Below are 53250 nucleotides of genomic sequence, written 5' to 3' on the forward strand. Positions count from 1 at the left end.
TCGCGGTCGAGTACGTCGTGCTGCGCCTGGTCTTCCGCCGGGAGCTCGCCGCGACGCCGTCCGAGGTGGCCGCGACGGAGGTCACCGCGGTGGAGCCGGTCCCCGTCGCGGTCGTGGCCCTGATGCTGGTGGGCTTCGCCGCCACCTCGCCGCTGGGGGTCGAGCCGTTCGTGGTCTCCACGGTGGCGGCGCTCGTGCTGGTGGTCTGGGCCCGGCGCCGCCGGCTGCTCGTGGCGCGCGACGTGGTGGGTGCCGCCCACCCGGGCTTCGCCTGCTTCGTGCTGGCGCTGGGCGTGGTGGTGGCCGCGATCTCGGAGGGCTTCCTGGGCGACCTCGTCGAGGAGGTGCTGCCGGCATCGACGGGCCTCGCGGCCCTGGCCCTGATCGCCGTGCTGGCGACGGTGCTCGCCAACCTCCTGACCAACCTCTCCGCGACGCTGCTGCTGGTCCCGCTCCTCGCCCCGCTCGGCGACACCGCGGTGCTCGCCGCGCTGCTCGGCCTCAACATCGGCGCCGGCCTCACCTACAGCGGCTCGCTCGCCAACCTCCTGTGGGCGCGCCACCTCGGCCGGTACGGCGAGCCGCCCGGCCTGGCCCGCTTCCACCTCGTCTCCTTCGCCGTGACCCCTCTCAGCCTCGCTGCCGCAGTCACGGCTCTGTGGCTGGTCACCTGACCGCACCTGCGGCACACTGTGGGCGTGAGCACCTACCGACTTGCGGAGGCCGCCGAGATCCTCGGCGTCAGCGACGACACGGTACGCCGCTGGGTGGACGCGGGCCGGGTGGCCGCCTCCACCGCCGACGGCCGCGCGGTCATCGCGGGCGCCGACCTCGCCGTCCTCGCCGAGTCGCTGGCCGACTCCCGCGACCCTGACCCGGCCCGCGCGTCCGCGGTCAGCGCCCGCAACCGGCTCACCGGCATCGTCGTGCGGGTCAAGAGGGACGCCGTGATGGCGCAGGTCGACCTCATCTGCGGGCCCTACCGCATCGTCTCGCTGATGAGCTCCGAGGCCGCCGACGACCTCGGCCTCGAGCCCGGCGTGCGCGCGGTCGCCTCGGTGAAGTCGACCAACGTCGTCGTGGAGCGTCCGTGAGCAGCCGCCGCTCCCCCGTGCTCGCCTCCGTCGCGGGGATGGCGCTCGTGCTGCCGCTGGCGGCCTGCGGAGGCGACGACGGCGAGCAGCGCACGATCACGGTGCTCGCAGCGGCCTCACTCACCGAGACGTTCACGACCCTGGCCGCCGACTTCGAGGCCGCGCACGAGGGCGTGCGTGTCCGGCTCGCCTTCGACTCCTCGGCGACCCTCGCCGAGCAGGCCGTGGGCGGCGCCCCGGCCGACGTCCTGGCCACCGCGGACACCACGACGATGGACAGCGCCGCCGACGCGCTCGCCGCGGACCCGCGGGTCTTCGCCACCAACACGATGGTGCTGGTGGTGCCCGCGGACAACCCGGCCGACATCCGCTCCTTCGACGACCTGGGCCCGGGCGTCGACTACGTCGTCTGCGTCGACACCGCGCCCTGCGGCAAGGTCGCCGCCGCCCTGCTCTCGAGCGCCGACCCGGGTGCCGAGCCGGCCAGCCTCGAGGTCGACGTCAAGGCGGTGCTGGCCAAGGTCACCAGCGGCGAGGCCGACGCCGGCCTGGTCTACGCCTCCGACGCGGTGGCGGCAGGCGACGCGGTGACGACCGTGGAGGTCCCCGGCGCCGACGCGCAGGTCACGACGTACCCGATCGCGCCGCTCGACCAGTCGCAGGACGCCGAGCTGGCCCGGCAGTTCGTCGACCTCGTGCTCGACGAGGAGGGGCAGCAGGTCCTCCGGGACGCCGGCTTCGGGGCGCCGTGACGACGGCGCGCACCCTGGGCCGCCCGCCCCTGGTCCTCCTGGTCCCCGCCGCCCTCGCCGCGGCGCTCCTGGTGCTCCCCCTGGTCAGCCTGGTGCTCGACACCCCGTGGGCGACCTTCCTCGACCGTCTCGGCAGCCGCGAGGTAGGCGAGGCGCTGCGTCTCACGGCGGTCGCGTCGGGGGCCACCGTGGTCGCCTGCGTGCTGCTCGGGACGCCGCTGGCCTGGCTGCTCGCCCGCGTCGACTTCCGCGGCCGCGCGGTGCTGCGCGCCGCCGTCACGGTCCCGCTCGTGCTGCCTCCGGTCGTCGCCGGCGTCGCGCTCGTGACCGCGCTGGGACGCACCGGCGTCCTGGGTCCCCTGCTGCGCGAGGGCGGCGTCTCGCTGCCCTACACGACCCCAGCGGTGGTCATCGCCCACACGTTCGTCTCGATGCCGTTCTACGTGCTGTCCGTCGAGGGCGCGATGCGCAGCGCCGGCGAGCGCTACGACGTCGTCGCGGCCACCCTCGGCGCCTCGCGCTGGACGACGTTCCGACGCGTGACGCTGCCGCTGGCGATGCCGGGCGTGCTGGCGGGCGCGGTGCTGGCGTGGGCCCGGTCGCTCGGGGAGTTCGGCGCCACGATCACCTTCGCCGGCAACTACCCCGGCACGACCCAGACCATGCCGTCGCTGATCTACACCACGCTGCAGGCCGACCCCGAGGTGGCGCGCACGCTCAGCATGATCCTGCTCCTGGCGTCCGTCGCGATCCTCGCCGCGCTCCGCAACCGATGGCTGACCACGCCGTGAGCGGGCTCGACGCACGGGTCTACGTCGAGGGCCGGCTCGACGCGGCCCTCACCGCGCAGGCCGGGCAGGTCGTCGCCGTCATCGGACCGAACGGCGCCGGCAAGACGACGCTCCTGCGCGCGCTCGCCGGCCTGGTCCAGATGAGCGGGTCGGTCAGGGTCGCGGGCGAGAGCTGGACCGAGCCGCCGCGGCTCGTGCGCGACCGCGGCCTCGGCTACGTGTTCCAGGACCAGTCCCTCTTCCCCCACCTCACCGCCCTCGACAACGTCGCCTTCGGGCCACGCGCGCGAGGCGTCCGACGACGCGACGCGGAGGCCACCGCCCGGGCGTGGCTCGACCGCCTCGGCGTCGGCGACCTGTCGTCGCGCCGGCCGGGCGAGCTGTCCGGCGGGCAGGCGCAGCGGGTGGCGATCGCCCGGGCGCTGGCCACCCGGCCGGCCCTGCTGCTCCTCGACGAGCCCTTCGCCGGGCTCGACGTGGGGGTGGCCACCGCACTGCGCCTCGAGCTGGCCCGTCACCTCGCCGACTACCCCGGGGTCGCGCTGCTGGTCACGCACGACGCGATCGACGCCCTCACCCTCGCCGACCGGGTGGTCGTCCTCGACCGCGGCCGGGTGGCCCAGGAGGGCACCCCGCAGGACGTCGCGGCCCGCCCCCGCACCGACCACGTGGCGCGTCTGGTCGGCCTCAACGTGCTGCGCGAGGGCGAGGTCCTGCGCTCGTTCAGCCCGCGCGCGGTGACGGTCTCTCTGCACCGCCCCGAGGGGTCGGCCCGTCACCAGTGGCACGGGGTCGTCCTGAGCGCGGCGCCGCACGGGGACGCCGTACGCCTGCTGGTCTCGGGCGAGCACGAGCTGCTCGCCGACGTCACCCCGGCCGCCGCCGGCGAGCTCGGGCTGGCCCCCGGCCGGCAGGTCTGGCTCTCGGTCAAGGAGACCGCCGTGCAGGCGTACGCCGCGGACTGAGCGGCCTCCGACGTCACCGGGGTCCCCGTTACGATGCCGACCATGGACCCCTCGCTCGACGTCGCGCCCCAGACTCCCGACCGCAACCTGGCGCTCGAGCTGGTGCGGGTGACCGAGGCGGCCGCGATGGCGGCAGGTCGCTGGGTGGGGCGCGGCGACAAGAACGGCGCCGACGACGTGGCCGTCAACGCGATGCGCGTGATGATCTCGACCATCGGCATGAACGGCACCGTCGTCATCGGCGAGGGCGAGAAGGACAACGCGCCGATGCTCTACAACGGCGAGCAGGTGGGCGACGGAACCGGCCCCGACTGCGACGTCGCGGTCGACCCGATCGACGGCACCACCCTGACCGCCAAGGGCATGGCCAACGCGGTCGCCGTGCTGGCGGTCTCCCCGCGTGGGTCGATGTACGACCCGTCCGCGGTCTTCTACATGGACAAGCTCGCCACGGGGCCCGAGGCGGCCGACGTCGTCGACATCCGCTACCCCGTCGCGGAGAACATCCACCAGGTCGCGAAGGCCAAGGGAGGCAAGGCCGAGGACGTCACCGTCGTGCTCCTCGACCGGCCCCGTCACGCTCAGCTGGCCGAGGAGATCCGGGCCACCGGGGCACGCATCAAGTTCATCGTCGACGGCGACGTGGCCGGCGCGATCTCCGCGGCCCGACCCGACAGCGGTGTCGACCTGCTGCTCGGCGTCGGCGGTACGCCGGAGGCGATCATCACCGCCTGCGCCATGAAGTGCATGGGCGGCGTGATCCAGGGCCAGCTGTGGCCGCAGGACGACGCGGAGCGCCAGCGCGCCCTCGACGCCGGCCACGACCTCGACCCGGACTTCGTGCTCTCGACCGACGACCTCGTCACCGGCGACGACTGCTTCTTCGTCGCCACCGGCATCACCGACGGCGACCTCATGCGCGGGGTGCGCTACGCCAAGGGCGGCGCCACCACCCACTCGCTGGTCATGCGATCGCGCAGCGGCACGATCCGCTCGATCACCTCCGAGCACCGCCTGCAGAAGCTACGCAGTTACTCCGCGATCGACTTCGACCACTGACGTCACCGACGCCGCCGCCTGGCGGTGCAGCGACGTCACCACGTGGTCGATGACCCGCGGGTCGACGGCCATGCCCACGTGGGACGCCGTGACCTCGATGCCGTGGGCGGCCGCCGGCACGCACGCTCGCCAGTCGACGATGCCGTCGCGCTTGGAGTAGACCGCGGTGAAGCCCACGCCCGCCGGCATCGGCAGCTGGCTCTCGTCGAAGCTCTGCCGCGCGCAGTCGCCGGCCACGCAGTCGGCGGCCATCAGGCCCGGCACGCCGGCGCGGCTGAGCCGCACCAGCAGGTCGACGCTCGCGGTCAGCACCCGGTGGTGGGCGGCAGGCGCGAGCATCGGGCTGCCGAGGGTCACGATGCCGGACACGAGGTCCGGTCGGCGTACGGCGATGCCGCGCGCGAGCATGCCACCGAGGCTGTGCCCCACGAGCTGGACCCTGCTGCCGCGACGGATGACGATCGACTCCAGCCGCTCCTCGAGCTGCGCCGCCGCGTCGAGCGTGCACCCGACGTTCGCGCGGATGTGGGAGCGGTAGGTCCGGAATCCCTGTGCCCGCAGGTGTCTGGCCATCAGGGTCAGCGACGCGTCGCCCGCCATGAAGCCGGGCACCAGCACGACCGGGTCGACGGCCCGGGGCCGGCGCCGTCCGGTGTACGGCGTGCTCCGACGGGCACGGCGGTCGCCGGCGGAGCGCAGCGCGTAGCGGCCGGCCTCGGTGAGCACGCTCCCCTCGCGGATGACCGCGACGACGGCCGGACGCGCGAACCCCTCCGGCAGCAGGAAGGACGCCAGTGTGGGGTTGCTCACTCGGGGGACGGTACGCCCACCGGGTCCTCCGACGTGGGAGCTCGGGCCCGGTCGCACCACCGGGGCCTTGGATGCGAGATGATCGCGTCATGTCGACCGGTCCTCGTCCCACGCCCGACGTCGTCGTGTCCGAGGAGCTGTTCGCTCCCGTGGCCCAGGGCGTCGAGCTCTGCTACCAGACCTTCGGCGACCCCGACGACGAGCCGCTGCTGCTGGTGATGGGGCTCGGCGGCCCCATGACCTGGTGGGACCCGCAGCTGTGCCGGCTGCTGGCGTCCCGCGGGTTCTACGTCGTGCGCTACGACAACCGCGACACCGGCCGCTCGAGCCGGGTGGGGACCCGGGTCGGCCGCACCGCGCTGGTGCGGGCGTTCGCCGGCGGGCGCACCCGACCGCCGTACACGCTCGACGACCTGGCCGAGGACGCGTTCGGCCTGCTCGACCACCTGGGCCTGGAGTCCGCGCACGTGGTCGGGGTCTCGATGGGCGGGATGATCGTGCAGACGATGGCGATCAACCAGCCCAAGCGCGTGCGCAGCCTGACCAGCATCATGTCCACGACCGGCAAGCGCACGGTCGGCTGGCAGCACCCGTCGCTGCTGCCGTCGCTCCTCGCCAACCGTGCCGCGGGCCGCGAGGCCTACGTCAAGGCGAGCGCAGCCCTGTGGAAGCTGATCGGATCGCCCGGCTTTCCGCAGAGCGACGAGCAGGTGGCGGCCCGCGCCGAGGAGACCTACGACCGCGGCGTCACGCCTGAGGGCGTGCTGCGGCAGATGCTCGCGATCCTCCACCAGCCCAACCGCAGCGCGCGCCTGAGGTCGGTGAAGGTGCCCGCCCTGGTGGTGCACGGGCTCGCCGACAAGATGGTGCACGTGTCCGGCGGCCGCGCCACGGCCGCCGCGATCCCGGGCGCCGAGCTGCTGCTCATCGAGGGCATGGGCCACGACATGCCCGAGCCGCTCTTCGAGACGTTCGCGGCCGGCATCCGCCGAACGGCGGACCGGGCGGCGTCGTCGGGCCGGTCGCATGGCCCGTCGCAGGGCCGGTCGCAGGGCTAAGAGCCCTGTCGGCAACATGCCCCATCCGGGTACCGGTGTGACGGTGGACAATCTGGTCCGATAGGACTAGACGTGTGACCCACACCACTATCCGGGAGGGACAGATGGCGCACGACTCGGGAGGACCTCCGGTACGCCGGCGGAAGAAGCGCAGGAGCGGAGGCACCCGCGGCATCGCCGCGGTCGGCGTCGCGGTCCTGGCCACCAGCCTGCTGGCGGCGTGCTCGGGAGACTCCGGCAAGCCCACGCTCAACTGGTACGTCAACCCCGACGGGGTGGAGACGCTGACCAAGCTGGCGGAGCAGTGCAGCACCGACGACTACGACATCGAGATCCAGCTCCTGCCCTCGGGCGCCACCGACCAGCGCACCCAGCTGGCCCGGCGCCTGGCGGCCAAGGACTCCTCGACCGACCTGATGAGCCTCGACCCCGTGTTCGTCGCGGAGTTCGCCAACGCCAACTGGCTCGAGGAGCTGCCGCAGGACGCCGCCAGCACCGCCACCGACGAGGACGTGCTCGAGGGAGCCGCCGACACGGTCAAGTGGGACGAGGGCGTTTACGCCTTCCCGCAGTGGGCCAACACCCAGGTCCTCTGGTACCGCAAGTCCCTCGCCGAGGCGGCCGGCCTCGACATGACCAAGCCCGTCACCTGGGACCAGGTCATCGAGGCCGCGGCCGACAACGAGGGCACCGTCGGCGTGCAGGCCAACAAGTACGAGGCCTACGTCGTGTGGATCAACGCCCTCATCCAGGGCGCCGGCGGCGACATCATCAGCGACAACGAGAAGGGCAAGGACGCCTCGGTCGACATCGACTCCGAGGCCGGACGCGCCGCAGCCTCGGTGATCCAGAAGCTCGCCGACTCCCCCGCCGCCCAGCCCGACCTGACGACGTCCAACGAGGGCACCAGCCTGGGGCTGATGTACCCCGCCGAGGGCGCCGGTGAGTTCATGACGAACTGGACGTTCGTCTACAAGAACTACGAGGGCCTGATCGAGCCCGGCACCATCACGAAGGAGGACTTCGAGGACCTCGGCTGGGCGCGCTACCCCGCCACGGTCGAGGGCGAGGCCTCCAAGCCTCCGATCGGAGGCATCGACATCGGGGTGGGTGCCTACTCCGAGAACACCGACTTCGCCCTCGAGGCCGCGGAGTGCGTGACGACCACCGAGGCCCAGGTGGCGCTCGCGGTCGAGTCCGGCCTGATGCCGGCCCGCAACTCGGCGTACGACGCGCCGGAGCTGAAGGAGGCCTACCCCGCCGATCTGCTCGAGCTGTTCAGCCAGAGCGTCGACGAGGGCGGTCCGCGGCCCAAGAGCGCCTACTACGCCACCATCTCCGCCGCGGTCCAGAGTGTCTGGCACTCCCCGCGGACGGTCGACCCCGGCTCGACTCCTGAGGAGTCGGCGCGCTTCCTGAAGGACGTCCTCGAAGGGAAGGCACTCCTGTGAGCACCGTGACCGCTCCCGCTCCGGAGGCGAAGCGCAAGGGCAACGCGCCCGAGACCAGCAGCCGCTCCCGCGCCGAGAACCGGCTCGGGCAGAAGCTCGTCGCGCCGGCGATCTTCGTGATGCTGCTCGTCACGGCGTTCCCGATGCTGCGCGCGCTCTACCTCTCGGTCTTCAACTACGCGTTGACCGCCCCCGAGGACAAGGAGTTCGTCGGCTTCGGCAACTACGTCACCGCCCTGACCGACCCGCTGTTCTGGAAGGTCACCGGGATCACCGTGCTCTACATGGTGGTCACGGTGGCCATCGAGCTCGTCATCGGCTTCATCTTCGCGATGGTGATGCACCGCGTGATCTTCGCCCGAGGGGTCATCCGGACCTCGATCCTGATCCCCTACGGCATCATCACCGTCGTCTCGGGCTTCGCGTGGCAGTTCGCGTTCAGCTACCAGAACGGCTTCGTGAACTCCTGGATCCCTGGCATGGACCTCCAGTTCAACTGGTTCGGCGAGACCACGCCGGCAGTCGTCGCGATCATGGTCTCCGAGATCTGGAAGACCACGCCGTTCATGTCGCTGCTCCTCCTTGCCGGGCTCGCTCAGGTCTCCGAGGACATGCTCGAGGCGGCGAAGGTCGACGGTGCCACCTGGTGGCAGCGGCTGTGGAAGGTGATCCTGCCCAACATGCGGGCTGCGATCATGGTCGCCGTCCTCTTCCGCGCGCTCGACGCCTACCGGATCTTCGACAACATCTTCGTGATGACGGCGGGCGCGGTGAACACCGAGTCGATCTCGTTCCTCACCTACCGCCAGACGATCGAGCAGTTCCAGCTCGGGATGGGCTCGGCCCTGTCCGTCCTGCTCTTCCTCTCGGTACTGCTGATCGCAGCGCTGATCGTGAAGCTGTTCCGAGTCGACCTAGCCCAAGCGCGACAGGAGTGATGAGGTCATGAGAAAGCTCGGAACCGCAGTCGGCTGCGTCCTGATCCTGCTCTGGTGCCTGTTGCCGGTCGCCTGGATCATCTCGCTGTCCTTCAAGTCGCAGACCGCGATCACCAACGGCAGCCCCGGATTCCTCCCGAAGGACGGCGACGGGGCCGGCTGGCAGAACTACACGGACGTCCTCGACAACGAGCAGTTCCGTCGGGCGATCTTCAACTCCATCGGCATCAGCCTGATCGCCACGCTGCTCTCGGTGATCATCGCGACGCTGGCGGCGTACGCCATCGCCCGCCTGGAGTTCAAGGGCAAGAAGTTCGTGCTCACGATGGCGCTGGCCATCGCGATGTTCCCCGTGGTGTCGCTGGTCGGTCCGCTGTTCGACATGTGGCGCACGATCGGGCTCTACGACACCTGGCCCGGCCTGATCATCCCCTACATGTCCTTCACGCTGCCGCTGGCGATCTGGACGCTCTCGGCGTTCTTCCGGGAGATCCCGTGGGAGCTCGAGCAGGCCGCCCAGGTCGACGGCGCCACGTCGTGGCAGGCCTTCCGCAAGGTGATCGTGCCGCTCGCGGCCCCGGGGGTCTTCACCGCCGCGATCCTGACGTTCTTCTTCGCGTGGAACGACTTCGTGTTCGGGATCTCGCTCACCTCGACCGAGAGCGCGCGGCCGATCCCGGCGGCGCTGTCGTTCTTCGTGGGGGCCGACCCGTTCAACCGGCCGGCGTCGCTGCTGGCCGCGGGAGCCGTCGTCTCGACGATCCCGATCATCATCATCGTCCTGATTTTCCAGCGCAAGATCGTCGCCGGCCTGACCTCCGGCGCAGTGAAGGGTTGATCTCATGGCTGCCATCGACATGAAGAACATCGTCAAGAAGTACGGCGACGGGTTCCCCGCGGTGAACGACGTCAGCATCGACGTCGCCGACGGGGAGTTCATGATCCTGGTCGGGCCGTCCGGCTGCGGGAAGTCCACGCTGCTGCGGATGATCGTGGGACTCGAGGACATCACCTCGGGCGACATGATGATCGGGGACCGGCGCGTCAACGACCTGGCGCCCAAGGAGCGCAACCTGGCCATGGTGTTCCAGAACTACGCGCTCTACCCCCACCTCACGGTCTACGAGAACATCGCCTTCCCGCTCCGTCTGGCCAAGGCCGACAGCAAGACCGTCGACGAGAAGGTCCGCGCGGCGTCGAAGACCCTGGAGCTGGACGAGCACCTCGACCGCAAGCCGGCCAACCTCTCGGGTGGTCAGCGCCAGCGGGTCGCCATGGGTCGCGCGATCGTCCGCGACGCCGACGCGTTCCTCTTCGACGAGCCGCTGTCGAACCTCGACGCCAAGCTCCGCGGCCAGATGCGCAGCGAGATCGCGCGGCTGCAGAAGAAGCTCGGGATCACCACGGTCTACGTCACCCACGACCAGACCGAGGCGATGACGCTGGGCGACCGGGTCGCCGTCCTCAAGCGCGGCATCCTGCAGCAGCTCGCCTCGCCGCGCGAGCTCTACACCAACCCCGGCAACCTGTTCGTCGCCGGCTTCATCGGCTCCCCGCCGATGAACTTCCTGCCGGCGACGGTCGAGGGCAACATCGTCGAGCTGCCGTTCGGCAAGGTGGAGATCCCGGCCGACAAGGCCGCCAAGGTGGCCGGGCGCGGCCTGCTCATCGCAGGCATCCGGCCCGAGGCGTTCGAGGACGCCTCGGTCGTCGACCAGACCCGCCAGGGCTCGACGTTCCGCGCCAAGATCGACCAGGTGGAGTGGCTGGGCAACACCGCCTACGCCTACATCCCCTTCGAGGCGCCGCCCGAGGTGCTGGAGCAGCTGCAGCAGCTCGAGCGCGACCTCGACGGCGAGACGCTGCGCACCCAGCTGGTCGTCTCCCTCGACGGCTCCAGCAAGGTCGCCGAGGACGACGACGCCGAGATCTGGGTCGACACCTCGCAGATGCACCTGTTCGACCCGGCCACCGGCGAGAACCTCACCATCGACCTCGAGCGCGCCGGTCGCGTGCCCGCGCTGGAGCAGGGTCACGACCCCGCCCAGCAGGCCAAGGCCGAGCACGAGGTCGCCGACCAGCAGACCGCCGCCGCGGAGTCCGCCGACGGCTGATCCCCCGGTCCGCTCGTACGCACGCGGAGCCCGGTCGCCCCTCGGGGTGGCCGGGCTCCGGTGCGTCCGGGGGGCCGTGAGTTTCACCGGGTACCCGGTGAAACTCACGCTTCCGGTACGAAGCTTCGTGCGGGAAGCGCGAGTTTCGTGACGGCGCTGGGACGTGAGTGACTCGGACGAGCCGGGGCGGCCACCGACTGGCCGTGGCGTCACGCAGCTCGGAACAGGAGCCGACGGAGCCGCTGGACCAGCCGGTCGGGGCGATCGAGATCGCTCCAGATGGGCCTGATCATGCGGAAGCCGGTGACCTCTCGCAGTCGGTCCTCCCGCACCTTCTCGGCGAAGACAGCGTCAGCCGGCGACTGGCCAGGCTTGAGCAGACGGTCGTACTTGACCTTGCCGTCGAACTCGGCCATCACTCCCAGCTCCGGCCAGACGGCGTCGACGATGCCCACTAGGACGTCGCCGTCCCGGACCTCCCACTGGAGGACCGGGCGCGGCAGCCCCGCCCTCCACAGGAGGTAGAGGAACCGACTCTCACCGACCGACTCGGCTCCGGCGTCCGCCAGCCTGAGGACCATGCGTACGGCCAGCGTGCGCGGCGACCTCTGCAGCTCGACGTACCGCGCCTCCAGCTCCTCGACCGTGGTCAACCTCTGGTGCAGGTACCAGTTGGCCAGGACGAGCCCCGCCTCGGTGCTCAGCAGGTTGCAGCAGTCGAGCACGGTGCGGGTCGGTGTCGTGTGCCACCCCTCCGGGGAACGACTGAGATCAGGCACTCGCAGCGATCCCTCGTGGTGGACGATGCCGGCATGTCGGCGGCCACCACCGGCCAGGTGGGTGAGATGCACGGACCGTAGGTCGTGACCCCAGTCAGGTGCGCCGTCCGCGATCGCCTGGGAGGTGTGCGACACCGCCACGTGCTCTCCGTACAACGCCTGGACGGCACGGGTGTGCACCCGGTGGCGTTGCGGACCGGACAGCGCCCCCCACGCGGCGCGGGACGCATAGACGCCGTGCCGGATGCGCACGAGCTCCCCGCGCTTGACCATGCGCGCCAACGCGTTGTCGTCGATCCCGCACGCCAGCGCGTCGCGCCTCAGGAGGAAGCCCTGGGCCACGTCTGTCCCCATCAGATCGCTCAGCATGGGTACGACGTTGCCCGCATCGCGCCGCGGCCGCACCCGACTCGCACGCGCCTGTGGATACAGCGGCGAGGCGCGACCCCACGCGACACAGCACCCGCACGAAACTCACGCTTCCGGGGTGAAGCTTCATGCGGGAAGCGTGAGTTTCACCGGGTACCCGGTGAAACTCCTCGACCAGCGCGGGCGCCGCGGCTCAGTGCAGCCGGTGCCGGTGGGTGGGGCGGGGGTCGGAGCGAGGCTTGCGCTCGACGTTGACGCCGCCCCAGAAGGCGAAGCCGCGGATGCGCACGGTGGGTGAGTCGGCGTCGAGCTCGGGGTCGACCAGGCCGGAGGGACCGTGGTAGCCGCCCATGAAGCCGGTGCCCTCGACGACGACGTGCGTGTGCGGGCCGACGATGACGTTGGCGCCGCCCATGATCGCGTTGATGGTGATGGTGACCTCCCGGGCGGCGTACGTCGCGTGGCGCAGGTCCAGGTTGGCGCCGCCCATGAGGCAGAGGATGGTGAGCTGCTCGGGCACCGTCCACACGCCGGAGCGGTCCACCCCGCTCATCACGGCGAAGTGGCGCTCCTCGCGCGGCCCGCCCGGGGTGACCAGCGACGCCGCCGCGCCCGTCGACGGCGCCTTCATCGCGTCGCGGTGCGCCGGGAGGTCGGCGGTGATGGGCACCAGGTCGGCGTAGGTCTTCGCGGCGTACGTCGCCTCGAGCCGCTCGTCGAGCTCGGCCAGGTCGATCCGGCCGTCGCCGGCCGCGTCGCGCAGCATCTCCGCGACCTGGTGGCGCTCGGCGTCGGACACGCGCAGCCGACCCGGGTCCTCGTCGCTGCGCTCGACCTCACCCGTCATGACCGCATGCTACGACGCGACCACCAGCACCGGCGACGGCGCGATCTCGAGCCGCACCCGGTCGCCCACCGCGAGGTCGGCCGCGGCGCTGCTCGCGAGCTGGGCGACGACGAGGGTGCCGTCGTCGAGCTCCACGCTGGCCCGGGTGACCGGGCCGAGGAAGCCCACCGAGACGATCCGACCGTGGCCGGCGGCGTCCGGTGAGACCGACACCGACTCGGGGCGCACCAGCGCCAGCCCGGAGCCCGTAGCCGAGCCGGGCAGCACCGGCAGGCCGGCGCCGAGCACCTCGGCGCGGTCGCCCGTGACGTTGGCCGGGATCCGGTTGCTGAGCCCGACGAACTCCCCCACGAACGGCGTGGCCGGCGCGGAGTAGAGCTCCGCCGGCGGTGCGATCTGGTCGAGCCGGCCGGCATTCATGACCCCGACCCGGTCGGCGATCGCGAGCGCCTCCTCCTGGTCGTGGGTGACGAAGAGGGTGGTGGTGCCGACGTCGAGCTGCACGCGGCGGATCTCGTCGCGCAGCTGCACGCGGACCTTGGCGTCCAGCGCCGACAGCGGCTCGTCCAGGAGCAGCACCGCCGGCTCGATCGCCAGCGCGCGGGCCAGCGCCACCCGCTGCTGCTGCCCGCCCGAGAGCTGGTTGGCGTACCGGTCCTTCTGGGTGCCCAGGCCGACCAGGTCGAGCATGTCGCCCGCGCGAGTACGGCGCTCGGTGCGCGAGCGGCCGCGGAGCTTGAGCCCGAAGGCGACGTTGTCGAGCACCGTGAGGTGCGGGAAGAGGCTGTAGGCCTGGAAGACCATGCCCATGTCGCGCTTGTTGGCCGGCACCCGGGTGAGGTCCTTGCCGCCGACGGTGATGGTGCCGGCGTCCTGTCGCTCGAGGCCGGCCAGGATCCGCAGCGCGGTGGTCTTGCCGCAGCCGGACGGGCCGAGCAGGACGACCATCTCGCCCGGCGCCAGGGTCAGGTCCAGCCCGTCGAGCGCGTGCACGTCGCCGTAGGAGCGGCGCAGGCCGCTCATCTCGACGGCGAGGCCGTCGCCGGCGCGGGTGGCCTGGGTGGCGGTGGTGGACATCTACTTCCCTCCGGGGTGGCGACGACGGCGGTCGAGGAACGACAGCATCATCAGCAGCAGTGCGGCGAACAGCAGCGAGGCGAGCGCCGCCGCCATGGACTCGGGTGCGTTGGCCTTGCTGATCGCGACGATGACGACGGGCAGCGTCTCGTAGTTGGTCAGCGAGGACACGGTGTACTCCCCCAGCACGAGGGCGATCGCGATGAATGCGCCGCCGAGCACCCCGGGCCAGATGTTGGGCAGGATCACCCGGGTGATGACGGTGAACCAGCCGGCCCCCAGCGAGCGCGCCGCCTCGGAGAGCGTGGTGGCGTCCAGCGAGCCAAGCGCCGAGTCGATCGCCCGGTAGGAGTAGGGCAGCACCAGCACGACGTAGACGAACGTCAGCGTGAGGGCGGAGTCGCCGATGAGGTAGTCGACCCAGGCGTAGACGTTGTCCATGCCGACGACGATCACGAGGGCCGGGATGGTGAGCGGGAGCAGGCACAGGAACTCGATCAGCCGCGTCGCCCTCGGGACCCGGAGCTTGACCCAGATCATCGTCGGCACCAGCAGCACGACCATGCCGACCACGGTCAGCCCGGCCAGCAGCAGCGAGGTGGTGATCGCCTCCGTCATCGTCGGGTCCTCGACCAGGGCCTGCCAGGCGGCGCCGGTGCGCTCGCCGGTGCGGGTGTCGCGGGTGCTGAAGTTCAGCAGGGCCACCAGCGGGACCAGGAAGAAGGCCGCGAAGGCCAGCAGCAGCAGCCAGCGGCTGACGCGCCACACGACGGCACCCATCACAGCCACCGGGACGTGCGCTTGAGGAGCCAGGCGTACAGGCCCATCACGAGGGCGACCACGACGATCATCTCCAGCGCCAGAGCGTAGGCGAAGTTGGCCTGGCCGAGCACGATCTCGCTGGTCAGCGAGTTGCGGATCAGCAGCGGCGTGATCGGCGCGCCCTGGCTCACCAGCGCGGCGGCCGTGGCGTAGGCGGCGAAGGCGTTCGCGAAGAGCAGCAGCGCCGAGCCGAGGAAGGCCGGCCGCAGCAGCGGGAACGCCACCTGCGTCCAGTACTGCCAGGTGGTGGCGCCGAGGTTGACGGCCGCCTCGCGCCACTGGGGGCGCAGCCCCTCCAGGGCCGGCAGGAAGACGATGACCATGAGCGGGATCTGGAAGTAGGTGTAGACCAGCACCAGGCCCGGCATCTCGTAGAGCCAGGAGGAGCCGTTGGGGTCACCACCGACGTACGTCGCCAGCAGGTCGGTGAGCAGGCCGCCGAAGCCCAGCGTGGCCATCCAGGCGAAGGCCAGGGTCACCCCGCCGAACTGCGCGAGCACGCCGCACACCGCCGTGACGGTGCGGCGCACGATGCTGGTCGGCGGCGCCGTGACGACCAGGTAGGCCAGGAGCGCGCCGAGCACGGCGCCCACGACCGCGGAGGTGAACGACAGCACCAGGCTCTGGCGCAGCGCCTTCAGCGGCGTCTCCTCGCCGAGGAGCCGGATCTTCTCGAGCGTGAACCCGCCCTCGTCGGCCTGGAACGCCCCGATGCACACGGTGACCGTGGGGACGATCAGGAAGATGCCGACGAAGGCGAGGAAGGGCAGCAGCCCGACGGACGGGCCGATCCCGAAGGACCGGCCCGTCCGAGGTGGCGCCGCCGGGGCCGGGGCGGGCCCGGCGAGCGGTGCGGTCTCCGACACGCTCAGCCGACGGCCTTGGCCCAGTTGTCGGCGAGGTAGGCCGCCATCGTCTCGGTCTGCTCGTTGGTCGGGATGACCGGCGTTCCGGTCACCTCGGGCAGGGCGTCGTAGAGCTCCTGGTCGATCGAGCCGGCCTCCACCATGGCGTCGGCGCGCACGGGGCGGGCGCCGCCCTTGAGCCAGAGGTTCTGGCCCTCGTCGCTGTAGAGGAACTCCTGCCACAGCCGCGCCGCGGCCGGGTGCGGGGCGTCGGCGTTGATGGCCTGGAAGTAGTAGCCCGCGATGGGCGCCTCCTCGGGCACGAAGACCTCCCAGCCGTCGACCTTGGCGCTCTCGGCGGCGTTGAGGTAGTCCCAGTCGATGACGACGGGGGTCTGGCCGGACTCGATCGTCGCCGCCGTCGGGTCGACCGGCAGGAAGTTGCCGGCGTCCTTGAGGTCGGCGAAGAAGTCGACGCCGGGCTTGATGTCGTCGGCCGAGCCGCCGTTGGCGACCGAGGCCATGACGACGCCGCTGAAGGCGGCGCCGGCGGCCGTCGGGTCACCGTTGAGCGCCACCTTGCCCTTGAACTCCGGGCCGAGCAGGTCCTCCAGCGAGGTGACCTCGGGGACCTTGGTCGAGTCGTAGCCCACGGACATGTAGCCGCCGTAGTCGTTGACCCAGGCGCCGTCGGGGTCCTTGAACTCCTCGGGGATCTCGTCGAACGTCTCGACCTGGTACGGCGCGAACATGTCGGTGTTGGCGAGGGCGACGGACTGGCCGAGGTCGAAGACGTCGGGCGCGCGGTCGGTGCCCTTGAGCTGGTCGGCGGCGTTGATCTCGTCCTGGCTCGCCGCGTCGGGCTGGGCGGAGTTGATCTTGATGTCGTACTTCTCCTGGAACGTCGAGATGATCTCGCCGTAGTTGGCCCAGTCGGGCGGCAGGGCGATCACGTTCAGCTCGCCCTCCTCCTCCGCGGCGGAGACGAGGTCGTCCATCGAGCCGAAGTCGTCCAGCGAGGTCGCCGACGCGGCGTCGGAGCCGGCCCCGGAGTCCTGGGAGTCGTCCTCCGGCGGGGCGCAGGCGGCCAGGGCGGAGGTCGAGAGGAGCGCCACCAGGCACACCAGCGAGGTCTTGGGCTTCACAGTTCTCCTTGATCCGTGCGCGAGAGGTCGCGCGTCGACATCACCCTCACGGGTGGATCTACCTGGACCGTACCGCCTCGCGACCGCGAGGGGCCCGGCCGATGAACGATCGGCGTGGGGCGGCCGCACTAGCCTGACGAGGTGCGCCGACTCCTGACCCCCCTGCTGGCCTGCCTCGCGCTCACCGCGTGCACCGGGTCGCAGGAGGACGAGCCGGCTCCCCCGACGGCGTCCGCCGTCGCCTGGGAGCAGGTGTCCCTCCCGCTGCCCGAGGGGCCGGCCGGGCGCATCGCGGTGCGCGAGGCGGTCGCCTGCGACGGCACGTGGTGGCTCGCCGGCGGGGTGTTCGTGGGCGACGGCAGCGTCCCCGCGGGCTGGCGCAGCGACGACGACGGGCGCACCTGGACGTCGCTGAGGTTCGCCCCCCGGGGCTACTGGGCCGAGCGCGCGATCATGTCGTCGGTGGCCTGCCGGGGCGACCGCGTCGTCATGGTCGGCGCGAAGTCCGGCGGCGCGCACGGCAACCCCCGGGTCACCACCTGGTACCAGCGCCCCGACGGCGTGTTCACCGACGTCGTCGCGCCGTTCTCGCTCTTCGGCGGCGACCAGGCCGTCAGCGTCGAGCGGGTCGCGGCCGGCCCCGACTCCTGGCTCGTCGCCGGCAACCGGACGGCCGGGGCGGCGGTGTGGGTCGCCGACGACGAGCGCACCTTCGAGCTCGTCGACGACGACCCGGCGCTGATCCGCGACGAGCGCCTCGACACCCTCGCGATCGCGCAGGTCCACGACGGAGCCGGCTGGACCGTCGTGGGCAGCGGCCAGGTGGCCGGTCGCGTCAACCGGGTGCCGATGGCGTGGGTGTCGCCCGACGGCCGCACGTGGGAGCGGCAGGAGGTGCCGACCTCCGAGGGCTTCACCGACCTCGAGCGAGTGGCCCGCACCGACGACGGCCTGCTCGCGGTGGGGCTGCGCGACGACCGCTTCGGCACCTGGCGCCGCGAGGGCGGCACGTGGACGGCCGCCGAGTCGTTCGGACGGCTGGACCCCGACGGTCAGGCCTTCACCGGCGCCGGCAGCCTCGCCACCGCCGGCGACCGGGCGCTGGCCGCGGTGAGCGACGGGACGGCGTACGCGCTGTGGGGGCGGCTGGGCGACGACGACTGGCGCGAGGTCGAGATCCCCGTGAGCCCCACCGCCGCCGGCGAGCACGTGCTCACGGTCGGCGCCACGGACGACACCGTGCTGCTCGTGGGCGACGACGGCAAGACCGGTCGCGTCTGGCGCGCCGCCTGGCCCTCCTAGCGCACGGCCGCGCGACACTCCGCCGGGGCGCAGCCCTCCAGGCGGCGCAGGCGCCGCATCAGGTCGCGCGCGTAGGGCTCGTCGTGGTCCTCGGCGAACACGTTGGTGTCCTCCCACGGGCGGTCGTAGCGGTAGAGCTCGTAGGCGTGGTCGGTGCCCGTCCAGGACGGGTCGAGGTCGACGCGCACCAGCAACCCCTCCTCGCCGCGGATCGCGACGTAGGACGGGATGATGTCGATCGTCCCGCCCGACCCACGGTCGGCGTCGACCTCGCCGGGCTGGGCCATCGCGTAGGTGTGCTCGAAGAACGCGTAGCGCGCGCCGGGCGCCTCGGGAGCGGTGAGCGACGCCGCGAAGGACCTGCCCGAGCGGTAGCGCGGCGTGCGCACCCCGGCCAGCTCCTCGAACGTCGGCGCCAGGTCGATGTTGTTGACGAACTGGTGGCGCACGCCCGGCACCACCCCGGGGCCCACGACGACGAGCGGCACCCGGCTGTCGGAGTCGTACGGCGTGCCCTTGCCGCCGTTGAGCTGGTGCTGGCCCAGGTGGAAGCCGTTGTCGGAGGTGAGGACGACGTAGGCGTCGGGACCGGCGGCCTCCCGCACCTCCTTGATCATGCGGTCGACGGACTGCACCATCCGCGCCCGGTCGCGGTAGTAGGTCAGCGCCTCCTGGTCGCTCAGCGTGAGCTCGTTGGTCCGCCACGGCGGCGCGGGCGCGGTCCTGCCGCCGGGGAGCAGGTAGGTCGGCGCGTTGTCCCCGCGCGGGTCGTCGTAGCCGACGAGGTCCTCGAGACCGAGCTCGCCGCACGGGCGGGTGCCGCAGTTGCCGCCGGTCGGGTCGCCCTCGGCGGCCCGGTCGCGGAAGGCCGAGGGGAACTGCGGGTTGTCCGCGTAGGCCTTCTCGATCTGGCCGTGCGGCGCGTAGGTCGCGACCTCCAGGAAGTACGGCGCGTCGCCGGCGCGCTGCTCCTCGAGGAACGCCACCGCCTTGCGGGTCGTGACGTGGCCGGCGTACGCGCGGTCGCGGCGGGCGACGGAGGCCGAGCGCGGCGGCTTGCGGTGCCGGTTCAGCTCCACGCGCCCGTCGGCGTCGAGGGACGTGCTCTCGAAGTCCCAGCCGCTGTAGGCCGAGCCCAGGAGCGCCTGCCAGTCGGTCCAGCCCGGCACCGTCGGCGGCGGCTGGAGCTCGCCGTCGACGACCTCCCCGCTGTAGCGGTTGAGGAACTTGCCGACGAAGCCCGTGCGGTAGCCGGAGGCCTGCAGCGTGACGCTGAACTGGCGCTTGCCGTTGCCGTGGGCGGTGAACGCCTCGTAGCCGCCGATCGGGTGCTCGCCGTCGTTGGGGGTGTTGGTGAGGACGCCGGTCTGGTGGGGCATCTGCCCGGTCAGGATCGAGGCCCGCGAGGGGCAGCACAGGGAGTTGACGACGAACGCGTTGTCGTAGGTCGCGCCCTCCGCGACCATGCGCTGCGCCTCCGGCATGGTGTCGAGCAGCTCGAGCGAGAAGTCGTCCATCAGGATCAGCACGATGTCGGGCCGGCCCGGCGGCGCCGGCGGCACCGTGTGCGGCACGGCCGACGGTGTGGTCGACGGTGTCGCCGACGGGGGCACGTCGGGGGACGCCGGGGCGCCACGGGAGCGGTCGTCGCCGGGGTGCGCGGCGCGCGCGTCGCGGTCGGTGACCTCGCCGACCGCGAGCATGCTCGTCACCGCGATCGCCAGCAGCGCGACGACCCCCGCCACCCGCCTGGCCATCGCCGACCCTCCGTCTTGTCGTCCCGTCACGGTGAGTACGACGCACCAACCGGCTCTTAGGTTGCCCGAGGACCGGCGCGGGGCCGCGCAGGCGCGGCGATAGCCTTCGCAGGTGACCACCGGCCCCGAGTTCCGCTACTCCGACCTGCTGCCGATCGGCCGCGACGACACGCCGTACCGGCTGCTGACGACCGAGGGCGTCTCCACGTTCACCGCGGAGGGCCGGACCTTCCTGCGCGTCGAGCCCGAGGCGATCGAGCGGCTGACCTCGGAGGCCATGCACGACATCTCCCACTACCTGCGCCCCGCGCACCTCGCGCAGCTGCGGCGGATCATCGACGACCCCGAGGCGTCGGGCAACGACCGCTTCGTGGCGCTCGACCTGCTCAAGAACGTCAACATCTCCGCCGGCGGCGTCCTGCCGATGTGCCAGGACACCGGGACCGCGATCGTCATGGGCAAGAAGTCCGAGGGCGTCCTCACCGGCGCCGACGACGGCGAGGCCATCAGCCGGGGGGTCTACGACGCCTACACGCGGCTCAACCTGCGCTACTCCCAGCTGGCCCCGCTGACGACCTGGGAGGAGAAGAACACCGGCACCAACCTGCCGGCCCAGATCGAGCTCTACTCCACCCCGCAGACCTCGGGACGCCCCGAGTACAAGTTCCTCTTCATGGCCAAGGGCGGCGGGTCGGCGAACAAGTCGTTCCTGTTCCAGGAGACCAAGGCCGTCCTGAACCCCACGCGGATGCTGGAGTTCCTCGACGAGAAGATCCGCTCGCTCGGGACGGCGGCCTGTCCGCCGTACCACCTGGCGGTCGTGATCGGCGGCACGACGGCGGAGTTCGCGCTCAAGACCGCCAAGTACGCCTCCGCGCACTACCTCGACAACCTGCCCACCGAGGGCTCGATGAGCGCCCACGGGTTCCGCGACCTGGAGCTCGAGGAGGAGGTCTTCAAGCTGACCCAGTCGTTCGGGATCGGCGCGCAGTTCGGCGGGAAGTACTTCTGCCACGACGTGCGGGTCGTGCGGCTGCCGCGCCACGGCGCCTCGTGCCCAGTGGCGATCGCGGTGTCCTGCTCGGCCGACCGGCAGGCGCTGGGCAAGATCACGCCCGACGGCGTCTTCCTGGAGCAGCTCGAGATGGACCCGGCGCAGTACATGCCCGACGCCGGCGTGGCCGAGGACGTGGCCGGCGGCGCCGTCGTCCCGATCGACCTGAACCAGCCGATGGCCGACATCCTCGCCGAGCTGCGCCGTCACCCGGTGAGGACCCGGCTCTCGCTGACCGGACCGCTGGTCGTGGCCCGCGACATCGCGCACGCCAAGATCAAGGAGCGCCTCGACGCCGGCGAGGAGATGCCGCAGTACCTGCGCGACCACCCCGTCTACTACGCCGGACCGGCCAAGACCCCCGACGGCATGGCGTCCGGCTCGTTCGGCCCGACCACGGCCGGCCGCATGGACTCCTACGTCGAGCAGTTCCAGGCGGCCGGCGGGTCGATGGTGATGCTGGCGAAGGGCAACCGCTCCAAGCAGGTCACCGAGGCGTGCCACACCCACGGCGGCTTCTACCTCGGCTCGATCGGCGGCCCCGCCGCCCGCCTCGCCCAGGACTGCATCCGCTCGGTCTCGGTCCTGGAGTACGAGGAGCTCGGCATGGAGGCCGTGTGGAGGATCGAGGTCGAGGACTTCCCGGCGTTCATCGTCGTCGACGACCAGGGCAACGACTTCTTCACCGACCCCTCCGGCGCCGTCACCGTCCCGATCTCCGGCCTCCGCGTCCGCTCCGCCCAGTAGCCCGCCACCGGCGGTTGAGGAGGTTGCGCAGCAACCGTCTCGAAACCCGGTGAGTGGGAAGACAGCGCCTCCACCGACGGGGTTTCGAGACGGGACTTCGTCCCTCCTCAACCCCCGGCCCGGTGGTTGAGGTGCGAGCGGAGCGAGCCTCGAAACTACCCTCCTGCGACTACGCCAGGGCGCGCAGGGAGTCGACGAGCGGGGTCGTCGGGCGGCCGAGCAGGCGGCCGAGGGTGCCGTCGGTGTGGTCGAGAACGCCGTCGCGGATGTTGCCCTCGAGGGCGGTGACGAAGCCGGCGGTGCCGGCGTCGAGGCCGACCTGCTGGAGCTGGGCGCCGCGGTCCTCGGGGCTGACCTGCTGCAGCTGCACCTCGCGGCCCAGCACCTCCGACATGGCGGAGGCGAGGGTCGTGAAGTCCCACGACGTGTCGCCGGCGAGCTCGTAGACCTGACCGACGTGGCCGTCGGTGGTGAGGACGACGGCGGCCGCCTCGGCGAAGTCGGCGCGCGCCGCGCTCGGCACCCGGCCGTCCCCGGTGCTGGTGACGAGCACACCGTGCTCGCGGGCCACCTGCAGGTCCTGCTCGTAGTTCTCGGTGTACCAGTTGTTGCGCAGGATCGTGGCGGGCACGCCCGAGGCGGCGATGTGCTCCTCGGTGGCCTTGTGCTCCGGCGCCAGGACCAGCTCGGTGTCGGTGGCTCGCGGCGCGCTGGTGTAGACGAGCTGCTCGACGCCCGCGGCGACGGCGGCGTCGACGACCGCGGCGTGCTGCGGCACGCGCTGGCCGACCTCGGAGCCGGAGATCAGCAGCACCTTGTCGGCGCCGTCGACGGCGGCGGTGACCGAGGCCGGGTCGTTGTAGTCGAGCGGCACGACGGACACGCCGCGCTCGGCGTACGCCGCGAGCGACGCGGGCGTGCGGGCGCCGGCGCGGATCGAGTCGGGGGCGACGCCGCGCTCGAGCAGCGAGTCGAGGACGAGGCGGCCGAGGTGGCCGGAGGCGGCGGTGACGAGGGTGGTCATGAGGTTCCTTTGTCGAGGCGTGGACGGGATGTCACCTGCCCGAACCCCGCCCGCACCGAGATGCTTCCCGATCGGCAGTACCCACCTTTTGGTAAGGTACCTACATGAAAGTAAGCCTGGCCTCCCTGCGGGGCGACGACACGGCCATGTTCGCCGACGGCTGCCCCACCCGCACCGTCCTGGACCACGTCACCAGCAAGTGGGGCGTGCTCGTGCTCGCGGCGCTGGCCGACGGCACGCTGCGCTGGAGCGAGCTGCGCCGCACCGTCGACGGCATCAGCGAGAAGATGCTCGCCTCGACGCTCAAGACGCTCGAGCGCGACGGCATCGTGGTGCGCGAGGCGCGCCCGGTGATCCCGCCGCACGTCGACTACGGCCTCACCGACCGGGGCCGCGACCTGATGGCCGCGATGTCGCCGCTGCTGCTGTGGGTGGCCGGCAACGCCGACACGATCCTCACCGAGGCGCAGGAGCGGGGCTGATCGCTCCCCCGAGCCGCGTCAGTGCGACGACTCGTTGCCCTCCTCGGGCGGGTCGTGCCGCGGCGCGGCGTTGGGTCCGGCGGTGCCCTCCTGGGCCTCGCCGCTCTGGTCGTCGGGGTTGCCTGCGACCGCCTGGTCGTCGGAGATCGGGACGTCGGCGACGGCCGGGTCCATCGAGGCGACCTCGGAGACCTGACCCTCGTCGCTGCTGCCCGTGTCGTGGCTCTGCGTGTCCTGGTCGTGCGCGTCGTTGGCCATGCGCACCGGTACCCGTCCTGCCCTGCCACAGTCGCGGGCGCCGGGTAGGCACCTGAGGGAACCTCGACCTCGCCCCGTCCGTTGGTGGAGTAGAAGTCCCGGCCCAGAGGAGCGACCCATGCAGTGCCCCACCGACGGAACCACGCTGACCATGAGCGAGCGTGGCGGCATCGAGATCGACTACTGCCCCAGCTGCCGCGGCGTCTGGTTGGACCGCGGCGAGCTCGACAAGATCATCGAGCGCTCCCTGACCCAGCAGGCGCCTCCGGCTCCCGCGCCCGCTCCCCAGCAGCCCCCGCGCGAGCGTGAGCGCGAGCGGAGCTACGAGCGCTACGAGGAGCCCCGGGGCGGACACCAGCAGGGCTATCAGCAGGGCTACCCCCAGCAGGGCTACAAGAAGAAGCGCAAGGAGAGCTGGCTCAGCGAGATCTTCGACTGAGGATCGCCCCAGCGCCTCGCCCCACCGCCTGGCGCGCCGCCGCGCGTTGGCAGGATGAGGGCATGGAGTACGTCGAGCTCGCGCGCGCCGAGTCCGAGCGCGGCGAGCTGGTGCTGCGTGAGCGGCGCCCCGAGGGCGGGACCCCGGCGCTGGAGCTGAGGGCCAACGGCGCCTTCGTCATGGACACCCTCGAGGTCAGCACCGAGCGCGCGCTCGCGACGGCGGCGCTCGCTCTGGTCGACCCGCCGCGGGCGGTCGTGGTCGGCGGGCTCGGTCTCGGCTTCACGATGCACGAGGTGCTCGCCGACTCGCGCGTCGAGACCTGCGCCGTGGTGGAGATCGAGGAAGCGCTGGTCGGCTGGATGCGCGACGGCACCGTGCCGCACGGCCCGGCGCTGCTGGCCGACGAGCGGGTCCGCATCGTCGTCGCCGACATCGCGGTGGCGCTCGCCGAGGCTGCGCCGGCGACGTACGACCTGATCCTGCTGGACGTCGACAACGGCCCCGGCTACCTCGTCCACGAGGGCAACGCCCGGCTCTACCAGGAGCCGCTGCTCCGCGCGGCGCACCGGACCCTGCGCCCCGGCGGCGCCCTGGCGATCTGGTCGGCGGCCGAGGCACCCGAACTGGCCGACTCCCTGGCCGCCGTGTTCGGCGAGGTCGAGGCGCTCCCGCTCGACGTCCTGCTCCAGGGCCGCGACGAGCGCTACTGGGTCTACGTCGCGCGCACGGGTCAGGAGAACTCCGCGCGGTAGTGCTCCGACCGTGCGGGGTAGTAGTCGTCCCAGGCGACCTCGCTCGCGTCGCGACCGCTCTCCGCGGCGACGAGCCGGTCGAGGTAGTAGTCCCAGCCGGGTCCGACGTTCTCCGCCACGGCGGGATCGGCCATCACCTGGGCGAAGGTCAGGGTCGTGACCCCGTCGCTCTCCGCCAGGTCGAGCTCCAGCTGCCACTCGGCGCCGTCGTCGTCCACCGAGGTGCGCAGGACGAGGCGGCGGGGAGGCTCGCACACGTCGATCCGGTACGTCTCCTCCGCCACGCCGTCGCCCTCGGCGGTCATCCGGAACGCGACCTCGCCCGAGGCCGGGTCGCCGGTCCAGGTGCCGATCCAGCGCGCCAGGCGCTCCGGCTCGGTCACCGCGGCCCAGACGTCCTCGACCGGCGCGTGGAAGGTGCGCGTGAGGACGACGTACGACGTGCCGTCGCGGACCTCGCGGCGTCCGGCGGGCGGCGCGGGGGTGCTGGTCATGCGGTCTCCTCGGTCGGGACGGAGGTGCGGGTGGCGGGGTCGGAGCGGCGCTCGCGGCCGGTGCGGCGTACCTCGAGGTCCAGGCCGTCGAGGACGGACGCGGCGAAGGGCGCCGCGCCGGACTGCGGCTCGGACACCAGCTCGGCCACCAGCCCGGCGACGGGCGCGAGCGCGTCGGGGCGCAGCCGGTAGTGACGCTCGCGGCCGCGGTCGTCGGCGGTGACGAGCCCGGCCTCGGCGAGCACCCGCAGGTGGCGGCTGACGGCGGGACGGCTGATCGGATGGGCCGCGGACAGGTCGACGACGCGGGACGGACCGGTGGTCAGCGCGCGCAGGAGCTCGCGCCGCACAGGGTCGGCGAGCGCGGCGAAGACGTCCATGACTATTGGTAATCGATCAGTTACGTGATCGTCAAGGGCTAGCGTGGGACCCATGAGCGAGCACCGCACCGAACACGACTCCATGGGCGAGGTCCTCGTCCCCCGAGACGCCCTGTGGCGCGCCCAGACCCAGCGCGCGGTCGAGAACTTCCCGATCAGCGGCACCCCGCTGGAGCGCCGGATGATCGAGGCGCTGGCGCTGGTCAAGGGCGCCGCGTCCCGGGCCAACCGCGAGCTGGAGATCCTGCCGCAGGAGCAGGCCTCCGCGATCGCCGACGCCGCCGCCGAGGTGGCCTCGGGCGCCCACGACGAGCACTTCCCCATCGACGTGTTCCAGACCGGGTCCGGCACCAGCTCCAACATGAACACCAACGAGGTGATCGCCTCGCTGGCCACCCGTGCGGGCGTCGAGCTGCACCCCAACGACCACGTCAACGCCAGCCAGTCGAGCAACGACACCTTCCCGACCGCCATCCACGTGGCCGTGACGCGCGCCGTGGTCGGCGACCTGCTGCCGGCCATCGACGTGCTGGGCTCGAGCCTGGAGGCCAAGGCCGACGAGTTCGCCGGGCTGGTGAAGTCCGGACGTACCCACCTGATGGACGCGACCCCGGTGATGCTCGGCCAGGAGCTCGGGGGCTACGCCGCCACGGTGCGCTACGCGGCCGAACGCCTGGAGTCGGTGCTGCCGCGGGTGCGCGAGCTCCCCCTGGGCGGCACGGCGGTGGGCACCGGCATCAACACCCCGCCGGGCTTCGCCCAGGCCGCGATCGGCGCGCTCAACGAGCTGACCGGCGAGACCTTCACCGAGGCCCGCAACCACTTCGAGGCACAGGGCACCCGCGACTCGCTCGTCGAGCTCAGCGGCGTGCTGCGCACGCTGGCGGTCGGGCTCACCAAGATCTGCAACGACCTGCGCTGGATGTCGTCGGGTCCCACGACGGGGCTGGCCGAGATCCACCTGCCCGACCTGCAGCCGGGCTCGAGCATCATGCCCGGCAAGGTCAACCCGGTGCTCCCCGAGGCGACGCTGATGGTGTGCGCCCAGGTGATCGGCAACGACACCGCGGTGACCGTCGCCGGTGCGAGCGGCAGCTTCGAGCTCAACGTCGCGATGCCGGTCATGGCGCGCAACCTGCTCGAGTCGGTGCGGATCCTGTCGACGTCGATGACGCTGCTGGCCCAGCGCTGCGTCGACGGCATCACGGCCGACGCCGAGCGGATGCGCCGCTACGCCGCGTCGTCGCCGTCGGTGGTCACCCCGCTGAACAAGTACGTCGGCTACGAGAACGCCGCGAAGATCGCCAAGCGGGCGCTGGCCGAGGGGGCCACCATCCGCGAGACCGTGCTGGCCATGGGCTTCGTGGAGCGCGGCGACCTCACCGAGGAGCAGCTCGACGAGGCGCTCGACCTGGAGAGCATGACCCACCCGTGACCGGCAGCACGGTCGTCGTCACCGGCGCCAGCGACGGCATCGGGCTGGAGTGCTCGCGGCAGCTGACGGCCCTGGGGCACCGCGTCGTCATGGTCGGCCGCAACCCCGACAAGACCCGCGCCGCGGTCGAGTCGGTGCGGGCCTCCTCGCCCGGCGCGTTGGTCGAGCCGGCCCTGGCCGACTTCGCGTCCCAGGCCTCGGTGCGCGCGCTGGCCGCCCACCTGCTCGCCACCTGCGACCGCATCGACGTCCTGGTCAACAACGCCGGCACGGTCTTTGACCGGCGCACCCTGACCGACGACGGCATCGAGGCGACGTTCGCCGTCAACCACCTCGGTGGCTTCCTGCTCACCGAGCTGCTGCGCGAGCGGCTGGTGGCCAGCGCACCCGCGCGCATCGTCATCACCAGCTCGCGCGGCCACTACGGCGGGACCCTGGACTTCACCGACCTCGGCTTCGAGCACGGCTACGGCATCCTCAAGGCCTACGGCCGCTCCAAGCTCGCCAACGTCCTGCACACCCGGCTTCTGGCCGAGCAGCTCGCCGACGCCGAGGTCACGGTCAACTGCCTGCACCCCGGCGCGGTCGCCACCTCCATCTGGAGCGGCGCTCCGTGGTGGGCCCGGCCCGTGCTGGCGCTCGGCAAGCGGGTCGCGATGATCTCGCCGGAGGAGGGCGGGGCCCACCTGACCCGCCTGGCCGTCGGCGAGGAGGTCGAGGGGCTCACGGGCGGCTACTACGACGAGGACCGGCTGACCGAGCCCTCGCCGCTCGCCCTGAACGACGCGGTCGCCGCCCGGCTCTGGGACGAGAGCCGGCGCCTGGTGGGCCTGGTCCCCTAGCGCAGCGGCCTCAGCCGGACCGCTCGAAGTCGCGAGGGGCGAACTCGCCCTTCTCGAGGTGGCGCTCGATGTCCTCCAGGCTGTGGCCGGTGAGCTCGGGCATGAAGCGCAGCACGAAGAGGAACGCGGCGACGTTGAAGGCGGCGTAGATCCAGAACGTCTGGCCCACGCCGAACGTGTCGATCATCGTCAGCAGGGTGAGCGTGATCAGCAGGTTCGTGCTCCAGAGCGAGGCCGACTGCACGCTGGTGCCGGCGCTGCGGACGGCCAGCGGGTAGATCTCGGACCCGGTCAGCCAGCCCATCAGCTGCAGCCCGCCGGCGTTGAACGCCATGAACACGATGAGCGTCGCGATGATCCACGGCACCTGGTCGGGGCCGGCGTTGCCGGTGACGAAGAAGGCGCCCAGCACCACCAGGCTCGCGGCCGCACCCGGCACCATGACGAGCGTCAGACGACGGCGCCCGACGCGGTCGACGATGCTCAGCCCGATGACCTGCATGACCAGGTACGTCACGCCGAGGGCCACGCTGACCCGCAGTGCCGTGGTCGTCGAGAAGCCGTTGTCGGTGAGGATGGTCGGCGAGTAGTAGATGATCATCTCGATCCCGCTCAGCTGGGTGAAGATCGCGACGCCGCAGCCCACCAGGAGCGCGGGCCGCACCCAGGGGCGACGCAGCCCCGACCAGCCCCGGTCGCGGCTGCGAGTCTCCTGCTTGCGCTCCTCGAGCTCGACGATCTCGTCGAGCTCGGGGCCGACGTCCTGGCCGTCGGGGCGCACGCGCCGCAGCACGTCGCGGGCGTCGTCGGCGCGGTCGCGCTTGACCAGCCATCGAGGGCTCTCGGGCAGCCGCACGACCGCTGCCAGCATGATCAACGGAGGTACGGCCGCGGCCGCGATGGAGATCCGCCACGACACCGCCTCCGTGGCGCCGACGATCGTGGAGATCACGATGCCGACGCCGATGGCGAGCTGGAAGGCCAGCACGAGGCGGCCGCGCAGCTTCGGCGGCGCCAGCTCGGCGACGTACATCGGGACGGTCTGGGTGGCGCCACCCACTGCGAACCCGAGCACCACGCGGCCCAGCACCAGCAGCCACGGGCTCGGGGCGAGGCTGCAGGCGAGCGAGCCCAGGACGAAGAGCGCGCAGACGACCAGGATCGTCCCCTTGCGACCCAGCCGCTCGGACAGGTAGCTGCAGGACAGCGCGCCGAGCACGGCCCCCAGCAGGATGGCGGCGGCGATCGTCTGCTCCATGCCGCTGCCGATCTCGAACTCCTCGGAGATCTGGAGCAGCGCCCCGGAGATGATGCCGGTGTCGTAGCCGTAGAGGAGCCCGGCGACGGCCGAGACCAGCGCGGCGGCCAGCATCGGGCCGGTCAGCTGCCGCTCAGCCGCGTCGTCCGCCCGGTCCTTGCGAGGTTGCACGTCCGTCATCAGGGCTCCTTAGAGGGGGGTCGGGCGTAGGTACCCGAATCCCCCGGCACCGGACGCGCGCGTCTGCGCGGTGGCCGGCGGCGCGCGGGGCGTGAGCCGAGGAGTTTCACCGGGTACCCGGTGAAACTCACGCTTCCGGCACGAAGCTTCGTCCGGTCAGCACCAGTTTCGTGAGGGCTCTGTGACGGAGGGGACGCCTGCGACCCGCGTACGTCGGGCAGGCCGGCAGGTGGTCAGTCCGGGCCTGGGCGGCCGGGGCCGCGGGCGAGCCGGATGCCGCGCACCGGGCGAGGACTCACGGACGCGAGAGGCCCGCTGGTCCGGCAGCGAGATGTGGCGGGCCGACGGTGAGCCGGAGGGGTCAGTACCAGCCGTGGGACTCGGAGTGGCCCCAGGCACTGCAGGGGCTGCCGTAGCGGTCCTGGATGTAGCCCAGGCCCCAGCGGATCTGGGTGACCGGGTTCGTCTCCCAGTCGGGACCGGCGGAGGCCATCTTGGAGCCCGGCAGCGACTGCGGGATGCCGTAGGCCGACGAGCTCGGGTTGTCGGCGTTCCAGGTCCAGTTGGACTCGCGCGTCCACAGGGAGTCCAGGCAGCCGAACTGGTCCTGCCCGAAGCCGAACTCCGCCAGCAGGGCTGCGCCGATCTCGCGCGGGTCCTCGTCGGACATGTCCTCGGTGACGGTCATCGCCGACACCCGGGTCTGCACGACCGAGGCGGACTTGACGGTGTTGAGGGCCTGGCGGCGCGACGAGCGCGACACCGCCTCGGTGCGACCGCCGAGCTCGCCGGCGCCCAGCGAGCTGGTGGGCGCGGACTTCTGCTTCGACGCGGCGGGCGCCGTGGCGTCGGACGACGCGGCGGCGGCACCACTCGCGCCGGACGCGCCGGCCGCGGCGTCGCCGGCGGCCGAGACGGCCGGAGCCTGGCCGAGCAGGCCGGTGGACACGGTCACGCCGGTGGCGGCGACCGCCACGGACGACAGGATCACCGTGTTGCGGAGGGCCTTGCGCGGTGCCTCCACGAGGGCGGGGCGCTCGACGGGAGCCCGGTGCTTGGGGACGTGCTTGACGTGCTTCGACACAGAGGAGATGTCCTGAGGTAGACGACACGGAAGGCGATCACGCGCCGGTAGGTCACGAGATGATCTCGGGCCACCCTGCCCGACGGGTCCGGCGCACGCAAACACAACGGGCCCGATCGGGGGAAAACCTGACGAGAGACGCGCCACAGCGCGGCTCATGGGTCACACGAGCCCCATGAGCCACGCCGGTCACTCAGAGCGTGACGTTCTCCAGCATCTCGGTCACCAGCGCGGCGATCGGCGAGCGCTCGGAGCGGGTGAGCGTGACGTGGGCGAAGAGCGGGTGGCCCTTGAGCTTGTCGATGACCGCGACGACGCCGTCGTGACGACCGACGCGCAGGTTGTCGCGCTGGGCCACGTCGTGGGTCAGCACCACCTTGGAGTTGGCACCGATGCGCGAGAGCACCGTGAGCAGCACGTTGGCCTCGAGCGACTGCGCCTCGTCGACGATGACGAACGCGTCGTGCAACGAGCGGCCCCGGATGTGGGTCAGCGGCAGCACCTCCAGCATGCCCCGGTCGAGGATCTCGTCGATGACGTCCTTGGAGGTCATCGCGCCGAGCGTGTCGAAGACCGCCTGGCCCCACGGCGACATCTTCTCCGACTCCGATCCGGGAAGGTAGCCGAGCTCCTGGCCGCCGACGGCGAACAGCGGCCGGAAGACCACGACCTTCTTGTGCTGCCCCCGCTCGAGCACCGCCTCGAGGCCGGCGCACAGCGCCATCGCCGACTTGCCGGTGCCGGCGCGCCCGCCGAGCGACACGATGCCGACCTCGGGGTCCAGCAGCAGCTCGAGGGCGACCCGCTGCTCGGCGCTGCGCCCGTGGATGCCGAACGCCTCCCGGTCGCCGCGCACGAGGTGCACCTGCTTGTCCGGGCCGACGCGACCCAGGGCGGTGCCGCGGTCGGAGAGCAGCACCAGGCCCTGGTGGCAGGGCAGGTCGCGGGCGACGTCGAGGTCGATCACGCCGTCGTCGTACAGCTCGTCGAGCATGCCGGCCTCGACCTCGAGCTCGGCCATCCCGGAGTAGCCGGTGTCGGAGTCGTGGACGGCGTCCGCGCGGTACTCCTGGGCGTCGAGGCCGACCGCCGAGGCCTTGATGCGCAGGGGCAGGTCCTTGGAGACCAGCGTGACGTCGTGGCCCTCGTCGGCGAGGTTGCGCGCCACCGCGAGGATCCTGGTGTCGTTGTCGCCGAGCCGGAAGCCCGACGGCAGCGCGTTGGGGTCGGTGTGGTTCAGCTCGACCCGGATCGTGCCGCCGAGGTCGCCGACCGGCACCGGCTCGTCGAGACGGCCGTGGGTGGTGCGCAGCTCGTCGAGCATCCGCAGCGCGGAGCGCGCGAAGAAGCCGAGCTCGGGGTGGTGCCGCTTGCCCTCGAGCTCGGTGATCACGACGACCGGCAGCACGACCTCGTGCTCGTCGAACCTGCGCAGCGCCCCCGGGTCGGCCAGCAGCACGCTGGTGTCCAGGACGTAGGTGCGGTGCGTGGGGGTGGAGCGGTGGGACTGCTGGGCCTGCGGCACGGGATACCCCTCACGGGTCGGTGCGCGCACTCAGCGCCCCGCCCTAGTCGACGCTGATGGACCGGAGGATGCCCCGAACGCCGGAGTGCCGGCGTCCGATCCACCGGGACGGACGGCAGGCGGGCGCCTGCCTCCTCGTCCCAGCGAGCTGGTCGTGTGGTGTCACGAACGGGCCTCCGATGCGGTGAGCTTCCCCACTCACCGTGTTCTCGAAATTACGCCTCGCAGACGTCCATCCGTGGCGACACGCCCGCCCGCAGGGGTGAAGCGTGGGTGACGAGTGCATGACGTCGGGCCGCGCTCAGGAGCCGTAGCGGCGCTCGCGCAAGGCGTAGGCGCGGATGGCGCGCAGGAAGTCCACCCGCCGGAACTCCGGCCAGTAGGCCTCGCAGAAGTAGAACTCCGACTTCGCGCTCTGCCACAACAGGAACCCGCCCAGCCGCTGCTCGCCGGAGGTGCGGATCACCAGGTCGGGGTCGGGCTGGCCCTTGGTGTAGAGGTGGTCGGAGATGTGCTCGACGTCGATGATCGTCGCCAGCTCCTCCAGGGTGGTGCCCTTCGCGGCGTGCTCGTGGAGCAGGGAGCGCACGGCGTCCGCGATCTCGCGGCGCCCGCCGTAGCCGACGGCGACGTTGACGAGCATCCCGTCGACGTCGCTCGTGGCCTCCGCGGCGGCCTTGAGCCGCTCGGCGGTGCGGGCCGGCAGGAGGTCGAGCGCGCCCACCGGGTGCAGCCGCCAGCGGCGCTGGTCGGCCAGGGAGTCGACGGCCTCCTCGATGATCTCCAGCAGCGGCTCGAGCTCGGCCTCGGGGCGGTTGAGGTTGTCGGTCGAGAGCAGCCACAGCGTGACCACCTGGATCCCGACCTCGTCGCACCAGCCGAGCAGGGGCTCGATGTTGGCCGCACCCGCCCGGTGTCCGTGGGCGGTGTCGCGCCCCACCGCCTTGGCCCACCGCCGGTTGCCGTCGAGCATCACGCCGACGTGCTGCGGGAGGTTGTCGGGGAGCCGCCGCAGGAGCCGCGACTCGTACGCCGGGTAGAGCACCCGACGCAGCCCGTCCTTCCAGTCCGCCATGTCTCCGATGGTAGGGGGTGAGAGCCCTCACACGCGCCTCCCGCGTACGGGGTGACATTCACCGCGTCGTCAGCACACGCTCGGTGCGAATGGGTACCGTCTGCGCATGACCCCCGCCTTCGACCACGCCAACGAGGCAGTGCGATCGGGCCTGGAGTCCATCAATGACCACTTGGCCGAGGTGAAGCCGAAGCTGCGTGGCTGGATGCACCTGGCCCTGACACCGCTGGCCCTTGCCGGCGGCATCGTGCTGATCGTCCTCTCCCCCGACTCGACCACCCGCTGGGGCTCCGCGGTCTTCGCGTTCAGCGCGCTGCTGCTCTTCGGCATCTCCGCGCTCTACCACACGCGCACCTGGTCGCCGCCGGTCTGGGCGGCGCTGCGCCGCTTCGACCACGCCAACATCTTCGTCCTCATCGCCGGCTCCTACACGCCGCTGACGCTGATGCTGCTCGAGGGCACCCAGCGGGTCGTGCTGCTCACCACCGTGTGGGCGTGCGCGATCCTCGGCGTGCTGTTCCGGGTGTTCTGGATCGGCGCCCCGCGCTGGCTCTACACCCCGCTCTACATCGGCCTGGGCTGGGCCGCGGTGTTCTTCATCCCCGGCTTCATCGACGGCGCCTCGACGCGTCTCGGCGCCGGCGTCGGCACCGCCGTGCTCGTGCTGGTCGCGGTCGGCGGCCTGCTCTACACCGTGGGCGGGGTGGTCTACGGCTTCAAGCGGCCCGACCCGTGGCCCCAGTGGTTCGGCTTCCACGAGGTCTTCCACACGTTCACGATCCTGGCCTTCGTCAGTCACTACGTCAGCGTCTCGCTGGCGACGTACTCACTGCGCTAGGGGCTGCTTCACCGCACCTCGTACGCTGGTGGGATGGCCACCATCGAGCTGACCACCGAGAACTTCACCTTCCACGTCGAGGACGACGACATCCTGCTCGTCGACTTCTGGGCCAGCTGGTGCGGACCGTGCCAGCAGTTCGCGCCGACGTACGAGAGGGCCTCCGAGACCCACCCGGACGTCACCTTCGGCTCCATCAACACCGAGGAGCAGCGCGAGCTGGCCTCCGCGGCGGGCATCCAGTCGATCCCGACGCTGATGGCGTTCCGCGAGGGCATCCTGGTCTTCGCCCAGCCCGGCGCGCTGCCCCCGCAGGCGCTGGAGCAGGTCATCACCGGCGTCAAGGGCCTCGACATGGATGACGTACGCCGCCAGATCGCCGAGGCCGCCGAGCAGGCTGAACAGCCGGGCCAGGCCCAGGGCTGAGCGTCGGCTCCGGCGTCAGGCGCCCGAGAGCCGCTCCTCCTGGCGCACCTGCTCGTCGAGCAGCGCCCGGGCGTGCTCGCCGGAGGCGCCCTCCTGCTCCAGGCCGCGGCGGAGGCTGTCGAGCTTCTCGCGGCCCCCGGGGAAGGGCGGCAGCAGGGGCACGTCGGGATCGGTGATCGCCTCGATCACCACGGGACGGTCGGCCGACAGGGCCTGCGACCAGGCGTCGGTGAGCTGGTCGGGCGAGTCCACGAGGATCCCGCGCAGGCCCAGCAGCTCGGCGTACCCCGCGTAGGGGAACGTCGGGAGGCTCTGGCTGTCCTCGAAGCGGGGGTCGCCCTCGGTCTCGCGCTGCTCCCAGGTCACCTCCGCGAGCTCGCGGTTGTGCAGCACCAGCACCACGAACCTCGGGTCCGCCCAGTCGCGCCACCGGTGGGCGACGGTGATCAGCTCGGCGACACCATTCATCTGCATGGCGCCGTCACCGGCCATCGCCACGACGGGTCGGTCCGGCGCGGAGAGCTTGGCCGCGATGCCGTAGGGCAGGGCCGAGCCCATGCTCGCGAGCGTCGACGACAGGTGCGCCGGCACGCCGGGCGGCAGCCGCAGGTGCCGGGCGTACCAGTAGACGATCGAGCCGACGTCGACGCTGACCTGGGCGTCGGCCGGCAGCAGCGGGCTCAGGGAGCGCACGACCAGCTCCGGGTTGAGGGGGCGCGCCTCCAGGCGCGAGCGCTCCTCCGCCAGCTCGTGCCAGGCGCGCACCTGCGCTTCGACGTCGGAGCGCCACGAGGTGTCCTCGCGCTCGCGCAGCAGCGGGAGCAGGGCGGCCAGCGTGTCGGCGGCGTCGCCGGTCAGACCCACCTCGACCGGGTAGCGGTTGCCCAGGTGGCGTCCGTCGAGGTCGACCTGCACCGCCCTCGCCTGGCCGGGCGCGGGGTAGAACTCGGTCCAGGGATCGTTGCTCCCGATCACCAGCAGGGTGTCGCAGTGCCCCATCAGGTAGGCCGAGGCCGACGTGCCCAGGTGGCCCATCACTCCGCACGAGTGGGCCAGCGACTCGTCCCACCAGGGCTTGCCGAGCAGGCTCGTCGTGACGCCGGCGCCGAGCCGGTCCGCGACTGCACGCACCTGCTCGCCTGCCTCGCGGATGCCCTGGCCGACCAGCAGGGCCACCCTCTCGCCGGCGTTGAGCACGTCGGCGGCGCGCTGCAGGTCCTCCTGGCGCGGCACGACGTGCGGACGGCGCCACTCGGGCGCGGTCACGATGACGCCGTGCTCCTGCTCGAGGTCGGCCGCGTCCTCCTGCTGCACGTCGTGGGGCAGGACCACCACGCACGGCGAGCGGGTCGCCAGCGCGGTGCGGAACGCGCGGTCGAGCAGCATCGGCACCTGCTCGGGCGAGAGCGCCGTCTGGAGGAACTGCGCCGCCACGTCCTTGAACAGGCTCTGCAGGTCGATCTCCTGCTGGTACTCCGAGCCCAGCACGGTCGTCTCCTGCTGCCCGACCAGCGCCACGACCGGCACGTGGTCGAGCTTGGCGTCGTAGAGGCCGTTGAGCAGGTGGACGGCGCCCGGGCCCTGGGTGCTGGTCATGACCCCGACCTCGCCGGTGTACTTGGCGTGGCCGACCGCCATCAGCGCGGCGTTCTCCTCGTGGCGCGCCTGCACGAGCGCGGGGTCCCCGCCGGCGCGGCGCAGGGCGCCCATGAAGCCGTTGATGCCGTCGCCGGAGTAGCCGAAGATCCGGGTCACGCCCCACGCCCGCAGGCGCTCGACGACCACGTCCGCCACCAGGCGCGGCTCCTCGCTCATCGCTTCCCCTTGCCCTTGCCGCTGCCCTTGCCGCCCTTGTTCTTGCCCTTCGCCTTGCCCTTGCCGCCCTTGGCCTTGCCGCCCTTGGCCTTGCCGCCGGAGACCTTCGGTCCCCTGACCTTCGGTCCGGCCTGCTTCGGCGCGGCGGTCTTCGGCGCCGACGCGCGACCGTCCCCGGCCGTCGCGGTGGGCGTGCCGGACACCGGTCGCCGCGGCGTACGGCGCACGCTCGCCGGCGTCGTACCGCTGGACGGTGAGGCGGTCTGCGACGGCGTGCCGGGAGCCGGCGGCCGGTCCGCCTCGCTGGGGTCGCCGCCGCCGAGCAGCCCGGCGCCACCGAGGGCGACCACGAGCGCGACGGCCGCGGCGGCGACGAGCATCGCCGGCCGGGGACGGCGACGCAGCCGCGGCGAGGAGACGAGGGGGGTGAGGGTGGTCGGGTCCCCGTCCGCGATGACCGCGAGCCGCTCGGCCACCACGGCAGCCGACGGCCGGGCGCCGGGGTCGCGGGAGGTCATCGCCCGCACCAGGTCGGCCAGCGGCGCCGACAGCGTCTCCGGGACGTGCGGGTCGCGGGCGAGCCGCGCGACGGCGGCCTCCGCGGTCGAGCCGGTGAACGCCTTCTCGCCGGTCACCGCCTCGAGCAGGACCAGCCCGAGCGCGTAGACGTCGACGGCGGGGGTGATCTCCGCGCCGCTCACCTGCTCCGGCGCGAGGTAGCCCACGGTGCCGACCGTGGTCCCGGTCATCGTGTGGCGCACCGTGTCGCCCACGATCCGGGCGATGCCGAAGTCGGCCAGCTTGACCCGGCCGTCGTCCCCGAGCAGCACGTTGCCCGGCTTCACGTCGCGGTGGACGACGCCGGCCCCGTGCGCGTAGGCGAGGGCGCCGGCCACGGCGCCGAGCAGCCGGGCGGCCTCCTCGGGGGCGGGCAGCGGGCCGCGGGCGAGCAGGCCCGCCAGCGTCGAGCCCTCGACCAGCTCCAGCACCAGGTAGGGGCGGTCGTCGGAGTCACCGGCGTCCAGCAGGGTGACCAGCGCCGGGTGCGAGAGCACCGCGAGGGTGCGGGCCTCGGCGGTGAAGCGCGCCCGGTCGGCGTCCGACGGGGTCGCCTCGCGCAGGCGCTTGACCGCGACCTCACGGCTGAGCAGCGTGTCGGTCGCGCGATGGACGTCGGCCACGCCGCCGCGACCGAGAACGGCGCCGAGCTCGTAGCGCCCGCTCAGCAGGTGGGCCGCGGGTCGCGGCGCCGCCGGGCCGCCGTCGCCGAGGAGACCGGCCATGTCCACCGCCTGGGTGGGATCCGGGTCGCGCGGGTGCTGGTCCGACGTCATCAGCACCCGGTGCCCTGCGCGACGCAGCGGAAACGGGTGCGGTGACTCACGTTCCGGGGCCCGGCAGCGGTGACGCCCCGCCGCTCAGGACCCGGCGGTCAGGACGACGGCGTCTGCGGCGGCGACTGGCGCGGCGCCGACTTGCGCGTGGAGGGGTCGTAGCGACCCTCCGACGCCGAGCGGTCGGCGCGCTTGAGGTGCTTGGTGAGGCTGAAGCCGAGGATCACGACCGCGAGGATGAGCAGGCCGAAGATCCCGAAGGCGGTCCACCCGGCGACGACGTCCTCGTCGTCGGGGCCCTGCTCCACCAGAGGGAGGATCAGCATCAGGAGGTCCATGGCCACAGTCTCTCAGGAGGCCCGGTCGATGCCGGCGAACAGGTCGTCCTCGGGCACCGAGGACGGGACGTGGCTCACCACGAGCTCGAAGTCCTCGGTCGGCCAGACCCGCTCCTGCAGCTCGCGCGGCACCGCGAACCAGAATCCGTCGGGGTCGATCTGGGTGGCGTGGGCGAGGAGGGCCTGGTCGCGCACCCCGAAGTACTCCGCGCACGGCACCTTCGTGGTGACGCGGGCGTCCCACTCGGGCTCGGGCTTCCACTCGGCCAGGCGCTCGGCCCACGGCGACTCCAGCCCGTGCTCGAGCATCGCGTCGTGCAGCCTCTGCATCCGCTCGCGGTTGAAGGAGTGGTGGTAGTAGAGCTTGAGGGGCTGCCAGGGCTCGCCGGCGTCGGGGAACCGCTCGGGGTCGCCGGCCGCCTCGAACGCCGCGACGCTCACCTCGTGGCAGCGGATGTGGTCGGGGTGGGGGTAGCCACCGCGCTCGTCGTACGTCGTCAGCACGTGCGGTCGCAGGGAGCGGATCAGCCGGACCAGCCGCTCGGTGGCCTCCTCGAGCGGGGCCAGGGCGAAGCAGCCCTCGGGCAGCGGCGGCTTCGGGTCGCCCTCGGGCCAGCCGGAGTCGACGAAGCCGAGCCAGTCCTGGCTCACGCCGAGGATGTCGCGGGCCCGCTCCATCTCCTGGCGGCGCACCTCGGTCATGTTCTCGAGGATGTCGGGGCGGTCCATCTTGGGGTTGAGGATCGAGCCGCGCTCCCCGCCCGTGCAGGTGACGACGTGGACGTCGACACCCTCGGCGACGTACTTCGCGGTGGACGCGGCGCCCTTGCTGGACTCGTCGTCGGGGTGGGCGTGCACGTGCATCAGGCGCAGGCCCGCGCGGGGCCCGCTGGGAGGGTGCTGCGGCATGGCTCCATCGTAGGTGTCACCCTGGACCGGTGACCTCGCCGCCTGCCCCGACGGTGCCCGCCGACCGCTACGGCGCTCCCGCCCCGTGGCGGCGACGCGTGCTCCTCGCGGCCTGCGTGGCCGTGGTGGGGGCGTTCCTGGGCTGGCTGGTGTGGACCGTCCTCGTCCACTCCGCTCCCCCGGTCGACTCCGAGCTGCTCAGCTTCGAGATCGTCGACGAGCACGCCGCCACCGCCCGACTGCAGGTCCAGCTGGCCGACGACGCCGTGGACGCGACGTGCCTGCTGCGGGCGTTCGCGGAGGACCACACGGTGGTCGGGGAGCTGTCGTTCACGCCCGACCCGGGAGCCGACGACCGGGTCGAGGAGACCATCCGTACCGAGCGCCGGGCCACCTCGGTCGAGTCGGTCGGCTGCACCGCCGAGGGGCAGTCGCGGCCGCGCTGACCTGCGGAGACGTCCTTTTGGCCGGCTCTTTGTATACTTGACCCATCTGACCGTCCCGCTGGGCCGACAGGCCCGCGACGCCGACGACCGGCTCGAAGGTCTTGTCGTTCCCGGACCTTGATCACCATCGCAGCAGTACAGGAGTACCCCCATGACCCAGCAGACCCAGGGCACGATCTGGCTCACCCAGGACGCCTTCGACAAGCTGACGGCCGAGCTGGCCGAGCTCAAGGGGCCCGTGCGCGAGGAGGTCATCGCCAAGATCAGCGCCGCTCGCGACGAGGGCGACCTCAAGGAGAACGGCGGCTACCACGCCGCCCGCGAGGAGCAGGGCAAGCTCGAGGGCCGCATCCGCCAGCTCGAGGACATGCTGCGTCGTGCCGAGGTCGGCGAGACGCCTCCCGACGACGGTGTCGTCGAGCCCGGCATGGTCGTCACCTACCGCTTCGTCGGCGACTCCGAGGACGAGACGGAGACCTTCCTGCTCGGCGCCCGCGAGATCGAGCCCGAGGGCCTCACCGCCTACTCCCCGCAGTCGCCCCTCGGGTCGGCCATCAACGGGCACAAGCGCGGCGAGACCGTCTCCTACGAGGCGCCCAACGGCAAGCAGCTCGAGGTCGTCATCGTCGACGCGAAGCCCTACACGGGCTGAGATCGTGGGGCAGACTGCCCCCATGAGTCCCTCCCCGACGGTGCTGCGGCTCGGCGCCGTCTTGCTGGTGCTCGCCACGACCGGATGCCTGTCGGGCCCCGACGAGGAGGCCGCGCGCTCCCGCGTGAGCCGGGCGGACCCGCCGGCGGCCGACTGGCGCCTCGGTGGGCACGGCCTCGAGCTGGCCGGTGGCGCACGGCAGGTCGACGACGTCTGGGTCTCCTCGGAGCCCGAGGACGACGTGGACTCCTACCTCGTGACCTGGGAGACCCGGGTCGCCGTCGGGCAGGAGCGGGCCCGGTGCGCCGAGGCCGCCGACTGGCTCACCGAGATGGGTGGGGACCTGCCCGGCGATACCGTCGAGGACCAGGACGAGCCCCCGACGTACGACGGCCTCATGATGCGCTGCGAGCTGGCCATCAAGCGCGCCGACCGGCAGGGGTCCTCCACCATCACCTTCCAGACGTGGCCCAGCACGCGCGACGACGGGTACCAGTTCGGGCCGTACCTGACCCTGCACGGAGACAGGACGAGGCGCTACCTGAGCGCCACCCTCTCCGCCGGTCCGACCGACTGACCGCTGCTAGGCCAGGACGCGGTAGCCGCAGCCGCGCAGGCGGGTGAGGACCCGCTCGGCGTGCGGCTCGCCGCGGGTCTCCAGCTGGAGGTGGACCTCGACCTCGTCGAGGTGCAGCGACGGCGAGATGCGCTCGTGCACGACCTCGAGCACGTTGGCGCCGGCGTCGCCGACCTCGGCGAGCAGGCGGGCCAGGCCGCCGGGGGTGTCGGGGATGTTGACGTGGAGGTTGAGGTAGCGCCCGGCCGCCGCCATGCCGTGCCGGATCACCTTCCCCAGCAGCAGCGGGTCGATGTTGCCGCCCGACAGGACTGCGACCGCGGGGGTGCGGAACGCCGTCGGGTGGTCGAGCATCGCGGCCACGGCCGCGCCGCCTGCCGGCTCGACGACCATCTTGGCGCGCTCCACCAGCGCCAGCAGCGCTCGCGACATCGACTCCTCGGAGACCGTGATGATCTCGTCGACGTGGTCGCGCACCGCGGCGAACGTGATGTCGCCGGGCAGGCCGACCGCGATCCCGTCGGCCATCGTCTTCATGCTGTCGAGGGCGACCGGGCGACCCTGCCGCAGCGAGTCGGGGTACGCCGCCGCGCCGGCCGCCTGGACGCCGATCACCCGCACGTCGGGGCGCAGCGCCTTGACGGCGATCGCGATGCCGGCGAGCAGCCCGCCGCCGCCGGTGGGCACCAGCACGGTCTGCACGTCGGGCGACTGCTCGAGGATCTCCAGGCCGCAGGTGCCCTGGCCCGCGACGATGTCGACGTGGTCGAAGGGGTGGATGAGCACGGCCCCGGTCTCCGCCTCGAACCGCCGGGCCGCGACCAGCGCGTCCTCGAGGTAGCGGCCCTCGAAGACCACCTCCGCGCCGTAGCCTCGGGTCGCCTTCTCCTTGGGGATCGGGGCGCCCTCGGGCATGAACACCGTGGAGCGGATGCCGAGCAGCTGCGCGGCCAGCGCGACGCCCTGGGCGTGGTTGCCCGCCGAGGCGGCGACGACGCCGCGCGCGCGCTCCTCGGCCGAGAGCCGGGAGATCCGGACGTAGGCGCCGCGGGCCTTGAAGGACCCGGTGCGCTGGAGGTTCTCGCACTTCAGCGACACGGGTCCGCCGACCAGCGCGGAGAGCCAGCGCGACTCCTCCATCGGGGTCTCGATCGAGACGCCGGTGAGGACCTCGCGGGCGGCCTCGACGTCGGCGAGCGTGACCTCACTCATCGCGCGCGTCCTCCACCTCGACCGTGGCTCCGGTCTCCTGGTAGTCCTCCTCGAGCTCCTCCACCGGATCGTCCCCCACCCGGGTGTTGGACGCCAGGTGCTGCACGACGGCGTTGCCGGCGGCGGCGAGCGGGACGGCCACCAGGGCGCCGGCCACGCCACCCACGATGACGCCCGCGCCGAGCGCGAAGATCACGCCGAGCGGGTGCACCGAGACCCAGCGGCCCATGAGGAACGGCTGCAGGAGGTGGCCCTCGACCTGCTGCACGGCGATGACGACGGCGAGCATGATCAGGGCGTCGAGCGGGCCCTGGTCGACCAGGGCCACGAGGACGGCGACCCCGCCCGCGACCGAGGCGCCCACCAGCGGGACGAAGGCGCCGAGGAACACCAGCACCCCGATGGCCAGGACGAACGGCACGTTGAGTGCCGCGGCGCCGATCATGATGCCGATCGCGTCGACCAGGGCGACCAGCACCGTGGCCCGGACGAACTGCGTGAGCGAGATCCAGGCGACCCGGCCCGAGCCGTCGACGTGCTGGCGCGCGGCGCGCGGCGCCAGGCGCACGAACCACGCCCAGATGCGGTCGCCGTCGGCGAGGAAGAAGTAGGTCGCGAAGAGCACGATGAAGAAGCCGGCGAACAGGTGGCCCAGCGTCGACCCGACCGACGTCACCTGGCTGAGCACCTCGCCGTTCTCGGTGCGGCTCGTGATCGCGTCCTGGGCCTGGCCGATCCAGTCGTTGATCTGGGAGTCCGACGCGTTGAGCGGTCCGTCCTTGAGCCAGGTGCGGATCTTGTCGAGCCCCTCGACGGTGGAGTCGGCCAGGTCGTTGGCGCCGTTGGCGACCTGCTGCCCGGCGAACGTCAGCAGGAGCCCGACCAGCCCGAGGCCGCCGAGCACGACGAGGATCGAGGCCAGGCCGCGCGGGAAGCCGTGCCGGTCCATCCAGCCGACGAGCGGCGCCACCAGGGCGGTGATCAGGAGGGCGACCGCCGCCGGCAGCGCGATGACCGAGAAGAACGAGATCGTCTTCACGAGCACCAGCCCGGCCGCGACGATCACCAGGAAGCGCCAGCCCCACGCGGCGGCGAGGTCGAGGCCCCACGGCACCTGCGCGCGGCTGAAGTTGGAGGGTCCCGCGACGATCGGCTGCGGCTCGCTGCGCCGCTCCCCGCGCATCTGCGCCCACTGCTGGGCCAGGCGCTGGGTGATCCGCTCCTCGTGGGCGCGGGCCTCCGCGTCGCTATGGGTGCTCGCCTGGGCACGCGAGCGCCGCAGCGGGTGCCGGAGCCGGGACCCGGCCGGCGCGGCGGGCGGTGTCTCGTCGCCGGGTTCGCCCGCCTCCGGCTCGTGGTCGTTGCTCACGCGGTCACCCTATTCTCGGTCGGAGTCCAGCAGACGGCGGGCGAGCCGGTGGGCCGCCTCCGGGTGGTCGGGGGCCAGCAGGCCCACGGCCGCCAGGACGTACGCCGAGTCCACGACCACCAGTGCCCGCTCGGGCAGCTGCCAACCACCCTCCAGGTCGGCGCCGACACTCCCCTCGAAGACGCGAGCGCTGACGCCCGGCCGGCCGTGGCGCAGCACGCCTCCCGAGCCGACCACCAGGTCCACCTCGCGCAGGTCCTTGCCGGAGCGCTCGACCACCCGGCCCTCGGGCGACACCACGACCCGCGAGCGGCCGGCGTGCCGGCGCAGGGCCAGGGAGACGGCCGCACGGGCGATCGCCTCGTCGTCGTCCTGGTCCGCGCCGGAGACCGGCAGGAAGCCCGGGTCGGCGGTGCGCCGCTCGGCCGCGGCGAGGAGCCCGGGCAGCTCGCTCAGCTCGGCGGCCTCGACCGTGCTCGACGCCGACCAGCGCATGCCGAGGTCGCCCTCGACCGTGCGGGTGACCCGCGTGGTGGCGACGACCTCGCGCGACAGGCCGGCGTCCTCCGGGTCGACGTCGACCACCGAGTGCACGTCGGTGGTCGCGCCGCCGACGTCGACCACGACGACGTCGCCGGCGCCCGGCCGCTCCGCGTCCAGGCCGTCGGCGAGCAGCTCGACCCCCGTCAGCACGACGTCGGGGGTGGCACCGCGCACCATCGCGACGAAGTCCGTGCGGGTGCTGAGGTGCTTGCCTCCGATGACGTGGGCCAGGAACATCTCGCGGATCGCGGCGCGCGCGCTGTCCGGCGCCAGGACGCCGATCGTCGGCACGACGTTGTCGGCCAGCACGTGGGGCACGTCGCCGAGCACCGCGCTCACCTCGTCCTGCGCCTCGACGTTGCCGGCCACCACGACCGGCCCGTCCCAACCGCTGGCGACGAGGTCGCGCGCGGCCTGGAGCAGCACCTCGCTGTTGCCGCCGTCGGTGCCACCGGTGAGGAGCAGGACGTCGGGGCGGGCCGTGTGCCGCAGGTCGCGGTACGGCTCGGGGTCGGGGGCACGACCCGCGGCCGCCAGCACCGCCACCACCTTGCCGCCGCTGGACAGCGCGACCCGGCGTCCGGCCTCGGCGGTGACCAGCTCCTCGTTGCCGACGACCGCGATCCGGAGCCCGCCGCCGGCGCTCGAGCAGGCCAGCACCTCGGCTCCCTCGGCCCGCGGGTCGGCCGCCACGAGGGCGGCCAGGCAGGCGTCGTACCCGTCGAGGACGTCGCCGTGACCGTCGACGGGCACGGTCGTGGGGTGCTCGGCCGCGGCGACGACCCGTGCCGTGGCGAGGTCGACCAGCGAGGCCTTGGTGAACGTCGACCCGAAGTCGACGCAGATCGCGACCGCGCCGTCCTCAGCCACCGGAGAGGGCGCGGTCCAGGTCGGCGAGCAGGTCGTCCGCGGTCTCGATGCCGACGCTGAGGCGCACGAGGTCGGACGGCACCTCCAGGTCCGTGCCGGCGACGCTGGCGTGGGTCATGCGACCGGGGTGCTCGATCAGCGACTCGATCCCGCCCAGCGACTCGGCGAGGGTGAAGACCTCGGCGCGCTCGCAGACGGCCAGCGCCTGCGCCTCCCCGCCGGTGACGCGGAAGGACACCATGCCCCCGAAGCGCTTCATCTGCCGGCTCGCGACGGCGTGGCCGGGGTGCTCCTCCAGGCCGGGGTAGATGACCTGCTCCACGGACGGGTGCCGGCTGAGGAAGTCGACGACGAGCTCGGCGTTGTCGCAGTGCCGGTCCATCCGCACGGCGAGCGTCTTGAGCCCGCGGTGGGTGAGGAAGGAGTCGAACGGTCCGGGCACGGCGCCCATCGCGTTCTGGTGGAACGTGATGGCGTCGGCGGTCTCGAGGTCACGCACGACGACGGCTCCACCGACGACGTCGGAGTGGCCGCCGACGTACTTGGTCGTCGAGTGGACCACGACGTCGGCGCCGAGGGTCAGCGGCTGCTGCAGGTACGGCGAGGCGAAGGTGTTGTCGACCACGAGCAGCGCACCCGCCTCGTGGGCCACCGCGGCGAGCGCCTCGATGTCGCCGATGTTGAGCAGCGGGTTGGTCGGCGTCTCGACCCACACCAGCCGGGTCCGCCCAGGACGGATCGCGGCCCGCACCGCGTCGACGTCGGAGACGGCCGCAGGGCTGTGCTCGAGGCCCCAGGACTGCTCGACCTTGTCGAAGAGGCGGAAGGTGCCGCCGTAGGCGTCGTCGGGGATGACGGCGTGGTCGCCCGGGCGGCACAGCGCCCGCACGATGGTGTCCTCGGCGGCGAGGCCGGAGGCGAAGGCGAAGGCGCGCTCCCCCTCCTCCAGCGACGCGAGGGCACCCTCCAGCGCGGTGCGCGTCGGGTTGGCCGAGCGGCTGTACTCGTAGCCGCCGCGCAGCCCGCCGACGCCGTCCTGCTTGTACGTCGAGGTGGCGTAGATGGGCGGGATCACCGCGCCCGTGGTGGGGTCGGGCTCGTAGCCGGCGTGGATCGCACGCGTCTCGAAGCCTTGGGCCTTGAACGGCTCTGTTGACCTGTGCTGCTGTTCGCTCACTCAGCGAGCGTACTCAGCGCCGGCGTCGAGGTCATCGCCCCCGTCGGGCTGGTGATGTCGGACACCGGTCCAGGCACGTCGAGTCATGTGCGTCCCGGGCGGTGTCCCCGCCGACGTGACCCTGGACCTCAGCCGGTGCTCGGGGGAACGAACCGCCCCTCGCCGGTGTTGAGAGACTAGAACCGACGATAGGAGTCTCCGTGTTCTTCTCCCGCACCAAGACCGAGCTCATCGACGCCGACCAGGCCCTGCCCGGTCGCAGCGAGCGCAACTTCCACCTCACCGACAAGCACGTGGTCCTGGGCACCCCCGTCGTCACCGACGAGGCCCCCGCCGGCTACGACGTCGCCATCTTCGGCCTGGGCTGCTTCTGGGGCGCCGAGGAGATCTACTGGAAGACGCCCGGGGTCTGGTCGACCTCCGTCGGGTACGCCGGCGGCCACACGCCGCACCCGTCGTACGAGGAGGTCTGCTCGGGCCGCACCGCCCACACCGAGGCCGTCCGGATCGTCTTCGACCCGGCCCAGGTGTCCTACGCCGACCTGGTCAAGACGTTCTTCGAGGTCCACGACCCGACGCAGGGCATGCGCCAGGGCAACGACGTCGGCACGCAGTACCGCTCGGCCATCTACGTGACCTCACCGGAGCAGGAGAAGGTCGCGCGCGAGCTGACCGACGTCTACGGCGCCGAGCTCGCCCGGCGCGGTCTCGGCGAGATCACCACCGAGGTGCGCGACGCCCCGACGTACTACTACGCCGAGGACCAGCACCAGCAGTACCTGGCCAAGAACCCCTTCGGCTACCGCTGCCACGCCAACACCGGTGTGAAGTTCCCGCAGACCGCCTGATCCGACATCTGATCCCCGCTTGATCCGCGGGGCACGGCGCCGCGTGCGTCGTGCCCCGTGGGCGCGTCAGGTGGTGCGTCCGGGGGCGTACATGATGACGGCGACCCCCACGAGGCAGATGAGGGCCCCGGTCACGTCGTAGCGGTCGGGGCGGAAGCCGTCGAGGGCCATGCCCCAGGCGAGGGAGCCGGCGACGAAGACGCCGCCGTAGGCCGCGAGGATCCGGCCGAAGTTCGCGTCCGGCTGCAGGGTGGCGACGAAGCCGTAGATGCCCAGGGCGATGATCCCGGCGCCGATCCAGAGCCAGCCGCGGTGCTCCCGCACGCCCTGCCACACCAGCCAGGCGCCGCCGATCTCGGCGATCGCGGCCCCGACGAACAGGGCGATGCTGCGCAGCGTGTCCACGCGCGCCAGCCTAGGCCCGACGGGTGTCGTGCCGGCCCGGTCCCGTTCGTAGACGGGGTGAAGCGGGCACCGGGCCCGCAAGCGAGACAAGGGAGCACGACATGGCCGAGTACCTCCTCTACTTCAACCAGCAGTGGGTCGGCGACCACCCCGAGGAGTGGTTCCGCGACAAGGGGCCCCGCGCGATGGCGGTCGTCCACGAGATGGAGGACGCAGGCGTCCACGTCTTCTCCGGTGGCCTCGAGGAGGAGGACGGTCCCGTCTACAGCGCCGACCCGACCGGCGACGAGGTCCTGGTCACCGACGGGCCCTACGTCGAGACCAAGGAGTTCCTGGGCGGCTTCGCGATCGTGGACGTGCCCGACGACGAGGCCGCGACGATGTGGGCCGCCAAGATCGCCGAGGCGTGCGGCTGGGCTCACGAGGTGCGCCGCTTCAAGCCCCGACCCGACGCCCAGCAACGACGTCCGTAACGACGCCCGCAACGACCCCAGGAGCCACGTGCAGACGTTCCTCCCCTACCCCGACTTCGCGCGCTCGGCCCGGGCGCTGGACCGCCAGCGCCTGGGCAAGCAGCGCGTGGAGACCATCCAGGTGGTGCGCGCGCTGACCCGGCCCGGCTACGGCTGGGCAAACCACCCGGCCGCGCTCATGTGGAAGGGGTACGAGGAGGCGCTCGGCCGCTACGGGCTCGTGTGCTGCGAGGCGTGGACCGACCTCGGCTTCGGCGACACGTGCGCCGCCACGATCGTGGCCGACCTCGGCACGGCCGGGGTGCGGAGCCCGCGGAGCCAGGAGGAGCTGGCCGCCGCCGGCGCCCTGCCCTCCTGGCTCGGCGACGAGGACCTGCACCTCAGCCACCGGTCCGCGCTCGTGCGCAAGGACCCCGAGCACTACCGACCGCTCTTCCCGGACGCGCCCGACGACCTGCCCTACGTGTGGCCGGTCCGCTCCGCGGCGGTGGTGGCGGCGGAGGAGCGCCGGGCCGCCGCCGCCGTACGCCGTCAGGAGCGGCAGGTCGAGCGCGAGCGGCTCGAGGCGGAGCGCGCGCGTCGACGCCGGAGCCGGGCCGCGAAGAAGGCCTGGGAGACCCGACGCCGCAACGCCGGCGCGTAGCGAGTTCTGAGGGGTACCCGGCGTCGGCGTCGCTCACTACGGTGGGCCGCGCCGCACATCAGCGCTGTCGCCCACCACGGAGGTCGTCGGATGACCGAGTTCCCCCGCCTGCTGCACACCGTGCTCGACACCACCGAGCCGCGGGCGCTCGCGGAGTTCTACCGCGTGCTGCTCGGCCTGCGCTACCGCCCCGGCGACGAGCCCCCAGCGGACGGCTCTCCCGACGCACCCGACTGGCTGGTGCTCACCGAGGACGACGGCTCGCGCGTGCTGGCCTTCCAGCTCGTCGACCGGCTGACGCCGACCACCTGGCCCGACCACACGGTCCCGATGCAGCTGCACCTCGACCTCACGGTGTCGGACGCCGCCGAGCTCGAGCGGCAGCGTGAGCGGGCGCTGGCCCTGGGCGCCCGTGAGCTGGTCGATCGCACCGACGACCCCGACGAGCCCCTCCACGTCTTCGCCGACCTCGCTGGACACCCGTTCTGCATCTTCGTCGGATGAGCGCGGAGCCGCAGCTGACGGTCGTGCCGGCCAACGAGGTCGGCTGGGAGGACCTGGAGACGGTCTTCGGCACCCGCGGCAACGGGCACCGCTGCCAGTGCCAGCGCTACAAGCTCGCCGTCGGTGAGAGCTTCGCCGGGTTCCCGCAGGAGGAGCGGGCGTTCCGGCTGCGCACGCAGACCGACAGCGGCCACCCCGACTCCGGGACGACCAGCGGTCTCGTGGCCCACCTCGGCGACGAGCCCGTCGGCTGGTGCGCGGTCGAGCCGCGCACGGCGTACGACGGTCTGGTCCGCACCAGCAACCGCGTCGTGTGGACCGGCCGCGACGAGGACCGCACCGACGACACCGTCTGGGCCGTCACCTGCCTCTTCACCCGCGCCGGCTTCCGCCGTCGCGGCGTCAGCCGGGCGCTGGCCGCCGCTGCCATCGACTTCGCCCGGGAGCGTGGCGCGCGCGCCCTGGAGGCCTACCCCATCGTCACGAACAAGGTCATCGACGAGGAGCTCCACGTCGGCACCCTCCGCACGTTCGCCGACGCCGGCCTGAGGGAGGTCACGCACCCCACGGCGAGGCGCGTGGTGATGCGCATCGACTTCTGAGGCTCCCTCCCGCTAGGCCGCCGGCATCCGGGACGCGAGTCGCTCCAGGCCCGCGAGCGAGGTGGTCGGTGCGCCTCATGGCCCCGATCCCCCCGCGTCAACCGGCCGACGACGCGCCGACAGCCCCGCCGGGGCGGGGTGTGGGGCGCTCAGGGTCGTCGTTCGGGCTCGAGCGGGGTGGTGCCGGTGTGGTCGCGGCGGTAGGCGTGCCCGAAGGGCGAGTGCCACAGGTAGGTGCCGCGGTCGAGGACGTCGTAGGTCCAGCGGCCGTGCGTCTTCAGGCAGTGGTGCCCACGGCACAGGGGTGCGGTGTTGCACGAGCAGGTCGGGCCGCCCTCGGCGTGGGGGATCGTGTGGTCGATGTCGCAGCGGGCTGCGGGTCTGGTGCACCACGGGAAGACACAGGTGTGATCGACGAGCTCGTCCGGCTCGCGGAGCCGGTCCGGCACCTCGTACGCGGCCACGTGGACGTGGTCGGCCAGGTCGCGGACCGGTTTCACGATCACGCGGGTGTCGGGGTTGCCGCACCAGGTCCGGATCGTCTGGGCCAGCACCGGTGTCCGGGTGTTGCCCAGCCGGCCGACCCCGTCGAGGTCCTCGTGCACGTGGACCACCACTTCGGTGGTTGAGGTGCGAGCGCAGCGAGCCTCGAAACCACCCTCAGCGGCGTCCTCGAACGGCAAGGAGTCATACCCGCGAGCCAGGTCCCCAGCCGCGATCGAGCGACGCACGTCGAGCGACTCCTCGGACCCGGCGGCCTTGATCTCAGCAGCGCGCCGCGAGATCGCGGTGTCGAAGTCGAGGGCGTCGACGTAGTCCAGGGTCCCGGTGACCTCGACGGTCCCGTTGATCGACACCTCGCCCTTGTGGACCTCGAGCCGCCGCCCGTCGGCGGCGAGCCGGCGGGCTTTCTCGGCGGCCTCGGGGTCGAACCGGGCTTGGGCGGCGGTGATCTGTCGTTCGATCTCGGCGTAGGACACCGAGTGCGCACAGAAACCCACCGCCTGATCGACGTAGGCCGCGGCCTCGGAGGACAACGCCATGGTGTGCTCGGCGATCCAGCGGGCCTTGTAGAACGGCAGCTCCATCGCCTCGACGCGTCCCCAGATCCGGAGCAGGCGGTAGCGGGTCTCGAGCGTCGCACCGACGTAGCGCTTCGCGGCGTCGGTGGACATGCCGAGCGCAGCGCCGAGCTCCATGACCGCGAACTCGCTGACCCAGGGTGCGCCGTCGCCGGCGAGGGGGATGCCGTGGTCGCCGAACGAGGCCTCGCCCTCGTCGGTGGTGGTGTGCAGGGTGCACCACTTCAGGACGCCGTGGAGGGTGTCGAGCTCGGCTTTGGCTTGGTCTGCCTTGCCCGCGCGGACCTGGGCCAGCACGGCGCTGGCCTCGGGTCCGGTGGGGTTGCTCATGGGTCTACTCAAGCACTGGCCACCGACAGTCGAAGGCCTGAACCGACCGTCAGGAGGCCTTGTCCACAAGGGGCTTCGAGTATTTCCTTGATCCCTTTTTCGGTGGGGTGGTTTCGAGACTCGCTTCGCTCGCACCTCAACCACCGACGGCTGCCTCGTTGGTTGAGGAGGTTGCGCTAGCTGTGATGTCCAGGCACGTTGGTCGAGAAGGTGTGAGGACACGATCTGATGTCGTAGATGGGTGAAGGCCCCCTGTTGTGAAGTGGAGCTGTCTAGTTCACCGCTTCGCCAACAGGAGGCCTCAGGGTCGTCGTTCGGGCTCGAGCGGGGTGGTGCCGGTGTGGTCGCGGCGGTAGGCGTGCCCGAAGGGCGAGTGCCACAGGTAGGTGCCGCGGTCGAGGACGTCGTAGGTCCAGCGGCCGTGCGTCTTCAGGCAGTGGTGCCCACGGCACAGGGGTGCGGTGTTGCACGAGCAGGTCGGGCCGCCCTCGGCGTGGGGGATCGTGTGGTCGATGTCGCAGCGGGCTGCGGGTCTGGTGCACCACGGGAAGACACAGGTGTGATCGACGAGCTCGTCCGGCTCGCGGAGCCGGTCCGGCACCTCGTACGCGGCCACGTGGACGTGGTCGGCCAGGTCGCGGACCGGTTTCACGATCACGCGGGTGTCGGGGTTGCCGCACCAGGTCCGGATCGTCTGGGCCAGCACCGGTGTCCGGGTGTTGCCCAGCCGGCCGACCCCGTCGAGGTCCTCGTGCACGTGGACCACCACTTCGGTGGTTGAGGTGCGAGCGCAGCGAGCCTCGAAACCACCCTCAGCGGCGTCCTCGAACGGCAAGGAGTCATACCCGCGAGCCAGGTCCCCAGCCGCGATCGAGCGACGCACGTCGAGCGACTCCTCGGACCCGGCGGCCTTGATCTCAGCAGCGCGCCGCGAGATCGCGGTGTCGAAGTCGAGGGCGTCGACGTAGTCCAGGGTCCCGGTGACCTCGACGGTCCCGTTGATCGACACCTCGCCCTTGTGGACCTCGAGCCGCCGCCCGTCGGCGGCGAGCCGGCGGGCTTTCTCGGCGGCCTCGGGGTCGAACCGGGCTTGGGCGGCGGTGATCTGTCGTTCGATCTCGGCGTAGGACACCGAGTGCGCACAGAAACCCACCGCCTGATCGACGTAGGCCGCGGCCTCGGAGGACAACGCCATGGTGTGCTCGGCGATCCAGCGGGCCTTGTAGAACGGCAGCTCCATCGCCTCGACGCGTCCCCAGATCCGGAGCAGGCGGTAGCGGGTCTCGAGCGTCGCACCGACGTAGCGCTTCGCGGCGTCGGTGGACATGCCGAGCGCAGCGCCGAGCTCCATGACCGCGAACTCGCTGACCCAGGGTGCGCCGTCGCCGGCGAGGGGGATGCCGTGGTCGCCGAACGAGGCCTCGCCCTCGTCGGTGGTGGTGTGCAGGGTGCACCACTTCAGGACGCCGTGGAGGGTGTCGAGCTCGGCTTTGGCTTGGTCTGCCTTGCCCGCGCGGACCTGGGCCAGCACGGCGCTGGCCTCGGGTCCGGTGGGGTTGCTCATGGGTCTACTCAAGCACTGGCCACCGACAGTCGAAGGCCTGAACCGACCGTCAGGAGGCCTTGTCCACAAGGGGCTTCGAGTATTTCCTTGATCCCTTTTTCGGTGGGGTGGTTTCGAGACTCGCTTCGCTCGCACCTCAACCACCGACGGCTGCCTCGTTGGTTGAGGAGGTTGCGCTAGCTGTGATGTCCAGGCACGTTGGTCGAGAAGGTGTGAGGACACGATCTGATGTCGTAGATGGGTGAAGGCCCCCTGTTGTGAAGTGGAGCTGTCTAGTTCACCGCTTCGCCAACAGGAGGCCTTCATGTCCCACGCTATCCACTCCAACGCGGCTTTGACCCCTCAGCACCGACTGAGAATGGCGCGAGTGGTCGTTGAGGCCGGTTGGTCCATCGCACGGGCGGCTGAGTTCTACAACGTGTCGTGGCGGACCGCGAAGAAGTGGGCCGAGCGGTACCGCGCCGAAGGACCCGCCGGCATGTACGACCAGTCCTCAGCACGACGCACCCAAGCTCGCAAGACTCCGCAGCCGGTGCTCCGCAAGATCGTGCACCTGCGGATCAAGCAGCGCCTAGGCCCGGTAGAGATCGCTCACCGACTCGGCATGGCGGCCTCGACAGTCCATGCGGTGCTGGTGCGGTGCGGGCTCAACCGGCTCGCCCACCTCGATCGGGTCACCGGGGAGCCAATCCGGCGCTACGAGCACGACAAGCCTGGGGCGTTGCTCCACGTCGACGTCAAGAAGCTCGGCAGAGTCCCTGACGGCGGCGGCTGGCGCTACGTCGGCAAGCAGCAAGGGTTCAAGAACGCCCGCACGAAAAACAACACCGGCAAACGCGGGACCTGCTACCTGCACACCGTGATCGACGACCACTCCCGAGTGGCCTACGTCGAGGCTCATGACGACGAGAAGAAAGAGACCGCCACCGCGGTCCTGCGCCGCGCCGTGGCCTGGTTCGACGCACGCGGCGTGAACATCGAACGAGTCCTGTCCGACAACGGCTCGGCCTACCGCTCCCACTACTGGCGCGAGGCCTGCGAGGAGCTCGGCATCACCCACAAACGAACCAGGCCCTACCGGCCACAGACCAACGGCAAGATCGAACGCTTCCACCGCACCCTGGCCGAGGGCTGGGCCTTCAAGAAGTTCTACTCCTCCGAGTCCGCCCGACTCGCCGCCCTGCCATCATGGATTCACGAGTACAACCACCACCGGCCCCACTCAGCAATCGGCCGGGCAACACCCATCACCCGGTTGAACAACCTGGCTGGACATCACAGCTAGC

Annotated in this window: 56 protein-coding genes (1 of these 56 only partly in view); 29 read left to right on the forward strand and 27 right to left on the reverse strand. The window is 72.0% G+C overall.

The features are described 5' to 3' along the window. The 6 genes in view from IRQ30_RS08960 to glpX are tightly spaced (at most 42 nt apart) and all read left to right on the forward strand, a layout consistent with a single transcriptional unit that may run on beyond the window. A protein-coding gene (locus IRQ30_RS08960; protein ID WP_338089633.1) for an SLC13 family permease crosses the window boundary here: on the forward strand, window positions 1-674 show its 3' portion. Its footprint begins 583 nt before the window's first position; 674 of the gene's 1257 nt are visible here — the last part of the coding sequence; its start codon lies off the left edge, out of view; it ends in the stop codon at window positions 672-674. 24 nt (window positions 675-698) lie between these two features. Continuing rightward, complete coding sequence (locus IRQ30_RS08965; RefSeq protein ID WP_193608839.1) at window positions 699-1094, forward strand: TOBE domain-containing protein; 396 nt, start codon at window positions 699-701, stop codon at window positions 1092-1094. After that, window positions 1091-1846, forward strand: coding sequence for a molybdate ABC transporter substrate-binding protein (gene modA, locus IRQ30_RS08970; protein WP_338089634.1), 756 nt, complete (start codon window positions 1091-1093; stop codon window positions 1844-1846). The genes IRQ30_RS08965 and modA overlap by 4 nt, the downstream gene beginning before the upstream one ends. Beyond that, a complete protein-coding gene (locus IRQ30_RS08975; RefSeq protein ID WP_193612577.1) occupies window positions 1843-2637 on the forward strand; it encodes an ABC transporter permease in 795 nt (264 codons plus the stop codon). Before modA ends, IRQ30_RS08975 begins: the two co-directional genes overlap by 4 nt. Next, on the forward strand, window positions 2619-3602 hold the full coding sequence (locus tag IRQ30_RS08980; RefSeq protein ID WP_193612578.1) for an ABC transporter ATP-binding protein: 984 nt from the start codon (window positions 2619-2621) through the stop codon (window positions 3600-3602). The genes IRQ30_RS08975 and IRQ30_RS08980 overlap by 19 nt, the downstream gene beginning before the upstream one ends. A 42-nt stretch (window positions 3603-3644) precedes the next feature. Beyond that, a complete protein-coding gene (gene glpX / locus IRQ30_RS08985; RefSeq protein ID WP_193612579.1) occupies window positions 3645-4661 on the forward strand; it encodes a class II fructose-bisphosphatase in 1017 nt (338 codons plus the stop codon). Here glpX and IRQ30_RS08990 read toward each other — a convergent pair. Beyond that, window positions 4626-5471, reverse strand: coding sequence for an alpha/beta fold hydrolase (locus tag IRQ30_RS08990; protein ID WP_193612580.1), 846 nt, complete (start codon window positions 5469-5471; stop codon window positions 4626-4628). The two genes, glpX and IRQ30_RS08990, sit on opposite strands and share 36 nt — an antisense overlap. 89 nt (window positions 5472-5560) lie before the next feature. On the opposite strand from IRQ30_RS08990, the gene IRQ30_RS08995 reads away from it, so the two are divergent. From IRQ30_RS08995 to IRQ30_RS09015, 5 genes are all read left to right on the forward strand, one after another. Then, window positions 5561-6529: an alpha/beta fold hydrolase gene (locus tag IRQ30_RS08995; RefSeq protein WP_193612581.1), complete on the forward strand. Its 969-nt coding sequence runs from the start codon at window positions 5561-5563 to the stop codon at window positions 6527-6529. A gap of 74 nt (window positions 6530-6603) precedes the next feature. Then, a complete protein-coding gene (locus IRQ30_RS09000) occupies window positions 6604-7980 on the forward strand; it encodes an extracellular solute-binding protein (protein WP_193612582.1) in 1377 nt (458 codons plus the stop codon). Further along, window positions 7977-8918 carry a carbohydrate ABC transporter permease gene (locus IRQ30_RS09005; RefSeq protein WP_338087878.1) on the forward strand — a complete coding sequence of 314 codons (942 nt, stop codon included), beginning with the start codon at window positions 7977-7979 and terminating at the stop codon, window positions 8916-8918. Before IRQ30_RS09000 ends, IRQ30_RS09005 begins: the two co-directional genes overlap by 4 nt. 7 nt (window positions 8919-8925) lie before the next feature. Beyond that, window positions 8926-9756: a carbohydrate ABC transporter permease gene (locus IRQ30_RS09010; RefSeq protein WP_193608833.1), complete on the forward strand. Its 831-nt coding sequence runs from the start codon at window positions 8926-8928 to the stop codon at window positions 9754-9756. A 4-nt stretch (window positions 9757-9760) separates the two neighbouring features. Further along, window positions 9761-11032, forward strand: a complete 1272-nt coding sequence (locus tag IRQ30_RS09015) for an ABC transporter ATP-binding protein (RefSeq protein ID WP_193612583.1) — start codon at window positions 9761-9763, stop codon at window positions 11030-11032. A gap of 209 nt (window positions 11033-11241) precedes the next feature. On the opposite strand, the gene IRQ30_RS09020 is transcribed toward IRQ30_RS09015, so the two are convergent. The 6 genes from IRQ30_RS09020 to IRQ30_RS09045 form a co-directional block, all read right to left on the reverse strand. After that, window positions 11242-12180, reverse strand: coding sequence for a type IV toxin-antitoxin system AbiEi family antitoxin domain-containing protein (locus tag IRQ30_RS09020; protein ID WP_193612584.1), 939 nt, complete (start codon window positions 12178-12180; stop codon window positions 11242-11244). Window positions 12181-12373: 193 nt separating this feature from the next. After that, window positions 12374-13027 carry a DUF1707 SHOCT-like domain-containing protein gene (locus tag IRQ30_RS09025; protein ID WP_193612585.1) on the reverse strand — a complete coding sequence of 218 codons (654 nt, stop codon included), beginning with the start codon at window positions 13025-13027 and terminating at the stop codon, window positions 12374-12376. A 9-nt stretch (window positions 13028-13036) separates the two neighbouring features. Then, window positions 13037-14104 carry an ABC transporter ATP-binding protein gene (locus IRQ30_RS09030; protein WP_193612586.1) on the reverse strand — a complete coding sequence of 356 codons (1068 nt, stop codon included), beginning with the start codon at window positions 14102-14104 and terminating at the stop codon, window positions 13037-13039. Beyond that, the gene (locus IRQ30_RS09035; protein ID WP_193608828.1) at window positions 14105-14884 is read right to left on the reverse strand and encodes an ABC transporter permease; all 780 of its coding nucleotides are present in this window, start codon (window positions 14882-14884) and stop codon (window positions 14105-14107) included. After that, window positions 14884-15792, reverse strand: coding sequence for an ABC transporter permease (locus IRQ30_RS24165; protein WP_338087877.1), 909 nt, complete (start codon window positions 15790-15792; stop codon window positions 14884-14886). The genes IRQ30_RS09035 and IRQ30_RS24165 overlap by 1 nt, the downstream gene beginning before the upstream one ends. Window positions 15793-15794: 2 nt before the next feature. Then, window positions 15795-16916 carry an ABC transporter substrate-binding protein gene (locus IRQ30_RS09045; RefSeq protein ID WP_193612587.1) on the reverse strand — a complete coding sequence of 374 codons (1122 nt, stop codon included), beginning with the start codon at window positions 16914-16916 and terminating at the stop codon, window positions 15795-15797. 141 nt (window positions 16917-17057) lie between these two features. Between IRQ30_RS09045 and IRQ30_RS09050 the strand changes: the two genes are divergently transcribed. Then, entirely contained in the window at window positions 17058-18218 is a 1161-nt protein-coding gene (locus IRQ30_RS09050) for a hypothetical protein (RefSeq protein WP_193612588.1), read from the forward strand. Here IRQ30_RS09050 and IRQ30_RS09055 read toward each other — a convergent pair. Next, on the reverse strand, window positions 18215-19975 hold the full coding sequence (locus IRQ30_RS09055; protein ID WP_193612589.1) for a sulfatase-like hydrolase/transferase: 1761 nt from the start codon (window positions 19973-19975) through the stop codon (window positions 18215-18217). The genes IRQ30_RS09050 and IRQ30_RS09055 overlap by 4 nt on opposite strands. A 112-nt stretch (window positions 19976-20087) precedes the next feature. On the opposite strand from IRQ30_RS09055, the gene IRQ30_RS09060 reads away from it, so the two are divergent. Then, on the forward strand, window positions 20088-21776 hold the full coding sequence (locus IRQ30_RS09060; protein WP_193612590.1) for a FumA C-terminus/TtdB family hydratase beta subunit: 1689 nt from the start codon (window positions 20088-20090) through the stop codon (window positions 21774-21776). A gap of 169 nt (window positions 21777-21945) precedes the next feature. On the opposite strand, the gene IRQ30_RS09065 is transcribed toward IRQ30_RS09060, so the two are convergent. Then, a complete protein-coding gene (locus IRQ30_RS09065) occupies window positions 21946-22800 on the reverse strand; it encodes an NAD(P)H-binding protein (RefSeq protein ID WP_193612591.1) in 855 nt (284 codons plus the stop codon). Between the two features lie 104 nt (window positions 22801-22904). Between IRQ30_RS09065 and IRQ30_RS09070 the strand changes: the two genes are divergently transcribed. Beyond that, window positions 22905-23282 carry a winged helix-turn-helix transcriptional regulator gene (locus IRQ30_RS09070; RefSeq protein WP_193612592.1) on the forward strand — a complete coding sequence of 126 codons (378 nt, stop codon included), beginning with the start codon at window positions 22905-22907 and terminating at the stop codon, window positions 23280-23282. 18 nt (window positions 23283-23300) lie between these two features. On the opposite strand, the gene IRQ30_RS09075 is transcribed toward IRQ30_RS09070, so the two are convergent. Then, complete coding sequence (locus tag IRQ30_RS09075; protein ID WP_193608821.1) at window positions 23301-23540, reverse strand: hypothetical protein; 240 nt, start codon at window positions 23538-23540, stop codon at window positions 23301-23303. Window positions 23541-23658: 118 nt separating this feature from the next. Here IRQ30_RS09075 and IRQ30_RS09080 point away from each other — a divergent pair, with 118 nt between their 5' ends. Continuing rightward, window positions 23659-23979 (forward strand): TFIIB-type zinc ribbon-containing protein, encoded by a 321-nt coding sequence (locus IRQ30_RS09080; RefSeq protein WP_193612593.1) that lies wholly within the window; start codon window positions 23659-23661, stop codon window positions 23977-23979. Window positions 23980-24041: 62 nt separating this feature from the next. After that, entirely contained in the window at window positions 24042-24734 is a 693-nt protein-coding gene (locus IRQ30_RS09085; RefSeq protein WP_193612594.1) for a spermine/spermidine synthase domain-containing protein, read from the forward strand. Here IRQ30_RS09085 and IRQ30_RS09090 read toward each other — a convergent pair. Together IRQ30_RS09090 and IRQ30_RS09095 are read right to left on the reverse strand one after the other, a co-directional pair. Further along, complete coding sequence (locus IRQ30_RS09090; protein WP_193612595.1) at window positions 24713-25228, reverse strand: SRPBCC family protein; 516 nt, start codon at window positions 25226-25228, stop codon at window positions 24713-24715. The genes IRQ30_RS09085 and IRQ30_RS09090 overlap by 22 nt on opposite strands. Next, window positions 25225-25608, reverse strand: coding sequence for an ArsR/SmtB family transcription factor (locus IRQ30_RS09095; RefSeq protein ID WP_193612596.1), 384 nt, complete (start codon window positions 25606-25608; stop codon window positions 25225-25227). Before IRQ30_RS09095 ends, IRQ30_RS09090 begins: the two co-directional genes overlap by 4 nt. A gap of 52 nt (window positions 25609-25660) precedes the next feature. On the opposite strand from IRQ30_RS09095, the gene IRQ30_RS09100 reads away from it, so the two are divergent. Both IRQ30_RS09100 and IRQ30_RS09105 read left to right on the forward strand, forming a co-directional pair. Beyond that, window positions 25661-27043 (forward strand): class II fumarate hydratase, encoded by a 1383-nt coding sequence (locus tag IRQ30_RS09100; RefSeq protein ID WP_193612597.1) that lies wholly within the window; start codon window positions 25661-25663, stop codon window positions 27041-27043. Beyond that, a complete protein-coding gene (locus IRQ30_RS09105) occupies window positions 27040-27885 on the forward strand; it encodes an SDR family NAD(P)-dependent oxidoreductase (protein WP_193612598.1) in 846 nt (281 codons plus the stop codon). Before IRQ30_RS09100 ends, IRQ30_RS09105 begins: the two co-directional genes overlap by 4 nt. 10 nt (window positions 27886-27895) lie before the next feature. Here the strand turns inward: IRQ30_RS09105 and IRQ30_RS09110 are convergent, their stop codons facing one another. From IRQ30_RS09110 to IRQ30_RS09125, 4 genes are all read right to left on the reverse strand, one after another. Then, a complete protein-coding gene (locus IRQ30_RS09110; protein ID WP_193612599.1) occupies window positions 27896-29323 on the reverse strand; it encodes a sugar porter family MFS transporter in 1428 nt (475 codons plus the stop codon). A 361-nt stretch (window positions 29324-29684) separates the two neighbouring features. Next, entirely contained in the window at window positions 29685-30407 is a 723-nt protein-coding gene (locus IRQ30_RS09115) for an aggregation-promoting factor C-terminal-like domain-containing protein (protein WP_193612600.1), read from the reverse strand. A 193-nt stretch (window positions 30408-30600) separates the two neighbouring features. Next, window positions 30601-31932 (reverse strand): PhoH family protein, encoded by a 1332-nt coding sequence (locus IRQ30_RS09120; protein WP_338089635.1) that lies wholly within the window; start codon window positions 31930-31932, stop codon window positions 30601-30603. Between the two features lie 301 nt (window positions 31933-32233). Next, entirely contained in the window at window positions 32234-33007 is a 774-nt protein-coding gene (locus tag IRQ30_RS09125; protein ID WP_193608811.1) for an isoprenyl transferase, read from the reverse strand. A 106-nt stretch (window positions 33008-33113) separates the two neighbouring features. Here IRQ30_RS09125 and trhA point away from each other — a divergent pair, with 106 nt between their 5' ends. Then, entirely contained in the window at window positions 33114-33845 is a 732-nt protein-coding gene (trhA, locus tag IRQ30_RS09130) for a PAQR family membrane homeostasis protein TrhA (protein WP_193612602.1), read from the forward strand. Between the two features lie 33 nt (window positions 33846-33878). Continuing rightward, window positions 33879-34271 carry a thioredoxin family protein gene (locus IRQ30_RS09135; RefSeq protein WP_193612603.1) on the forward strand — a complete coding sequence of 131 codons (393 nt, stop codon included), beginning with the start codon at window positions 33879-33881 and terminating at the stop codon, window positions 34269-34271. A 15-nt stretch (window positions 34272-34286) separates the two neighbouring features. On the opposite strand, the gene IRQ30_RS09140 is transcribed toward IRQ30_RS09135, so the two are convergent. The 4 genes from IRQ30_RS09140 to mca form a co-directional block, all read right to left on the reverse strand. Continuing rightward, a complete protein-coding gene (locus IRQ30_RS09140; RefSeq protein ID WP_193612604.1) occupies window positions 34287-36086 on the reverse strand; it encodes a thiamine pyrophosphate-requiring protein in 1800 nt (599 codons plus the stop codon). Beyond that, window positions 36083-37420: a serine/threonine-protein kinase gene (locus tag IRQ30_RS09145; RefSeq protein ID WP_193612605.1), complete on the reverse strand. Its 1338-nt coding sequence runs from the start codon at window positions 37418-37420 to the stop codon at window positions 36083-36085. Before IRQ30_RS09145 ends, IRQ30_RS09140 begins: the two co-directional genes overlap by 4 nt. Window positions 37421-37518: 98 nt before the next feature. Next, window positions 37519-37758, reverse strand: coding sequence for a hypothetical protein (locus IRQ30_RS09150; protein WP_193608806.1), 240 nt, complete (start codon window positions 37756-37758; stop codon window positions 37519-37521). Window positions 37759-37770: 12 nt separating this feature from the next. Then, the gene (mca, locus tag IRQ30_RS09155; RefSeq protein WP_193612606.1) at window positions 37771-38667 is read right to left on the reverse strand and encodes a mycothiol conjugate amidase Mca; all 897 of its coding nucleotides are present in this window, start codon (window positions 38665-38667) and stop codon (window positions 37771-37773) included. A gap of 29 nt (window positions 38668-38696) precedes the next feature. Between mca and IRQ30_RS09160 the strand changes: the two genes are divergently transcribed. The 3 genes from IRQ30_RS09160 (at window position 38697) to IRQ30_RS09170 (ending at window position 40342) form a co-directional block, all read left to right on the forward strand. Beyond that, on the forward strand, window positions 38697-39113 hold the full coding sequence (locus IRQ30_RS09160) for a DUF4307 domain-containing protein (RefSeq protein ID WP_193612607.1): 417 nt from the start codon (window positions 38697-38699) through the stop codon (window positions 39111-39113). A gap of 151 nt (window positions 39114-39264) precedes the next feature. Further along, on the forward strand, window positions 39265-39765 hold the full coding sequence (gene greA / locus IRQ30_RS09165) for a transcription elongation factor GreA (protein WP_193608803.1): 501 nt from the start codon (window positions 39265-39267) through the stop codon (window positions 39763-39765). A 22-nt stretch (window positions 39766-39787) separates the two neighbouring features. Further along, window positions 39788-40342 (forward strand): hypothetical protein, encoded by a 555-nt coding sequence (locus tag IRQ30_RS09170; protein ID WP_193612608.1) that lies wholly within the window; start codon window positions 39788-39790, stop codon window positions 40340-40342. A gap of 6 nt (window positions 40343-40348) precedes the next feature. Here IRQ30_RS09170 and ilvA read toward each other — a convergent pair whose 3' ends face one another. The 4 genes from ilvA to IRQ30_RS09190 are packed head-to-tail and all read right to left on the reverse strand — an operon-like array spanning window position 40349 to window position 45513. After that, entirely contained in the window at window positions 40349-41554 is a 1206-nt protein-coding gene (gene ilvA / locus IRQ30_RS09175; protein ID WP_193610052.1) for a threonine ammonia-lyase, read from the reverse strand. Then, a complete protein-coding gene (locus IRQ30_RS09180; RefSeq protein WP_338089636.1) occupies window positions 41547-42923 on the reverse strand; it encodes an AI-2E family transporter in 1377 nt (458 codons plus the stop codon). Before IRQ30_RS09180 ends, ilvA begins: the two co-directional genes overlap by 8 nt. 9 nt (window positions 42924-42932) lie before the next feature. Next, window positions 42933-44336, reverse strand: coding sequence for a glutamate mutase L (locus IRQ30_RS09185; protein ID WP_193612609.1), 1404 nt, complete (start codon window positions 44334-44336; stop codon window positions 42933-42935). Beyond that, window positions 44329-45513 (reverse strand): cystathionine gamma-synthase, encoded by a 1185-nt coding sequence (locus IRQ30_RS09190; RefSeq protein ID WP_193612610.1) that lies wholly within the window; start codon window positions 45511-45513, stop codon window positions 44329-44331. The genes IRQ30_RS09185 and IRQ30_RS09190 overlap by 8 nt, the downstream gene beginning before the upstream one ends. 200 nt (window positions 45514-45713) lie before the next feature. Here IRQ30_RS09190 and msrA point away from each other — a divergent pair, with 200 nt between their 5' ends. Next, window positions 45714-46361 carry a peptide-methionine (S)-S-oxide reductase MsrA gene (gene msrA, locus IRQ30_RS09195; RefSeq protein ID WP_193612611.1) on the forward strand — a complete coding sequence of 216 codons (648 nt, stop codon included), beginning with the start codon at window positions 45714-45716 and terminating at the stop codon, window positions 46359-46361. Between the two features lie 66 nt (window positions 46362-46427). Here the strand turns inward: msrA and IRQ30_RS09200 are convergent, their stop codons facing one another. Next, a complete protein-coding gene (locus tag IRQ30_RS09200) occupies window positions 46428-46766 on the reverse strand; it encodes a YnfA family protein (RefSeq protein ID WP_193610046.1) in 339 nt (112 codons plus the stop codon). Window positions 46767-46867: 101 nt separating this feature from the next. Here IRQ30_RS09200 and IRQ30_RS09205 point away from each other — a divergent pair, with 101 nt between their 5' ends. The 4 genes from IRQ30_RS09205 (at window position 46868) to IRQ30_RS09220 (ending at window position 48988) form a co-directional block, all read left to right on the forward strand. Further along, the gene (locus tag IRQ30_RS09205; RefSeq protein WP_193612612.1) at window positions 46868-47239 is read left to right on the forward strand and encodes a YciI family protein; all 372 of its coding nucleotides are present in this window, start codon (window positions 46868-46870) and stop codon (window positions 47237-47239) included. A gap of 28 nt (window positions 47240-47267) precedes the next feature. Further along, window positions 47268-47882 (forward strand): MSMEG_6728 family protein, encoded by a 615-nt coding sequence (locus IRQ30_RS09210; protein WP_193612613.1) that lies wholly within the window; start codon window positions 47268-47270, stop codon window positions 47880-47882. Between the two features lie 90 nt (window positions 47883-47972). After that, complete coding sequence (locus IRQ30_RS09215; RefSeq protein ID WP_193612614.1) at window positions 47973-48386, forward strand: VOC family protein; 414 nt, start codon at window positions 47973-47975, stop codon at window positions 48384-48386. Then, window positions 48383-48988 carry a GNAT family N-acetyltransferase gene (locus IRQ30_RS09220; protein WP_193612615.1) on the forward strand — a complete coding sequence of 202 codons (606 nt, stop codon included), beginning with the start codon at window positions 48383-48385 and terminating at the stop codon, window positions 48986-48988. The genes IRQ30_RS09215 and IRQ30_RS09220 overlap by 4 nt, the downstream gene beginning before the upstream one ends. Before the next feature lie 149 nt (window positions 48989-49137). Here the strand turns inward: IRQ30_RS09220 and IRQ30_RS09225 are convergent, their stop codons facing one another. After that, window positions 49138-50400 (reverse strand): HNH endonuclease signature motif containing protein, encoded by a 1263-nt coding sequence (locus IRQ30_RS09225; protein WP_193612616.1) that lies wholly within the window; start codon window positions 50398-50400, stop codon window positions 49138-49140. 301 nt (window positions 50401-50701) lie between these two features. Further along, entirely contained in the window at window positions 50702-51964 is a 1263-nt protein-coding gene (locus IRQ30_RS09230) for an HNH endonuclease signature motif containing protein (RefSeq protein WP_193612616.1), read from the reverse strand. Window positions 51965-52268: 304 nt separating this feature from the next. On the opposite strand from IRQ30_RS09230, the gene IRQ30_RS09235 reads away from it, so the two are divergent. Beyond that, complete coding sequence (locus tag IRQ30_RS09235) at window positions 52269-53249, forward strand: IS481 family transposase (protein WP_193612617.1); 981 nt, start codon at window positions 52269-52271, stop codon at window positions 53247-53249. The last annotated feature ends 1 nt before the right edge of the window (window position 53250 follow it).

The sequence above is a fragment of the Nocardioides lijunqiniae genome (genome assembly GCF_015024225.1).
Taxonomy (GTDB): Bacteria; Actinomycetota; Actinomycetes; order Propionibacteriales; family Nocardioidaceae; genus Nocardioides; species Nocardioides lijunqiniae.

What these genes read in the sequence shown, in the direction of transcription:
- IRQ30_RS08980 (WP_193612578.1), top strand. Translation starts at nt 2,619, where the DNA reads ATGGCTGACCACGCCGTGAGCGGGCTCGACGCACGGGTCTACGTCGAG.
- IRQ30_RS09075 (WP_193608821.1), bottom strand. Translation starts at nt 23,540, where the DNA reads ATGGCCAACGACGCGCACGACCAGGACACGCAGAGCCACGACACGGGC.
- IRQ30_RS09085 (WP_193612594.1), top strand. Translation starts at nt 24,042, where the DNA reads ATGGAGTACGTCGAGCTCGCGCGCGCCGAGTCCGAGCGCGGCGAGCTG.
- IRQ30_RS09140 (WP_193612604.1), bottom strand. Translation starts at nt 36,086, where the DNA reads ATGAGCGAGGAGCCGCGCCTGGTGGCGGACGTGGTCGTCGAGCGCCTG.
- IRQ30_RS09235 (WP_193612617.1), top strand. Translation starts at nt 52,269, where the DNA reads ATGTCCCACGCTATCCACTCCAACGCGGCTTTGACCCCTCAGCACCGA.
- IRQ30_RS09070 (WP_193612592.1), top strand. Translation starts at nt 22,905, where the DNA reads ATGAAAGTAAGCCTGGCCTCCCTGCGGGGCGACGACACGGCCATGTTC.
- IRQ30_RS09065 (WP_193612591.1), bottom strand. Translation starts at nt 22,800, where the DNA reads ATGACCACCCTCGTCACCGCCGCCTCCGGCCACCTCGGCCGCCTCGTC.
- IRQ30_RS09145 (WP_193612605.1), bottom strand. Translation starts at nt 37,420, where the DNA reads ATGACGTCGGACCAGCACCCGCGCGACCCGGATCCCACCCAGGCGGTG.
- IRQ30_RS09125 (WP_193608811.1), bottom strand. Translation starts at nt 33,007, where the DNA reads ATGGCGGACTGGAAGGACGGGCTGCGTCGGGTGCTCTACCCGGCGTAC.
- IRQ30_RS09020 (WP_193612584.1), bottom strand. Translation starts at nt 12,180, where the DNA reads ATGCTGAGCGATCTGATGGGGACAGACGTGGCCCAGGGCTTCCTCCTG.
- ilvA (WP_193610052.1), bottom strand. Translation starts at nt 41,554, where the DNA reads ATGAGTGAGGTCACGCTCGCCGACGTCGAGGCCGCCCGCGAGGTCCTC.
- mca (WP_193612606.1), bottom strand. Translation starts at nt 38,667, where the DNA reads ATGCCGCAGCACCCTCCCAGCGGGCCCCGCGCGGGCCTGCGCCTGATG.
- IRQ30_RS09225 (WP_193612616.1), bottom strand. Translation starts at nt 50,400, where the DNA reads ATGAGCAACCCCACCGGACCCGAGGCCAGCGCCGTGCTGGCCCAGGTC.
- IRQ30_RS09100 (WP_193612597.1), top strand. Translation starts at nt 25,661, where the DNA reads ATGAGCGAGCACCGCACCGAACACGACTCCATGGGCGAGGTCCTCGTC.
- IRQ30_RS09215 (WP_193612614.1), top strand. Translation starts at nt 47,973, where the DNA reads ATGACCGAGTTCCCCCGCCTGCTGCACACCGTGCTCGACACCACCGAG.
- IRQ30_RS09150 (WP_193608806.1), bottom strand. Translation starts at nt 37,758, where the DNA reads ATGGACCTCCTGATGCTGATCCTCCCTCTGGTGGAGCAGGGCCCCGAC.
- IRQ30_RS09080 (WP_193612593.1), top strand. Translation starts at nt 23,659, where the DNA reads ATGCAGTGCCCCACCGACGGAACCACGCTGACCATGAGCGAGCGTGGC.
- IRQ30_RS09010 (WP_193608833.1), top strand. Translation starts at nt 8,926, where the DNA reads ATGAGAAAGCTCGGAACCGCAGTCGGCTGCGTCCTGATCCTGCTCTGG.
- glpX (WP_193612579.1), top strand. Translation starts at nt 3,645, where the DNA reads ATGGACCCCTCGCTCGACGTCGCGCCCCAGACTCCCGACCGCAACCTG.
- greA (WP_193608803.1), top strand. Translation starts at nt 39,265, where the DNA reads ATGACCCAGCAGACCCAGGGCACGATCTGGCTCACCCAGGACGCCTTC.
- IRQ30_RS09030 (WP_193612586.1), bottom strand. Translation starts at nt 14,104, where the DNA reads ATGTCCACCACCGCCACCCAGGCCACCCGCGCCGGCGACGGCCTCGCC.
- IRQ30_RS09135 (WP_193612603.1), top strand. Translation starts at nt 33,879, where the DNA reads ATGGCCACCATCGAGCTGACCACCGAGAACTTCACCTTCCACGTCGAG.
- IRQ30_RS09095 (WP_193612596.1), bottom strand. Translation starts at nt 25,608, where the DNA reads ATGGACGTCTTCGCCGCGCTCGCCGACCCTGTGCGGCGCGAGCTCCTG.
- trhA (WP_193612602.1), top strand. Translation starts at nt 33,114, where the DNA reads ATGACCCCCGCCTTCGACCACGCCAACGAGGCAGTGCGATCGGGCCTG.
- IRQ30_RS08995 (WP_193612581.1), top strand. Translation starts at nt 5,561, where the DNA reads ATGTCGACCGGTCCTCGTCCCACGCCCGACGTCGTCGTGTCCGAGGAG.
- IRQ30_RS09110 (WP_193612599.1), bottom strand. Translation starts at nt 29,323, where the DNA reads ATGACGGACGTGCAACCTCGCAAGGACCGGGCGGACGACGCGGCTGAG.
- IRQ30_RS09055 (WP_193612589.1), bottom strand. Translation starts at nt 19,975, where the DNA reads ATGGCCAGGCGGGTGGCGGGGGTCGTCGCGCTGCTGGCGATCGCGGTG.
- IRQ30_RS09205 (WP_193612612.1), top strand. Translation starts at nt 46,868, where the DNA reads ATGGCCGAGTACCTCCTCTACTTCAACCAGCAGTGGGTCGGCGACCAC.
- IRQ30_RS09015 (WP_193612583.1), top strand. Translation starts at nt 9,761, where the DNA reads ATGGCTGCCATCGACATGAAGAACATCGTCAAGAAGTACGGCGACGGG.
- IRQ30_RS09090 (WP_193612595.1), bottom strand. Translation starts at nt 25,228, where the DNA reads ATGACCAGCACCCCCGCGCCGCCCGCCGGACGCCGCGAGGTCCGCGAC.
- IRQ30_RS09220 (WP_193612615.1), top strand. Translation starts at nt 48,383, where the DNA reads ATGAGCGCGGAGCCGCAGCTGACGGTCGTGCCGGCCAACGAGGTCGGC.
- IRQ30_RS09170 (WP_193612608.1), top strand. Translation starts at nt 39,788, where the DNA reads ATGAGTCCCTCCCCGACGGTGCTGCGGCTCGGCGCCGTCTTGCTGGTG.
- IRQ30_RS09035 (WP_193608828.1), bottom strand. Translation starts at nt 14,884, where the DNA reads ATGGGTGCCGTCGTGTGGCGCGTCAGCCGCTGGCTGCTGCTGCTGGCC.
- IRQ30_RS09025 (WP_193612585.1), bottom strand. Translation starts at nt 13,027, where the DNA reads ATGACGGGTGAGGTCGAGCGCAGCGACGAGGACCCGGGTCGGCTGCGC.
- IRQ30_RS09230 (WP_193612616.1), bottom strand. Translation starts at nt 51,964, where the DNA reads ATGAGCAACCCCACCGGACCCGAGGCCAGCGCCGTGCTGGCCCAGGTC.